Source organism: Exiguobacterium acetylicum (assembly GCF_019890935.1).
Lineage (GTDB): Bacteria > Bacillota > Bacilli > Exiguobacteriales > Exiguobacteriaceae > Exiguobacterium_A > Exiguobacterium_A abrahamii.
Window position 1 is genome coordinate 2,214,933 of the sequence record NZ_CP082333.1, and the last position, 57,671, is coordinate 2,272,603.

Annotated in this window: 51 protein-coding genes, 1 other RNA gene, 1 pseudogene and 3 other annotated features (2 of these 56 cut by a window edge); of the genes and pseudogenes, 6 read left to right on the forward strand and 47 right to left on the reverse strand. The window is 48.2% G+C overall.

What is annotated here, in order from left to right; translation table 11 throughout:
* A protein-coding gene (locus K7G97_RS11625; RefSeq protein WP_223040631.1) for a replication-associated recombination protein A crosses the window boundary here: on the forward strand, nt 1-1,030 show its 3' portion. It extends 308 nt beyond the left edge of the window; the window shows 1,030 of its 1,338 coding nt (coding positions 309-1,338); its start codon lies beyond the left edge, outside the window; it ends in the stop codon at nt 1,028-1,030.
* A gap of 11 nt (nt 1,031-1,041) precedes the next feature.
* On the opposite strand, the gene K7G97_RS11630 is transcribed toward K7G97_RS11625, so the two are convergent.
* The 19 genes and pseudogenes from K7G97_RS11630 to K7G97_RS11725 all read right to left on the reverse strand — a co-directional run bounded on the left by K7G97_RS11630 (nt 1,042) and on the right by K7G97_RS11725 (nt 23,318).
* The gene (locus K7G97_RS11630; RefSeq protein ID WP_023468920.1) at nt 1,042-1,806 is read right to left on the reverse strand and encodes a tRNA threonylcarbamoyladenosine dehydratase; all 765 of its coding nucleotides are present in this window, start codon (nt 1,804-1,806) and stop codon (nt 1,042-1,044) included.
* Nucleotides 1,807-1,899: 93 nt separating this feature from the next.
* Nucleotides 1,900-2,089, reverse strand: a non-coding RNA gene (ssrS, locus tag K7G97_RS11635) — 6S RNA.
* A 74-nt stretch (nt 2,090-2,163) separates the two neighbouring features.
* Nucleotides 2,164-3,348, reverse strand: coding sequence for a DASH family cryptochrome (locus K7G97_RS11640; RefSeq protein WP_223040632.1), 1,185 nt, complete (start codon nt 3,346-3,348; stop codon nt 2,164-2,166).
* A gap of 290 nt (nt 3,349-3,638) precedes the next feature.
* Nucleotides 3,639-4,223, reverse strand: coding sequence for a DNA-3-methyladenine glycosylase (locus K7G97_RS11645; protein WP_223040633.1), 585 nt, complete (start codon nt 4,221-4,223; stop codon nt 3,639-3,641).
* A 62-nt stretch (nt 4,224-4,285) separates the two neighbouring features.
* Nucleotides 4,286-6,052 (reverse strand): aspartate--tRNA ligase, encoded by a 1,767-nt coding sequence (gene aspS / locus K7G97_RS11650; protein WP_223040634.1) that lies wholly within the window; start codon nt 6,050-6,052, stop codon nt 4,286-4,288.
* Nucleotides 6,049-7,329, reverse strand: coding sequence for a histidine--tRNA ligase (hisS, locus tag K7G97_RS11655; protein ID WP_023468925.1), 1,281 nt, complete (start codon nt 7,327-7,329; stop codon nt 6,049-6,051). Before hisS ends, aspS begins: the two co-directional genes overlap by 4 nt.
* Before the next feature lie 42 nt (nt 7,330-7,371).
* Nucleotides 7,372-7,593: a binding site (T-box leader), on the reverse strand.
* Nucleotides 7,594-7,638: 45 nt separating this feature from the next.
* On the reverse strand, nt 7,639-8,088 hold the full coding sequence (gene dtd, locus K7G97_RS11660) for a D-aminoacyl-tRNA deacylase (RefSeq protein ID WP_058713802.1): 450 nt from the start codon (nt 8,086-8,088) through the stop codon (nt 7,639-7,641).
* Between the two features lie 14 nt (nt 8,089-8,102).
* On the reverse strand, nt 8,103-10,301 hold the full coding sequence (locus K7G97_RS11665) for a RelA/SpoT family protein (RefSeq protein ID WP_223040635.1): 2,199 nt from the start codon (nt 10,299-10,301) through the stop codon (nt 8,103-8,105).
* A gap of 141 nt (nt 10,302-10,442) precedes the next feature.
* Nucleotides 10,443-10,961: an adenine phosphoribosyltransferase gene (locus K7G97_RS11670; protein ID WP_023468928.1), complete on the reverse strand. Its 519-nt coding sequence runs from the start codon at nt 10,959-10,961 to the stop codon at nt 10,443-10,445.
* Entirely contained in the window at nt 10,940-13,249 is a 2,310-nt protein-coding gene (gene recJ / locus K7G97_RS11675; protein ID WP_223040636.1) for a single-stranded-DNA-specific exonuclease RecJ, read from the reverse strand. Before recJ ends, K7G97_RS11670 begins: the two co-directional genes overlap by 22 nt.
* Before the next feature lie 72 nt (nt 13,250-13,321).
* Nucleotides 13,322-15,533 (reverse strand): annotated as a pseudogene (gene secD / locus K7G97_RS17495) (protein translocase subunit SecD).
* Between the two features lie 153 nt (nt 15,534-15,686).
* Complete coding sequence (yajC, locus tag K7G97_RS11690) at nt 15,687-15,977, reverse strand: preprotein translocase subunit YajC (RefSeq protein ID WP_029342244.1); 291 nt, start codon at nt 15,975-15,977, stop codon at nt 15,687-15,689.
* A 71-nt stretch (nt 15,978-16,048) separates the two neighbouring features.
* On the reverse strand, nt 16,049-17,194 hold the full coding sequence (gene tgt, locus K7G97_RS11695) for a tRNA guanosine(34) transglycosylase Tgt (RefSeq protein ID WP_029342245.1): 1,146 nt from the start codon (nt 17,192-17,194) through the stop codon (nt 16,049-16,051).
* Complete coding sequence (queA, locus tag K7G97_RS11700; protein ID WP_023468934.1) at nt 17,194-18,234, reverse strand: tRNA preQ1(34) S-adenosylmethionine ribosyltransferase-isomerase QueA; 1,041 nt, start codon at nt 18,232-18,234, stop codon at nt 17,194-17,196. Before queA ends, tgt begins: the two co-directional genes overlap by 1 nt.
* Nucleotides 18,235-18,238: 4 nt before the next feature.
* Entirely contained in the window at nt 18,239-19,234 is a 996-nt protein-coding gene (ruvB, locus tag K7G97_RS11705) for a Holliday junction branch migration DNA helicase RuvB (protein WP_023468935.1), read from the reverse strand.
* Between the two features lie 4 nt (nt 19,235-19,238).
* Nucleotides 19,239-19,832: a Holliday junction branch migration protein RuvA gene (ruvA, locus tag K7G97_RS11710; RefSeq protein ID WP_023468936.1), complete on the reverse strand. Its 594-nt coding sequence runs from the start codon at nt 19,830-19,832 to the stop codon at nt 19,239-19,241.
* 163 nt (nt 19,833-19,995) lie between these two features.
* Entirely contained in the window at nt 19,996-21,093 is a 1,098-nt protein-coding gene (gene nadA, locus K7G97_RS11715) for a quinolinate synthase NadA (protein ID WP_223040638.1), read from the reverse strand.
* Nucleotides 21,083-21,934: a carboxylating nicotinate-nucleotide diphosphorylase gene (nadC, locus tag K7G97_RS11720; RefSeq protein ID WP_316499506.1), complete on the reverse strand. Its 852-nt coding sequence runs from the start codon at nt 21,932-21,934 to the stop codon at nt 21,083-21,085. The genes nadA and nadC overlap by 11 nt, the downstream gene beginning before the upstream one ends.
* The gene (locus tag K7G97_RS11725; protein WP_223040639.1) at nt 21,849-23,318 is read right to left on the reverse strand and encodes an L-aspartate oxidase; all 1,470 of its coding nucleotides are present in this window, start codon (nt 23,316-23,318) and stop codon (nt 21,849-21,851) included. The genes nadC and K7G97_RS11725 overlap by 86 nt, the downstream gene beginning before the upstream one ends.
* A 98-nt stretch (nt 23,319-23,416) precedes the next feature.
* Between K7G97_RS11725 and K7G97_RS11730 the strand changes: the two genes are divergently transcribed.
* Both K7G97_RS11730 and K7G97_RS11735 read left to right on the forward strand, forming a co-directional pair.
* The gene (locus tag K7G97_RS11730) at nt 23,417-24,499 is read left to right on the forward strand and encodes a cysteine desulfurase family protein (protein ID WP_223040640.1); all 1,083 of its coding nucleotides are present in this window, start codon (nt 23,417-23,419) and stop codon (nt 24,497-24,499) included.
* Nucleotides 24,500-24,523: 24 nt separating this feature from the next.
* Entirely contained in the window at nt 24,524-25,066 is a 543-nt protein-coding gene (locus K7G97_RS11735) for a transcription repressor NadR (protein ID WP_058703836.1), read from the forward strand.
* A gap of 42 nt (nt 25,067-25,108) precedes the next feature.
* On the opposite strand, the gene K7G97_RS11740 is transcribed toward K7G97_RS11735, so the two are convergent.
* From K7G97_RS11740 to K7G97_RS11850, 23 genes are all read right to left on the reverse strand, one after another.
* Nucleotides 25,109-26,383 carry a hemolysin family protein gene (locus K7G97_RS11740; RefSeq protein WP_262415745.1) on the reverse strand — a complete coding sequence of 425 codons (1,275 nt, stop codon included), beginning with the start codon at nt 26,381-26,383 and terminating at the stop codon, nt 25,109-25,111.
* A 53-nt stretch (nt 26,384-26,436) separates the two neighbouring features.
* Entirely contained in the window at nt 26,437-27,732 is a 1,296-nt protein-coding gene (gene obgE / locus K7G97_RS11745) for a GTPase ObgE (RefSeq protein ID WP_214853046.1), read from the reverse strand.
* A gap of 15 nt (nt 27,733-27,747) precedes the next feature.
* Complete coding sequence (locus K7G97_RS11750) at nt 27,748-28,230, reverse strand: Spo0B domain-containing protein (RefSeq protein WP_223040642.1); 483 nt, start codon at nt 28,228-28,230, stop codon at nt 27,748-27,750.
* 68 nt (nt 28,231-28,298) lie between these two features.
* A complete protein-coding gene (rpmA, locus tag K7G97_RS11755; RefSeq protein WP_012370976.1) occupies nt 28,299-28,577 on the reverse strand; it encodes a 50S ribosomal protein L27 in 279 nt (92 codons plus the stop codon).
* Between the two features lie 14 nt (nt 28,578-28,591).
* Nucleotides 28,592-28,930, reverse strand: a complete 339-nt coding sequence (locus tag K7G97_RS11760) for a ribosomal-processing cysteine protease Prp (RefSeq protein WP_023468945.1) — start codon at nt 28,928-28,930, stop codon at nt 28,592-28,594.
* 3 nt (nt 28,931-28,933) lie between these two features.
* Nucleotides 28,934-29,242 carry a 50S ribosomal protein L21 gene (rplU, locus tag K7G97_RS11765; RefSeq protein ID WP_012370978.1) on the reverse strand — a complete coding sequence of 103 codons (309 nt, stop codon included), beginning with the start codon at nt 29,240-29,242 and terminating at the stop codon, nt 28,934-28,936.
* A 15-nt stretch (nt 29,243-29,257) separates the two neighbouring features.
* Nucleotides 29,258-29,327: a sequence feature (ribosomal protein L21 leader region), on the reverse strand.
* A gap of 74 nt (nt 29,328-29,401) precedes the next feature.
* A complete protein-coding gene (locus K7G97_RS11770; protein WP_223040643.1) occupies nt 29,402-30,742 on the reverse strand; it encodes a ribonuclease E/G in 1,341 nt (446 codons plus the stop codon).
* 63 nt (nt 30,743-30,805) lie between these two features.
* Complete coding sequence (minD, locus tag K7G97_RS11775) at nt 30,806-31,609, reverse strand: septum site-determining protein MinD (protein ID WP_029342255.1); 804 nt, start codon at nt 31,607-31,609, stop codon at nt 30,806-30,808.
* A 50-nt stretch (nt 31,610-31,659) separates the two neighbouring features.
* On the reverse strand, nt 31,660-32,334 hold the full coding sequence (locus K7G97_RS11780) for a septum site-determining protein MinC (protein ID WP_035406484.1): 675 nt from the start codon (nt 32,332-32,334) through the stop codon (nt 31,660-31,662).
* 3 nt (nt 32,335-32,337) lie between these two features.
* A complete protein-coding gene (gene mreD, locus K7G97_RS11785; RefSeq protein ID WP_023468949.1) occupies nt 32,338-32,841 on the reverse strand; it encodes a rod shape-determining protein MreD in 504 nt (167 codons plus the stop codon).
* Entirely contained in the window at nt 32,834-33,718 is an 885-nt protein-coding gene (mreC, locus tag K7G97_RS11790; RefSeq protein WP_215147335.1) for a rod shape-determining protein MreC, read from the reverse strand. The genes mreD and mreC overlap by 8 nt, the downstream gene beginning before the upstream one ends.
* Before the next feature lie 14 nt (nt 33,719-33,732).
* A complete protein-coding gene (locus tag K7G97_RS11795; protein ID WP_029342258.1) occupies nt 33,733-34,767 on the reverse strand; it encodes a rod shape-determining protein in 1,035 nt (344 codons plus the stop codon).
* Nucleotides 34,768-34,929: 162 nt separating this feature from the next.
* Entirely contained in the window at nt 34,930-35,562 is a 633-nt protein-coding gene (radC, locus tag K7G97_RS11800) for a RadC family protein (protein ID WP_050677672.1), read from the reverse strand.
* A gap of 46 nt (nt 35,563-35,608) precedes the next feature.
* The gene (locus tag K7G97_RS11805; protein ID WP_058703840.1) at nt 35,609-36,184 is read right to left on the reverse strand and encodes a Maf family protein; all 576 of its coding nucleotides are present in this window, start codon (nt 36,182-36,184) and stop codon (nt 35,609-35,611) included.
* Between the two features lie 107 nt (nt 36,185-36,291).
* Nucleotides 36,292-37,014: a YfgM family protein gene (locus K7G97_RS11810; protein WP_223040644.1), complete on the reverse strand. Its 723-nt coding sequence runs from the start codon at nt 37,012-37,014 to the stop codon at nt 36,292-36,294.
* The gene (locus K7G97_RS11815; protein ID WP_223040645.1) at nt 37,011-38,738 is read right to left on the reverse strand and encodes a type IV pilus biogenesis protein PilM; all 1,728 of its coding nucleotides are present in this window, start codon (nt 38,736-38,738) and stop codon (nt 37,011-37,013) included. The genes K7G97_RS11810 and K7G97_RS11815 overlap by 4 nt, the downstream gene beginning before the upstream one ends.
* Before the next feature lie 18 nt (nt 38,739-38,756).
* Complete coding sequence (locus tag K7G97_RS11820) at nt 38,757-39,512, reverse strand: prepilin peptidase (protein WP_223040646.1); 756 nt, start codon at nt 39,510-39,512, stop codon at nt 38,757-38,759.
* A 56-nt stretch (nt 39,513-39,568) separates the two neighbouring features.
* Nucleotides 39,569-40,084, reverse strand: coding sequence for a type II secretion system protein (locus K7G97_RS11825; RefSeq protein ID WP_223040647.1), 516 nt, complete (start codon nt 40,082-40,084; stop codon nt 39,569-39,571).
* Nucleotides 40,085-40,221: 137 nt separating this feature from the next.
* A complete protein-coding gene (locus K7G97_RS11830; protein WP_223040648.1) occupies nt 40,222-41,439 on the reverse strand; it encodes a type II secretion system F family protein in 1,218 nt (405 codons plus the stop codon).
* Between the two features lie 4 nt (nt 41,440-41,443).
* Nucleotides 41,444-42,490, reverse strand: a complete 1,047-nt coding sequence (locus tag K7G97_RS11835) for a type IV pilus twitching motility protein PilT (RefSeq protein ID WP_214771042.1) — start codon at nt 42,488-42,490, stop codon at nt 41,444-41,446.
* Nucleotides 42,487-44,151: a GspE/PulE family protein gene (locus K7G97_RS11840; protein WP_223040649.1), complete on the reverse strand. Its 1,665-nt coding sequence runs from the start codon at nt 44,149-44,151 to the stop codon at nt 42,487-42,489. Before K7G97_RS11840 ends, K7G97_RS11835 begins: the two co-directional genes overlap by 4 nt.
* An 8-nt stretch (nt 44,152-44,159) precedes the next feature.
* The gene (locus K7G97_RS11845; RefSeq protein ID WP_029342268.1) at nt 44,160-44,474 is read right to left on the reverse strand and encodes a hypothetical protein; all 315 of its coding nucleotides are present in this window, start codon (nt 44,472-44,474) and stop codon (nt 44,160-44,162) included.
* A gap of 15 nt (nt 44,475-44,489) precedes the next feature.
* Nucleotides 44,490-45,851 carry a G5 domain-containing protein gene (locus tag K7G97_RS11850; RefSeq protein WP_262415746.1) on the reverse strand — a complete coding sequence of 454 codons (1,362 nt, stop codon included), beginning with the start codon at nt 45,849-45,851 and terminating at the stop codon, nt 44,490-44,492.
* 190 nt (nt 45,852-46,041) lie between these two features.
* Between K7G97_RS11850 and K7G97_RS11855 the strand changes: the two genes are divergently transcribed.
* The 3 genes from K7G97_RS11855 to K7G97_RS11865 are packed head-to-tail and all read left to right on the forward strand — an operon-like array spanning nt 46,042 to nt 48,742.
* Nucleotides 46,042-46,569 (forward strand): prepilin-type N-terminal cleavage/methylation domain-containing protein, encoded by a 528-nt coding sequence (locus K7G97_RS11855; protein WP_223040650.1) that lies wholly within the window; start codon nt 46,042-46,044, stop codon nt 46,567-46,569.
* Complete coding sequence (locus K7G97_RS11860) at nt 46,532-47,152, forward strand: prepilin-type N-terminal cleavage/methylation domain-containing protein (RefSeq protein WP_029342271.1); 621 nt, start codon at nt 46,532-46,534, stop codon at nt 47,150-47,152. The genes K7G97_RS11855 and K7G97_RS11860 overlap by 38 nt, the downstream gene beginning before the upstream one ends.
* A gap of 18 nt (nt 47,153-47,170) precedes the next feature.
* Complete coding sequence (locus tag K7G97_RS11865) at nt 47,171-48,742, forward strand: type II secretion system protein (protein WP_223040651.1); 1,572 nt, start codon at nt 47,171-47,173, stop codon at nt 48,740-48,742.
* Between the two features lie 47 nt (nt 48,743-48,789).
* Here K7G97_RS11865 and K7G97_RS11870 read toward each other — a convergent pair whose 3' ends face one another.
* The 5 genes from K7G97_RS11870 to hemL form a co-directional block, all read right to left on the reverse strand.
* Nucleotides 48,790-49,476 carry an ankyrin repeat domain-containing protein gene (locus K7G97_RS11870; protein ID WP_223040652.1) on the reverse strand — a complete coding sequence of 229 codons (687 nt, stop codon included), beginning with the start codon at nt 49,474-49,476 and terminating at the stop codon, nt 48,790-48,792.
* A gap of 18 nt (nt 49,477-49,494) precedes the next feature.
* Nucleotides 49,495-53,082 (reverse strand): DUF5057 domain-containing protein, encoded by a 3,588-nt coding sequence (locus K7G97_RS11875; protein ID WP_262415747.1) that lies wholly within the window; start codon nt 53,080-53,082, stop codon nt 49,495-49,497.
* A gap of 67 nt (nt 53,083-53,149) precedes the next feature.
* Nucleotides 53,150-54,394 carry a bifunctional folylpolyglutamate synthase/dihydrofolate synthase gene (locus K7G97_RS11880; RefSeq protein ID WP_223040653.1) on the reverse strand — a complete coding sequence of 415 codons (1,245 nt, stop codon included), beginning with the start codon at nt 54,392-54,394 and terminating at the stop codon, nt 53,150-53,152.
* 54 nt (nt 54,395-54,448) lie between these two features.
* Nucleotides 54,449-57,085 (reverse strand): valine--tRNA ligase, encoded by a 2,637-nt coding sequence (locus K7G97_RS11885; protein ID WP_396133835.1) that lies wholly within the window; start codon nt 57,083-57,085, stop codon nt 54,449-54,451.
* A 49-nt stretch (nt 57,086-57,134) separates the two neighbouring features.
* Nucleotides 57,135-57,364: a binding site (T-box leader), on the reverse strand.
* 54 nt (nt 57,365-57,418) lie between these two features.
* Nucleotides 57,419-57,671 carry the final stretch of a glutamate-1-semialdehyde 2,1-aminomutase gene (gene hemL, locus K7G97_RS11890; protein ID WP_223040654.1) on the reverse strand. Its footprint extends 1,058 nt past the window's final position, so the window shows 253 of its 1,311 coding nt (coding positions 1,059-1,311); the start codon falls outside the window, past its right edge; the stop codon is at nt 57,419-57,421.

Genomic DNA, 57,671 nt, shown 5'->3' on the forward strand with positions numbered 1-57,671 from the left:
GGATCAAAAAACAATTCTCTTTCTCGATGAGATCCATCGATTCAATAAGATGCAACAAGACGCCTTACTCCCGGCGCTTGAAGCAGGTACGATCACGTTGATCGGAGCGACGACGGAAAATCCGAGTTTTGAGGTCAATGCCGCTCTCTTATCGCGGGCAACGGTTTTCCGTTTCGAGCCCCCGACAGCAGACGATTTACGAATCGTCCTCGATCGAACCTTAAAGGACGAAGAGCGTGGTCTTGGCAAATATCCGATCACAATCACGGATGACGCGATCGATCATTACGTTAAGTTGTCAGACGGTGATTACCGGGCATTATTGAATGCGCTTGAACTTGCCGTCTTAACGACACCGGAAATCGATGGTCAGATCACGATCGACCTTGCTGTCGCCGAGGAATCGATTCAGCAAAAAGCATTGAAGTACGATAAGGACGGCGATCGGCATTATGATGTCATCTCTGCCTTCATCAAGTCGATTCGGGGTTCCGATCCCGATGCTGCGCTCTACTGGCTCGCCGTCATGATTGAAGCGGGCGAAAGTCCGCGCTTCATCGTTCGTCGTCTCTATGTCCATGCAGCAGAAGACATCGGGCTGTCTGATCCGCAAGCGTTATTGATGGTCGATGCCTGCGCACGCGCGTGCGAGTACGTCGGTTTCCCGGAAGCACGGATCCCGCTCGCTGAAACCGTCTTATATCTCGCGACGGCACCGAAATCGAATGCTGTCATCTCAGCGATCGATCAAGCATTGACACTCGTCCGTCGTTCAGACGGCGGTCCGGTACCGCCGCACTTGCGCGATGCCCATCATCCAGGGGCAGCAGCACTTGGGAACGGCGTCACCTATCAGTATCCGCACGACTTCGAACATGCCTATGTGCCACAAAATTACTGGCCGGAGAACCTTGCCCGGACAAAACCGGTCTTTTATCGTCCAAGCCCGCGCGGTTTTGAGAAACAACTGCAAGCTCGACTTGATTTTTGGCACAAACAAACAGCCACACATCAGAAAAAGCGACCATAAGGTCGCTTTTTTTAACGAACGCGTTCGATCGTCACGCCGGCTTCACGGACGATCTCATTGATGACGTAGCTCGCTGCGATCAATCCACCAACTGATGGAACGAACGCATTCGAACTTGGCGGCATCTTCGCCTTGCGAATCGCAGCCGCATCGTTTCCGACGACTTGACGGACTTCTTCGATGATCTTAACGGGCGGTTCATCGGAGAAGACGACAGGAACACCTTTATGAATTCCGGCTTTCCGAAGTTTCGTCCGAATGACCTTCGCTAGTGGATCATAACTTGTATCTTTGATGTCAACGATCTTGATGCGTGTCGGATCCATCTTGTTCGCCATCCCCATACTTGAGATGATTGGGATGTTACGTTTCTTGCATTCCTGAATCAAATGAATCTTGAACGAGACCGTGTCCGATGCATCGATGACATAATCCGGCTGCTGTTCGAAGAACGACTCGAATGTCTCTTCATTGTAGAACATCTTCAAGCGAACGATTTCAAGATCCGGATTGATTAACGCAAGACGTTCTGCCATCGCATCGACCTTCGGTTGACCAACCGTCGGAAGCAAAGCATGGATTTGTCGGTTGACGTTCGTGATGTCGATATCGTCCTTATCGACAAGAATCAAACGACCTACGCCACTGCGGGCAAGTGCTTCTGCTGAGAACGATCCAACACCACCGATCCCCAGAATAGCGACGGACTTGGATGCCAATGCGTCAAGTCCAGTTTTACCGATTGCTAGTTCATTACGCGAAAATTGATGTAACATCTCATAACCTCACAATACTCATACTGTTTTACTCGGAATTATATCATAAAAAAAAACGTCATGCGACGTGTCAAACAACAAAATAATAAGACGATGGGACCCGAAGTGCCGTGTCGATACCTTATTTTTGAACCTGCTGTGCAGGTGGGTGTCTTATCCGATTCCTATTCGTACGTCCTCCTGCTGTGTTACGAGGCATGTACTACTAGTTGGAACGTCAAACTCCCTATCAAAAAAGAGTGGCTCAAAGATAAAAGGCGGCTCTCGTACAATTCAGGAACCCCATCTGATGCATTTAATATAGCATCCTCCCCTCTGAAATGCAACTACTTCCCACTCCAGAAAAAGATGCTTTTTTCAGGTCCAACGTTTCGTGAACTGTTGATTCGGATCATATCGTTGTTGTTGGAATGCAGGATCGAATCGTGGTGTGCGTGTTGCATTCCCGACACCCGCGATGAACGCCCAGTTGCCATAGTTCGAAGCGACATCATAGTCAATCAACTGCTGTTCGAAATATCGCGCTCCGATGCGCCAGTCCTGCTTTAATTCATGAATCAGATAACTGGCAACGATCTGCCTGCCGCGATTCGACATCCATCCCGTCTCGCGAATCTCGTTCATGAAGGCATCGACGAACGGAACACCGGTCTTTCCTTCTATCCAACGTTCGACAGCTAGCTGGTCCGTCTTCCACGTGCGTTGTCCTTCTTGTAATCCACTCGCACGGAACAGACGGCTTCCTGTCTCACGCATCGTCAAATGGAAGAAGTCACGCCATAACAGTTCGAAATACAACCAGTACGTCGATTCATTCGCTCCCTTTTTTCGCTCGGCTTCCTGCAATTCAGCCATGACGCGACGCGGCGAGAGTGATCCGTTCGCTAGCCAGGCAGACAGCTTCGAAGAATCATTTCGTAAGAACCCATTCCGTGTTTCTTTATAGGTGAATACAGGCTCGTCAAGGTATTCCTGAAGACGCGCTCTCCCTGCTGACTCTCCACCACGGAACGGGAACGCGATTTCGGGATCCGCTTCGACCGATTCCTCTTTTATTAGCTGAATACCGGTTGGTGGATCGAGTGGATCGTAGAAGGTCCCTTTCGCCTCGACACGTTTTCGAAATGCCGTAAAGACGCGCTTTAATTCATCACTTCCGATATCTTCGCGCCGATGTAATGTCTGTGTCTCAAAAGAACGGACGGCATATCTGTCTTCGATATACTGTTCGCTTGCCGCTTCTTCTGTCCCGGTCATCTTATGGAAATAGACGGTATCATCCGCTTGGAGATAAGAATCGAGTGTCTCATTTGTCTCCCCTTCTACTATATCTAACGCAATCCCGATTTGAGACAGATGATCTGCTAGGTTCTCTAGTGTCTCTTGTTCGAATCGTGCTTGTTGTGTACCTCTTTTAAAATCGCGTTTCTTTTGGTCTTTGACGTATACGGCACGAATGACGTCCTGTTCTTCACACGCACTCCGAAGTGCCTCATGATCATCGACACGTAAATCATGACGATACCAAACGACTGCTCCCATATTGATCGACTCCCTTCTCCTTATACTATGACCCGACCAAGGTAGATAGAAAACCACTTGATGTGCCGATGAGGTTTTAAGACGTTGTTTTCGTGGAATATGATTAGTACAACAATTCAGAGGAGTGAATGAATCAATGGCAGCAAAACGCGGTAAACTCAGAACATTAATGACGCTCGTAACGACGGTTGGTCCAATCGTCTATAAATTCTATAAAAAACAGCAGTCGAAAAAATCAATCAACAACCCTAAATAAAAAATGGACGTCTCCTTATCGGAGCGTCCATTTTTTAACGTTTACTTACCCCTTCACTCGCCTCTACATAAAACCGCCATGGATAGGCTGTCGCTTCTCCTGCGTTCGGAATACCGATCCGTGTCGTCCGGACGATCGCGTCGACCGGGTCAGCAACAAGTCGGAACCGTGCTTGATAAAGATCCTGACCTGAATCCGCTGTCGTGAGACCGAATCCTTGGCACAGTTTTGCCGGTCCATTGACGAGATTGCGTCGTTGCGCCGCCGTCAACTCTGCGTAGGAACAACCAAAGCGACGTTCAGCGACGAGATCGTGCCCATTGATGATTTCCGCACCTCGTAGTAACAGTCCGTATCCTTCCCCTTCATGTCCACAAACGATATTCATGCAGTGATGCATACCATATGTGAAATACACATAGAGATGCCCCGGTGGACCGAACATCGGTGCCGTCCGTTTCGTTGGTTTTCCGGAAAACGAATGCGCTGCTTGATCGTGAGGACCGAGATAGGCTTCGACCTCAACGATCCGCATCGTCACCTCATCGACTGTGATTTGTGTTCCTAAGAAGTCTGGACCGACTTCAACCGGAGATCGTTCAAAAAAGTGTCGTTCCATCCGTTCATCCTCCTTCATGAAACAAGCGAATCTCCCCTACCGGAAGATTCGCTTGTCGTATCTTAAGATTGTTTGACCGCTGTTCGAATCGAGAGATCGTTTAATTGTGCATCCGAGACTGGGCTTGGTGCTGCCGTCAACAGATCACTTGCTGATGCTGTTTTCGGGAAAGCAATCGTATCACGCAAGTTCGAACGTCCTGCGAGTAACATGACGAGACGGTCTAGACCAAGTGCGATCCCCGCATGTGGTGGTGTTCCGTATTCGAATGCTTCCATCAAGAAGCCGAACTGCTCGTTTGCTTCTTCTTCTGTGAAGCCAAGCAACTTGAACATCCGCTCTTGGATATCCCGTTCGTAGATCCGTTGTGATCCACCGCCGAGCTCGTATCCGTTCAAGACGAGGTCATACGCGACGGCGAGGACTTTTCCAGGATCCGTCTCGAGCAATTCGAGATCTTCGCGACGTGGCATCGTGAACGGGTGGTGGTTCGCGTAGAAACGACCTTCTTCCTCTTCGTACGTGACGAGTGGGAAGTCCGTCACCCAAAGGAAGTTGAAGACCGACTCATCGATCAAGTCCAGTTCCTTCGCTAACTTCTGACGGAGCGCACCTAAGCTGTCTGCTACGATCGATGCTTTTGCTGCGACGAACAACAATAAGTCACCTGCTTCCGCATCTGTCGCCGCTGTCAGGCGAGCAGCTGCTTCTTCGTCGAAGAACTTCGCGATTGGACCGTTCAGTCCGTTTGCTGTCACTTTGACCCACGCGAGACCTTTTGCACCGTAGATCGCCGTGAATTCTTGTAACTTATCGATGTCTTTCCGCGAGAAGCGCTCAGCTGCACCCTTGACGTTCAAGGCTTTGACTTCGCCACCTGCTTCTAGTGCCATATCGAATACTTTGAATCCTGCCCCTTTGACAGCTTCCGCGACATCAATCAATTCGAGACCGAAGCGTGTATCCGGTTTATCCGAACCATACCGGCTCATCGCTTCTGCGTACGGCATCCGTGGGAATGGTGTCACGATGTCTTTGCCAAGTGTTTCTTTCATGACACGCGTCATCATCGACTCCATCATCGCATACAAGTCTTCGATGTCCATGAAGCTCGTCTCGATATCGACTTGCGTGAATTCAGGTTGACGGTCTGCCCGTAAGTCTTCGTCACGGAAACAACGTGCAATTTGGAAGTACCGCTCAAAACCAGACACCATCAGCAATTGTTTGAACAATTGTGGTGATTGTGGCAAGGCATAGAATTCACCTGGGTGAACACGACTCGGAACGAGATAGTCACGTGCGCCTTCTGGTGTTGATTTCGTTAAGATTGGTGTCTCGACTTCCAGGAAGTCTTGCTCATCGAGGAAGTTCCGCATGATGTTCGATGCTTTCGAACGGAGACGGAATGTCTCTTGAAGCGACGGACGACGCAAGTCAAGGTAACGATATTTAAGACGTAAATCTTCTGACGTCTGTTCTGCTTCTTCACTGATCGGGAATGGTGTCATCTTCGCTGCGTTCAAGATGACGACTTCATCCGCGACGACCTCGACTTGCCCAGTCGGGATGTTCGGGTTCGGATTCTCACGGGCGATGACGTGTCCTTTGATGTCAAGGACATACTCTGAACGAATCGATTCCGCAAGGCGGTGTGCCTGCTCGTTTTCCGGTTGGAAGACGATTTGGACGATACCACTCCGGTCGCGGAGATCAAGGAAGATCAATCCTCCTAAGTCACGTCGTTTTTGAACCCATCCTTTAAGTTGAACGTGTTGTCCGATGACTTCTTCCGTCACCTGACCGTTCATATGCGTGCGTCCGATCATTGTGCTTCCTCCTTTAATTTCGCGACGATCGTATCAGCGACTGCTGATAATGGAACGTCCGTCTGTTCCCCTGTAGCCATGTTCTTCAGCGCCGCTGCACCACGCTCGACTTCTTCATCCCCGAGGATGACCGTGTAGCGTGCTTTCAAGCGATCGGCTGCTTTGAATTGTCCTTTGAACTTCCGACCGAGATAATCCCGATCCGCGACAAGTCCTTCGAGACGCATCAATTGTAAGAGACGTGTTGCTGTCTTTTCGACTTCGTCACTGCCTTGCGCGACGATGAAGACATCGATTTGATCATCGACTGCCGGTAAGACGTTCTCATTCTCAAGCGCCATCAATAAACGCTCGATGCCGATTCCGAATCCAATTCCCGGTGTTGCCGGTCCACCGATCTGTTCGACAAGACCGTTGTATCGTCCACCACCACATAGTGTCGTGATTGCTCCGAAGCCTTCTGCTTCTGACATGATCTCGAACGCCGTGTGATTGTAATAATCGATTCCGCGAACGAGCGTTGGATCAACGACATACTCGATGCCGAGTGCATCTAAGTGAAGCAATACTTCATCGAAGTAAGCTTTTGATGCCGGGTTTAAGTAATCGAGAATCGATGGTGCTGTTGCCATGCTCGGGTGATCGCGGTCGACCTTACAGTCGAGGACCCGAAGTGGATTCGTTTCGAGACGGTTCTGACAGTCCTGACACAACTCGTGAACGACCGGTTTGAAGTGATCGACGAGTGCTGCCCGGTGTGCCGCGCGACTTTCGTTATCCCCGAGTGTATTGATGACGAGCTTGAGGTGCTTCAATCCGAATGAACGGTAGATGCTCATCGCGAGACTGATGACTTCCGCATCAATCGCTGGTTGTTCACTTCCGAGTGCTTCGACTCCATATTGGTGGAGCTGACGAAAACGACCTGCTTGCGGACGTTCATAACGGAACATCGGTCCAATGTAGAACAATTTCGTCGGTTGGTTCGGTGAACCGAACAGCTTGTTCGTCACGAATGAACGAACGACAGCAGCCGTTCCTTCTGGACGTAACGTCAACTGGTCTTTTCCGCGTTTCTCAAGCATGAACATTTCTTTTTGAACGATATCCGTCGTCTCACCGACGCCACGTTTGAAGAGTTCTGTCTCCTCAAAAATCGGCGTCCGGATTTCCTTATAGTTGTAACGCTTACTGATGTCACGTAATTGTTGCTCGATGTACTGCCAGCGTTCGACTGTTCCTGGAAGGACATCAAACGTACCGCGTGGTAATTTCATCTCAAATTCCTCCTTTTTTGAATACAAAAAAGTCCTCGTCCGCAAAGGGACGAGAACTTGAAGATCCCGTGGTACCACCCTGGTTGTCAAATCACATTTGACCACTCGGTGCAGTTAACGCCTGCGTACGACCTTCCCTACTATCAGTTCAGGAAGATACCTCGGAAGGGTCTTTCATCGAGTTCGTCTGTTCGCCCTTCCAGCCAAGGGGCGACTCTCTAAGCAGACAAGGTCTTGATTACTCCTCTTCGTCTTCGGTCGTATGAATCATTTGGTTACGTCTAATATTGCCTCGTCTCTCGGTTCCTGTCAAGCGTTTGCTTCTTTTTCAAGAATCAATGTCACCGGTCCATCATTGACGAGCGCGATATCCATCATCGCACCGAACTGACCTGTCTCGACCGTCAGTCCTTGCGCACGAAGACGTTCATTGAACGCTTCATACAATTCGTTGGCAAGATCCGGTTTCGCTGCTTCCGTGAACGCTGGGCGACGTCCTTTTTTGACATCACCATACAGCGTGAACTGCGAGACGGATAGAATCTGACCGTCGACATCTTGCAACGAGCGGTTCATCCGTTCTTCTTCATCTTCAAACACGCGGAGTCCTGCGATTTTATCAGCTAACCAGTTCACCTGATCAATCGTGTCTTCGTGCGTGACACCGACAAGCAAGAGAAAACCTTGCTTGATTTGACCGATGACCTCCTGATCGACTGTGACACTTGCTTCTTTGACTCGTTGTAATACGACTCGCATGACTCATCCGCTCCTTACGTCATCATGACGCGATGTACAGCATACACGTCAGAGATTTGTTTGATCCGATCAACGACTTTCTGTAGATGGTTGACGTTGTTGATCGCGATCGTCATCGTGATTTTAGCTTGTTTACTGTCGTCGCCTTTCCCGCTGACGGCGACGATGTTCGTATTCGTCGCAGATACCGACTGCAGGACATCGTTCAATAATCCTGCCCGGTCGAATCCAGAAATTTCGATTTCGACGTTATAACTCTTAACGGCTTTGCCTTCGTGTTCCCACTCGACTTCGAGCAAGCGTTCTGGATTTTGTTCATGAATGACATTCAAACAATCCGTCCGGTGAATCGAAACACCCCGTCCACGTGTGATGTACCCGACGATATCGTCCCCTGGTACTGGATTACAACAACGACTCATGCGAACGAGCATGTTATCGATGCCTTTGACACGAACACCTTCTGGATTTTCCTTCTTCGGACGATCGAACGACTTCATCTCACTGATTGCTTCGTTCAGTTCAAGATTTTTAGATTCTTTGTCTTTGCGTAACTTTTCCGTCAATTTATGCGCGACTTGGGCAGCGGTCAGACCATGATACCCAACGGCAGCATACATGTCTTCTTCTTGCGCGAAGTTGAACTTTCGCGTCACGTCTTCGAGCGTCTTCTCATTGATGACTTCCTTCGGCTCGAAACCGAGCTTCTTCACTTCCGCTTCGATCAGTTCCCGTCCTTTTGAGACGTTCTCTTCCCGTTGCTGACGTTTGAACCATTGACGGATCTTGTTCTTCGCCTGACTCGACACACAAATCTTGAGCCAGTCCTTACTTGGACCATAGCTGTGTTTTGATGTGACGATTTCAATGATGTCACCTGTCTTCAGCTTATAATCAATCGGTACCATCCGTCCGTTGACTTTCGCTCCGATCGTCCGGTGACCGATCTCTGTATGAATCCGGTAGGCATAATCAATCGGAACAGAGCCTTTCGGCAATTCGATGACGTCGCCTTTTGGTGTAAAGACGTACAACATGTCACTAAAGAAGTCGACTTTGACCGATTCCATGAATTCTTCAGCATCCGCCGTATCCTTCTGCAACTCAAGAATTTCACGGAAATGGGCAATCTTATCCTCAAAGCCTGATTTCGCTTCCTGTTCCTTGCCTTCTTTATACGCCCAGTGAGCGGCAATCCCGTACTCGGCAATAAAGTGCATGTCCCGTGTCCGAATTTGGACCTCGAGCGGCTCGCCTTTCGGTCCGATGACCGTCGTATGCAGCGATTGATACATGTTCGGCTTCGGCATCGCGATATAATCCTTGAAACGTCCCGGCATCGGTTTATATTGCGTATGAATGATTCCGAGAACAGCGTAACAGTCCTTGATTGAATCGACGATGATGCGCACAGCCATCAAGTCATAAATTTCGCTGAACTCTTTTTTCGAGTTTTGCATCTTGTTATAAATGGAATAGATATGCTTCGGACGTCCATCGACTTCCGCTGCGATTTGTACATCATCGAGTACTTCGTTGACCTCTTCAATGACCGAACTGACGAGCGCTTCGCGTTCCGTCCGTTTTTGTTTCATCATTGAGACAATCCGGTAGTACTGTTGTGGATTGATATAACGCAAACTGATGTCTTCGAGTTCCCACTTGATCGTCGAAATCCCGAGACGATGTGCAAGCGGTGCAAAGATTTCGAGCGTCTCTTCTGCCTTTTGCACCTGCTTTTCCTTGACCATATGTTGCAACGTTCGCATGTTATGCAAACGGTCAGCCAGTTTGATCAAGATGACGCGAATGTCTTCTGCCATCGCAATGAACATCTTCCGATGATTCTCAGCCAATTCTTCGCGTTTCGATTTATATTTGATTTTCCCGAGTTTCGTGACGCCGTCAACGAGCATCGCGACGTCGGGTCCGAATCGTTCCGTTAATTCTTCGAGAGTAATGTCCGTATCTTCGACGACATCATGAAGAAGCGCAGCGACAATCGTCGTTGCATCCAAACCAATATCGACTAAGATACCGGCAACTTGCACCGGATGAATGATGTAAGGTTCCCCAGAACGGCGGAATTGCCCATCATGTTCGTCTTTCGCGAATTGGTAAGCCCGTTCGATGTCTTTGACTTCAGCTTGCGTCATGTATTCCGCACATCGAGCGAGAAGGTCTTCTACATTTACGATTTGTTTGTTTGTCATCCCTTTTCCTCACCCAGTCCCCGGGATCGTCTGCAACGGAATCCCTAATATATAGTTCTTATTATCGTGAAATCTTGAGAAGATGTCAAAATAAAAAGAAATACCCCCTTGGTCACCATGTACCAAGAGAGTATATATGCTTTAGTCTTCGTAACGAATCAATGAGAGAACGTCGTATCCTTCGAGTTTCTCACGTCCACCAAGACCATCGAGTTCAATCAAGAATCCGATTCCGGCAACCGTTCCGCCTAATTTTTCAATCATTTGGATCGTCGCTTCGATCGTACCACCTGTTGCAAGCAAGTCGTCAAGGATGACGACGCGTTGTCCTGGTTGAATCGCATCTTCATGCATCGTCAAGACGTCTTTTCCGTACTCAAGACCATACTCGACACGGACTGTCTCACGTGGTAATTTCCCCTCTTTACGGACAGGTACGAATCCGATCTCCATCGCGTAAGCGGCTGGGCAACCAACGACGAATCCACGTGCTTCCGGACCCGCGATGACATCAGCACCTTTACTGCGTGCATATTCGACGAGTGCATCAACCGATTGTTTGTACACTGGTCCGTTCTGCATGAGTGATGTGATGTCTTTGAAACTGATTCCTTCTTTCGGCCAGTTTTCGACCTCTTTTATATGCTGTTTGAACTCCATGTCTTTTCCTCCTGCTTCGCCGCTTCTACCAAAGTATCAAAACGCTCTTTCAACTGAGCGAGTGACGAATAAATGTATTGTTGCTCGAGCTCTTGACGCGCTTCATGACGCTGGTACGTCGGAGCTTCCGTCAGATCTCGTTTTGCAGCATTTGGGTTCACACCCGGCAGCCCGTCCTCCATTGTAACAAGAAAATCAAGTTCCGAGAATACCGAATGCATAAAGTTAATCGATCGTTTCGTCCATTTTCGCGATTTCGACAAACGTACGAGACCAATCCGGAGCTCGTCACGTGGACATTTCGCGAAATACTGGAAGTAATGCTTGAAGTCCTCGCGCGATGGAATCGTCTCAAAATAATAGCCCTCGTCCTTAAAGGCACAATAAATCCGCTCTGCCTGTTGGACGTATGGATAAAATGCCGCTTCTTCTTCCGGTAGATCAAGGAAAACGATATTTTGACGAATCGGTCCGTTCAACGGACGTTCCGCGTACTTCTCCTTCACCTCATCAGTAAAGGCAACGAATGTCGTCGTCTCATGCGGTAACGCGAATAGTTCGCTCAGCGGTCGCTTACCCCCACGGTAATCGAACACTTGAACATCTTCGACAGCGACATCTTGAATCATCAATTGTGGTTTACGGAACCCATTCCATTCATTGATGTTCAGACTGCCCATCAAGTGAATCTCGGATAAAGTCGAGACTTCATCGACAAGGTCGCCGAAGCCGAAGCCGATTGCATCGAGTTCCTTTCCGTCGCCTGATAATAGTGCTTTGACATGCGTCAAATCACGACCGATCCGTTTCATGTCACGAATCTTCGCCTGCTCGATGACGATTCGTGGCGCAGGATTTCCCATCCCGAAAGGCGCGAGTCGCTGAATATCTTCAATCAACTGAATCGAGACATCACTGACCTGTAGACGTAAATCGACATCAATTGTCGCGATGAAGGCATCGTCTGGCAACGTGCTAGCCTGTTCATTCAAGCGTTGACGTAACGCCTCGACGTCATCGGAAGAGAGCGTCATACCGGCAGCAGCCGGATGTCCTCCGAAATGCGGCAAGATATCTTCACATTTCGTCAGTTCAGCGAAGAGATCAAAGGCTGGGATTGAACGTCCAGAACCCTTCGCTGTTCCTTTTTCAGCATCATGACACAGCATGATGACGGGACGATGATATTTTTCAACGAGTCGCGAGGCGACGATCCCAACGACACCTGGATTCCAACCTGCCGCATCGACGACAAGCACACGGTCCTCTTTAAAACGTTCTTCGACAAGCGCCGTTGCTTCCTCTGCAATCTGCTTGACGATGTCTTGACGTTGTTTATTTTGTTGGTCGAGTTGTTTCGCGAGATGAAGTGCCTCGTCCTTGCTTTCCGCTAGTAACATCTCAAGCGCTGGCATCGCTGAATCAAGACGACCTGCCGCATTGATCCGCGGACCGAATGCAAATCCGACCGATTCTTCCGTCAGTTCGTCTTCCGTCAAACTACAGACGTCACGTAACGCAAGGATACCCGGACGTTCACTCGCATTCAACGCCTCGATGCCGCGAATCGCAAGCAACCTGTTCTCTCCGACGAGCGGTACGAGATCGGCGATCGTTCCGAGCACGGCAAGATCGAGTAACTCGACCGGTTCCCGGTCAAGCAGTGCATGCGCGACTTTAAAGGCGACGCCTGCCCCAGCAAGTTTTGAGAACGGATAGTCTGGATCGACACCTGGATGGATTAAGGCAAAGGCATCAGGTAACGTTTCTTTGGCTTCGTGGTGATCGGTAATGATTAAATCGACCCCGAGTTCCTTGAGGACATCTGCTTCGTGGATGCCGGAAATCCCACAGTCGACGGTGATGACGAGGCTGAATCCTTCTTCCGCAGCCCAGCGAAAAGCGGCTTCGTTTGGCCCATAGCCTTCCGTGAATCGGTTCGGGATATAGCACTCTGCCATTCCTCCGATTTCAATCAAGGCGTGCCAGAGAATCGCAGCGGAACTCACTCCATCGACGTCATAATCACCGTAAATCAAAATCATCTCGCCCTCGTCAACGGCACGTTGAATTCGTTCGACGACTTTTGGCATATCTTTAAAATTAAATGGATCATGGAATGTCATTTGATCCGTCTCTAAAAAATCACGAGCAGCTTCACGTGTCGTAAATCCCCGTTGGACAAGTAGTTGTGCGACGTGCGGTGAAATCGTGCCATCCGCCGTCAATTGTTCGATTTGTTCTGAATCGATGACTTTATCAAGCCATGTTTTTTTAGCATGGTACATCTCAAACCCTCCAATCAACTTCCCCATTATAATTGAAAATCCGCACCAGCGATAGCTGATGCGGATACTCTTTTAAGAAGCGCGTTTTGTGCGACCAAGTGTCCGACCTTTCATGACGAGCCAGAGCTGCGCGGCGATGAAGATCGAAGAATACATCCCCATGATCAAACCGACAAGCAGGGCGAGACTGAATCCACGGATTGCCTCACTACCGAAGATGTAGAGTGCCGCTGCCGTCATGATGACCGTGACGACCGTATTGATCGAGCGAATGATCGTTTGTTGAATCGATTCATTGACGATGTGTGCCAATTCATCAAATGAGACTTTCCGTCCACCTTTTTCAGCAAGTCCGAGATTTTCTCGTACCCTGTCGAACGTAACGATCGTATCGTTGACCGAGTAACCGATGATCGTCAAGACGGCTGCGATGAAGTACAGATTGACTTCGATCTGGAATAGCGAGAAGAAAGCAATGATCATCAATGCATCATGTAGCAATGCGAGCACTGTCGCAATCCCGTAGAGCGGTTGGAACCGGAATGAGACGTAGATGACGATCCCGAGTGACGCAAGTAAAACGGCATAGATCGCGTTACGCGCGATTTCTTGACCGACTTGCGCCGAAACTGTCGAGATACTTGGTTCTTTTTTGTATTTGGCTTCAATCGTTTGTTTCATTTCAGAAATCTGCTGTTGGCTGAATTCCCCAACGAATGTGACGTTCGCTAGTTTTCCACCTTGCGCGAATTGAATGCCATCGATTTCTTCCGCATCAATCCCGGCATCTTCAATGACAGAGCGGACGTCCGCTTCCTTGATTTGATTCTCAGAAGAAATCTCGACACGCGTTCCTTGCGTGAAGTCGATCCCGAGGTTCAGACCACGGAACGACAACAAGAGGACCGACACGATGACAAGCGCGATCGTGATTGCGAAATAGATTTTACGATGTTTGACGTAATCGAATTTCGTAGGATTAAAGCTCACGGATTTCACTCTCCTTTACACCGAACCATGATTTCTTCTTATCGAACCATCGGCTACTGACAAGGAGTTGCATCAGGTAACGTGAGACAAAGACGTTCGTGACGAACGTGACGGCGATCGAAACCATCAACATGATGGCGAATCCTTTGACCGTACTTGTACCAAAGTAGTACAACACGCCAGCAGAGATCAACGTCGTCAAGTTGGCATCAAGAATCGTACCGAACGAACGACGGTTACCGGCTTTGAATGCGGACAAGACAGATTTACCACTTCGTAATTCATCCTTGATCCGCTCAGCAGTGATGATATTCGCATCGACCGCCATCCCGACTCCAAGAACGAGTGCCGCAATCCCCGGTAACGTGAGGACGGCATTGATTCCGTTAAAGAAGATCATGACGAGATAGATGTAGAACAGCAACGTAATGATCGAAACGAATCCAGAGATCCGGTAGAACAAGAGCATGAACAAGAAGACCGCAGCTACACCAATCGCTGACGCGAAGAGCGTCTGATCAAGTGCGTCTTGTCCAAAAGCAGCAGAGACCGACGTCGAGTAGATTTCCTCGAGTTTGACCGGTAATGCTCCGGCGTTCAGGATCGACGATAATTGTTTCCCATATGCGGCATCAATATCGCCACCAGAAATGATCGCTTTATCCGAATTGATCGGTTGTGTGACCGATGCATCCGAGACGATCTTCGAGTTTGCTTTTTGAATTTCTTTTTCATACGAATCGCCTTTCTCATAATCGAGCCAGATGACGAGACGATTCGCAGGTGGTTGCATTTGTGAGACTTTTTGTGTCACTTCGTAGAATTTCTCTTTTGATTTCATCGTCAATTCAACGAGTGGTTCATTCGTGTTCGGATCATATCCGACTTTTGCCCCTTTGGCTTTTAAGTCTGATCCATCGAGCAACAACTTATCGTTGATGTCACGGAATGACAATTGTGCTGTCGAAGATAGGATTTGACGCGCTTCCGTCTGATCCTTGACGCCAGCAAGCTGAACACGAATCCGGTTATCGCCTTCGATCCGGATGTCTGGTTCAGAGACACCGAGGACGTTGACACGGTTCTCGATTGCCGTCAGTGTCGCACTCATCGCATTTTGATCGATGACGTCTCCTTCTTTCAGCGGTTGTACTTCATACAAGACTTCGAAGCCACCCTTAAGGTCAAGGCCGAGCTTCGTATCCTTCAACAACCATGACGATGTCGTACCGATCAGTACGAGCAACGCGATGACGACGATGAAGAATGTGGCAAGTTTCCCTTTCTTGATCATGCTACATTGTCCTTTCTCTAGTTCCCAGTATATTTTCAGACAACTTTGTTCTCCTATCCTAGCTTACAAAAGAAATGGTAATCTTAGCAAACGTTTTTCTCATATATAAACAGAAAAGACGCTCCGGAATCCGGAAAGCGCCTTTTCAATGCCTTATTCGACAGTTTCGTCGTCCATGACAGTCGTTGATTTTTTCGTCACTTCTGCGACAGCACTTCGGTTGAACGTCAATTGTGCATTACCTGACTTCAATGTCACCGTCATGTCGTCAACTTTTTGGACAACCCCGTGAAGACCACCGATCGTAACGATCGAGTCGCCGCGTGAGAGTTCGTTTTGCATCTGACGCACTTGCTTCTGGCGTTTGTTCTGTGGACGGATCAACAAGAAATAGAACACCACGAAGATCAAGATCATCGGGAGGAATGTGATTAAGCCTTCCATCTGATTCAGCTCCTTTATCATTCAAATCACGTTCATTATACCGTGAAAGAATTGATTTGTCAGACGATTTGTTAGAAATTCTTTGCGTTCGGTAAATTGTAACCGTATTCTTCGAAGAATTCTTCCTTGAAATCGAGCAGACGATCTTCACGAATCGCTTGGCGAACGCCTTCCATCAACTTGACGAGGAAGTGAAGATTGTGTGTCGAACAGAGATGCAGACCGAACGTTTCTTGCGCACGAATCAAGTGATGGATGTACGAACGCGAGTAGTTCTTACACGCGTAGCAATCACATTTCTCATCGAGCGGACGGAAATCACGTGCATATTTCGCATTCCGGACGACGAGACGTCCTTGTGATGTCATCAACGTACCGTTTCGTGCGATCCGTGTCGGTAAGACACAGTCGAACATATCGATTCCGCGGATCGCACCTTCGATCAATGCGTCCGGTGAACCAACGCCCATCAAATAACGAGGTTTGTCTTCCGGCATGAGTGGTGTCGTGAATTCGAGCGCACGGTACATGACGTCTTTTGGCTCTCCGACCGATAGACCGCCGACCGCATAACCCGGGAAATCAAGGGCAACGAGGTCTTTTGCACTTTGACGACGCAAGTCTTCGTATTCTCCACCTTGGATGATACCGAACAGCGCTTGATCGTGTGGACGTTCATGCGCAGCAAGACAACGTTCTGCCCAGCGGCTCGTTCGTTCGACGGATGCTTTCATGTACTCGTGTGAAGCTGGGTACGGTGGGCACTCATCAAACGCCATCATGATATCTGAACCGAGTGCATTTTGAATTTCCATCGCTTTTTCCGGTGACAAGAACAATTTGTCCCCGTTCAAGTGGTTACGGAAATGAACACCCTCCTCAGAAATGTTCCGGAGGTCAGCAAGTGAGAAGACTTGGAAACCACCTGAGTCCGTCAGAATCGCGCCATCCCAGTTCATGAATTTATGCAGACCGCCCGCTTCCTTGATGACATCATGTCCTGGACGCACCCAGAGGTGGTACGTGTTCGCGAGGATGATGTTCGCGTTCATGTCCTTGATTTGTTCCGGTGCCATCGTCTTGACCGTCGCTTGCGTTCCGACCGGCATGAAGACCGGTGTTTCGAAACTACCGTGCGGCGTGTGGACGATTCCTAACCGCGCTCCGGATTGTTTACATGTCTTGATATGTTCGTATGTTACCGCGTGTTTTGTCATTAGTTTCGTTCCTCTCTCGTTAAGAACATCGCATCACCGAAGCTAAAGAAACGATAGCCGTTCGCGACTGCTTCTTCATAGGCATGCAAAATGTGTTCCCGTGTCGATAATGCGGACACGAGCATGATCAATGTTGATTTCGGTAAGTGGAAGTTCGTGATCAGACCATCAATCCCCTTGACTTCCTGACCCGGGAAGATGAAGATGTCCGTCCAGCCCGTTGCTTCGACGAAATCGCCATGGTCACGGATGACCGTTTCAAGCGTCCGTGTTGACGTCGTCCCGACCGCGATGATTCGTCCACCTTGTTTCCGTGTTTCGCGTAGCAAGGCTGCTGAACTTTCCGGCAGTTCGTAGTACTCACTGTGCATCTTGTGACTATCGACGTCGTCGACCGAGACAGGACGGAATGTGCCAAGTCCTACGTGTAGCGTCAACGGTGCGATCCGGACGCCTTTCGCTTTAAGCGCTTCGAGCAATTCCGGTGTGAAGTGAAGACCAGCCGTCGGTGCTGCCGCACTTCCGCGTTCCCGAGCATACACCGTCTGGTAACGATCTTGATCCTCGAGTTGTTCATGAATGTATGGCGGCAGCGGCATCGTTCCGAGTTGGTCGAGCACTTCATAAAAAATGCCGTCATAGAAAAACTTCAGGATTCGTCCCCCATCTTCAAGTGCTTCGACACACTCAGCACGGAGTAACCCGTCACCAAACGACAAAATCGTTCCTGGTTTAACGCGTTTTGCCGGTTTCGCCAGTGTTTCCCAGACATCGTCACTCGTCTGCTTCAAAAGTAACAATTCGATCTTCCCACCCGTCTCTTCCTTCACACCAAAGAGACGTGCTGGTAAGACTTTCGTATCATTGATGACGAGTGTATCGCCTTCGCGGAAGTGATCGACGATATCATGGAAGTGCTGATGCTGAATCGCACCTGTCTCCCGATCGAGAACCATCAATTTCGAACTCGTCCGGTCGAGCAATGGCACTTGAGCAATTTGTTCTTCTGGTAAATGAAAATCAAATAAGTTTACATCCATTGGTTCAATTTCCTTCTTTCAGTCCTAAATGTTGGCGGGCGAACGGTGTTAAGACACGTCCGCGCGGAGTACGTTGTAAAAATCCTTGTTGCAGTAGATATGGTTCATACACATCCTCGATCGTCTGCGCGTCTTCACCGATCGTCGCTGCGATCGTCTCAAGACCGACCGGACCACCGGCAAACCGTTCTGCAAGCGATCGTAGTAAACGATGGTCGACATCGTCGAGCCCTAGTGCATCGACATGCAAGCGATCAAGCGCACTTGTCGCGAGCACAGCATCGATCTCGGTTTGATGGGCGACTTGAGCGAAATCACGGACACGCCGTAACAACCGGTTCGCGACACGCGGTGTTCCACGTGAACGAAGCGCGATCGCTTCTGCTGCGAGACGATCTGCTTCGAATCCGAACAATCGTGACGTCCGGGTCACGATGGCAGACAACTCTGACATCGTATAATATTCAAGCTTCAGCGTCACGCCAAAACGATCACGGAGCGGTGCCGATAGCATCCCGGCACGCGTCGTCGCACCTACGAGCGTAAACGGTGGTAAATCAATTCGGACGCTGCGGGCGAGTTCCCCTTGACCGATGACAATATCGAGACAATAATCCTCCATCGCCGGATACAGAATCTCTTCGATTGATCGACTCAATCGATGAATCTCGTCGATGAACAGGACATCGCCCGGTTCCAGTGATGAAAGGATTGCCGCTAAATCACCCGGTCGTTCGATTGCAGGACCGGCTGTCGTCTTGATGCCGACCCCCATCTCGTTCGCGATGATCGTCGCAAGCGTCGTCTTCCCAAGACCCGGAGGACCGTAGAGAAGCACGTGATCGAGTGTTTCCTGACGAATTTTTGCCGCCTCGATAAAGACGCTCAAGTTTCCCTTAGCTTTCTCCTGCCCGATGTATTGCTCGAGCGTCTGAGGACGCAGGCTCCACTCTTCTTGATCTTCCGCATGGGCGGATTCTGACAAAATGCGCTCTTCCATGTCCTCACCTCACATTCAATAACAACTGGAGTGCCCGTTTGACATATTGATCCGTCGACAGGACTTCTGCCTGCAACGCTTTTTTGACTTTCTCGACTTCTCGGTCACTGTAACCTAGCGCCGTCAAGGCTTCACAAGCTTCATTCAATTCAGCATTGCCTTGCGCGAACAAGCCTTCGCTCGGTACGTAATCCGGTGCGAGCTCGGCTAACTTTCCTTTTAGGTCGAGTGTCATTTGTTTTGCTGTTTTCTTGCCGACACCTGGGAACTTGACGAGATAACTTTCTTTCTCTTGTTCAATCGCTTCAACGAGCGCATCGACATTCCCTGATGCGACGATTGCAAGCGCTCCTTTCGGTCCGATTCCTGTGACACCGAGCAACTTCGTGAACAAGGCACGCTCACGACGGGAACGGAATCCAAATAAGACTTCTTGGTCCTCACGGACATAATGATACGTATATACGATGATCTGTTCGTCTCCGGTCCGATAAAAAAACGGGTTCGGTGCTACGATTTTGTAGCCAATCCCGCCAACTTCTACCGTCACGAATTCCGCACAGACATAAGCGACTTCGCCGCGTACGAATTCTATCAATGTGGAACGCTCCCATCCTTAAACAAACTCTCGTGTTATTGTAGCATACATCTTCGTTTGGCTTCAAAGCGTTCTTCAGCAAAAATCAATACATATGTTCGCTCTCTCAGTCAGAAGACAAAAAAGCGTGATCGTTCGCACGACCACGCTCCCATCCTCTATTTTACGAACGCTCAAGCATCCGTTCGAGCGCCAACACGGCATGCCGCGTCGTCTCTTCGTCTACTTTAATGATGTTGACCGGCTCACCGGCTTCGACTTGTTCGAGCGCCCACGCCAAGTGCGGTAAGTCGATCCGGTTCATCGTCAGACACGGACACATGAACGGATTGAGCGACACGATATCGAGTTCCGGATGCGTCGTCGCGAGTCGATTGACGAGATTCATCTCTGTTCCGATTGCCCACTTCGTTCCGGGAGCAGCCTGTTCGATTTGTTGAATGATGTACGCGGTTGATCCATTGAGATCAGACGCTGTCACGACTTCGTGCGAACATTCCGGGTGAACGAGAATCTTTCGCTCCGGATCCGTCTTGCGGAACTGTTCAATCTGACCGACCGTGAATTTTTCATGGACCGAGCAGTGTCCTTTCCACAAGATGACGCGGACGTCCTGGTCTTCCCCGTCAAAAACGAGTTCGTCCTTGATCGGATCCCAAATCGCCATCTGTTCTAACGGAATTCCGAGTGCGTGCGCCGTATTGCGACCGAGGTGTTGATCCGGCAGGAAAAATAAGATGTCGCGTTCAGCAAGCGCCCATTCGACCATCTGGACAGCGTTTGATGACGTCACCGTCGCCCCACCATGACGACCAACGAACGCTTTGATGGCTGCCGTCGAATTGACATACGTCAACGGTAAGATCGACTCCCCGAACCGTTCCGTCAAGATCGTAAAAGCACGCTCCGTTTGCGTATCGTTCGCCATATCCGCCATCGAACAACCCGCACGCATGTCAGGTAAAACGACCGTATGTGACGCATCTGTCAACATGTCTGCCGTCTCTGCCATGAAGTGGACACCACAAAAGACTGTATATTCCGCTTCTGTCATCTGCTTCGCGACTTGCGCGAGCTGGAGCGAATCTCCCGTCGCATCCGCGAACTGGACGACTTCATCCTTTTGGTAGTGGTGGGCAGGTAAGAACAAGCGACTGCCCATCCGTGCTTTGACCCCTTCGATGATCGCGATCAAGTCTGCTTCTGTTTGCTGTAAGTATGACGCCGGAATCCCTTCGTGACGTAATAGATCAAATGACATCTTTTTTTCCTCCTTCGATTTTCATGCTGATATCAAGCGCTGTTGCTGAATGGGTGAGTGCCCCGAGTGAGATGACATCTGCTCCGCTCTCCGCAAAGTCTGATAACGTGTCTATCGTGATCCCGCCGGATAACTCGACCGTGATATGCGGTGGAATCAATTGCCGAAGCTGCTTGATTTCTGCTGGTGTCCGGTTATCGAGCATGATGATATCGACTTTTGCAGCCACTGCCTCGAGCACTTCCGCTTCCGTCTCGACTTCGACTTCGATTGGTGTCGTATGACCTGCGACACGTTTTGCTCGCGCCACCGCCTCTGTGATCGATCCCGCGACCGTGATGTGGTTATCCTTGATCATGACAGCGTCATCGAGTCGTCCGCGATGACTATAGCCACCCCCGACGCGAACGGCGTGTTTTTCGAGCATTCGTAATCCAGGGGTCGTCTTTCGTGTATCCGTGATTCGGATTCGTCCTGCTGCTACCTCGACCGCTTGACGTGTCTTAGTCGCGATCCCGGATAAGCGTTGCACCAGGTTCAAGGCGACCCGTTCACCGCTTAAGATGTCCTGTAACGAACCAGACCACTCGGCAAGGAGTGTGCCTCGCGTGACGACCGTACCTTCCGCCACGTGAATCGTCACGTCGACTTGTAACAGATGCGCCATCTCCCGAATGATGTCGACTCCACAAAAAACACCGTCTTCCTTAGCTAGAAAACGACCGGTCCCGCGTTCTTGTCCCGTCAGACATCCTTCACTCGTGATATCCCACTGTCCGATATCCTCGATTAAAAATGCCTCCAGTTGTTGCCGTAACTGCCACTTGTTCAACGTTCTCATCCTCTCCTGTCAATCGACTTCGCGCCCCTTCAAGCAACAGACATGCCGTTACGTGACGTAATCGATTTTCTTCTGCTTCCTGTCCGGATTCGTCTAATGTCCAGCCTTTTAATGTGTCCAGACATTCTTGTATCTGCCTAACATCCATTTCAACACCAATGACCTGTGATAGACGGTTTGTTACGGAACGAAGTGTTCCCGGGCGTCGTTTGACTTGTTTGACTAAAAGTTCCGGTAACAACTCGAGCTGTTCTGCTACTGCTTTCCCCATGACGACACATTCAAGGAGCGAGTTCGACGCCAGACGATTTCGACCGTGAAGTCCAATCGATGCTGTCTCACCGACCGCGTAAAGTCCTTCGACATGCGTCTGCCCTGTCAGATCCGTTTCGATCCCACCCATTAAGAAATGGATGCCTGGTGCAATTTCAACAAGATCCGGACTTATGTTCAGTTTTTCACATTTTTCAACAAACGTTGGAAACCGTTTCGTCCGGTCGACGACGTTTGACGTATCGAGATAGACCGGTTCACGCTTTCGCACCTCATGGATTCGTTTTGCGACTTCATCTCGCGCCGCTAAATCTTGCATCGGATGATCCGCCATGATCCGGTCACCATTTTTCGTTACAAGCGTCGCTCCTGCACCTCGTAGTGCTTCCGTGATCAAACCTTCAGAGCGACCAGCATGAACGAGTACCGTCGGATGATGCTGGATATAACCGAGATCACGAATCGTCGCCCCCGCTTCAAAGGCGAGCGCAATACCGTCTCCTTGAATCAAAGGGTCATTCGTCGACGCCGCGAATAATCCGCCAACTCCACCGGTCGCGAGAATCGTTGCGCGCGCCACAATCTCGATCGGCTCCCCATGGCTATATCCGACTGCACCTACTACTTGCCCGTTGACTTGAATCAACTCTGTGATACGCGTCTGCTCGAGAATCGGAAATGGTACTTGCGGCATCAACGTCTCCATGATCCGTTTACCAGTTTCGTCCCCGCCAGAGTGATAAATCCGCGGCAAGCGATGTGCTCCTTCACGACCGAGCAAAAACTCTCCCTCGGATTGATCGAATGGAACGCCTTGTCGTAACAAGAATTCCATCGCCTCGGTTCCCGATCGTGTGACGTAATCGACGACGGACGGATTGATACGCCCTTTTGCTGCTTGGCACGTATCTTCAAAGTGACCACGATGATTGACTTCTGCATAAGCGGAAGCAATCCCACCTTGTGCTCGAACAGAATTTGTCTCAAACCGCGTACCTTTTGTGACAAGTAACGCTTCCGTTCCGGGTGGAAGATGCAGAGCAACCGAAATTGCAGCAAGTCCTGTTCCAATGATCAACACATCCGTCTCAAGTCTTTTATGTAAAGACATATGTTTTACACCTCTATATCTAATTGTTCACTATTGACTTGACAATAATTTTGGCATACTTTTAGCTGAGTGACAAGACGAAAGGACAGGATTTTTTCATGATCTATCTCGATTACGCAGCGACGACTCCGCTGCATCCACAAGCACTCGATCATTATCAACAAGCCGCTCAGTCGTTCTACGGCAACAGTTCTTCTCTTCATGACATCGGTGGCAACGCTGAAGGTTTACTCGAACGAGCCCGTCAGTATCTGATGCAACAATTGGCTCAACAAGAAGGAACCGTCATCTTTACAGGGAGCGGATCTGAAGCAAACTACATCGCGTTGACCCATCTGATGCGACAGAGTAATAAATCAGTTGTCTTGACACTTCGATGTGAACACGACTCGGTCTTGCTTCCGCTTGCGCGCTGGGCACAAGAAACACGACACCTTTCTTTATTACCGGACGGAACGTTCGATTGGGAACAATTCATCGCAGCTTGTACGGATGAAATCGGTGTTGTCTCGATTCAACACGTCAATTCGGATACCGGTTTTCGTTTTCCGGTCGAACGGATTGCAGCATATTGTCAATCGCGCGGGATTCTGTTTCATTGCGATGGTGTCCAAGGATTTTTAAAAGATGCAATCAACATCGACGCCTTTGATGCCTACACGATGAGTAGTCATAAAGTATATGGACCAAAAGGATTGGGTGCCCTGTATTTGCGGCGTCCTCTCTTCAGCCCTTATTACGAGGGACACCACGAATTCGGAATCCGTCCAGGCACAGTCGACGTTCCAGGAATTGCCGCGTTCATCGCTGCCTGTGAAGCGTCTCGATTAGAAAATCCAGGAATCCAAGCTTCAAGCCGTCGATTTCGTGGTATGCTAAAAAAAACATTGTCTTCGTCTCGTTACACGATGATTGAGTCGCCAACGCAACTCGCTTCCATCTGCGCCATCCATACGAAGCAACGGGACGGTCAATACGCGTTGCTCGCCTTGAATCGTGCTGGAATCGCGGTTTCCGCTGGTAGTGCCTGCCGGGCTGGAGAAAACGGTCCGAATGCGACATTACGTGCCATAGGCTTTGACGAATCAGCGGCTCATGGGTTGATTCGACTCAGTTTTGGAAGACACACGACGAACGAAGAAATCGAACAGTGCATCGATGTGTTGAACACAATTTCATGACACTGGAGAAAGGTAGGAGACATGATGGGGAAACGCATCTCCGGAGAAGAACGCCGGAAATCATTACTTCGTATGATTGAGGAAAGTGAGCAACCTGTCACAGGAACGGCATTGGCGAAACAAGCAGGTGTCAGTCGCCAAGTGATCGTGCAGGATTTATCATTGTTAAAGGCAAAAGGATATCCTGTCATCGCGACAGCTCGTGGCTATTTGATCAATGATCCGGAAGTCGACGGTTCAAAATTACGTCGCAAGATCGTTTGCCGTCACGGCATCGATCAGTTAAAGGACGAGTGTGACGCTATCGTTGATGAAGGGGTCGTCGTCCGCGATGTCATCATTGAACATCCCGTCTACGGCTTCATCACTGGAGAGTTGATGCTGAAAAGCCGTCGAGATGTCCGCGTATTAATCGAGCAACTAAAGGAGACGCAAGCTACTCCGCTCTCAAGCCTGACGGACGGAGTCCATATTCATACGCTGGAAGCGGATCATGAAGACGCATTGGAAGCCGCCATTGCGAAACTCGATCGTCTCGGAATTCTCGTTTCAGAGCTCGATGTCTGAACATAAAAAAAACCGCCTATTCCTAAGGAATAAGCGGTTTTTTTATCGTTCAATCGGTTCAAGTCGTGTCTCCGGCATCGTAGATGGCGGATCGAACGTTGCTAAGACTTTGCGGACGCGTCGGTTTTCGATATGCAAGACGGTCAACGTGACACGTTCATAACGCATCGCCGTTCCGACGTCCGGTAATTGTCCGCTCTCCTCCATGATCCATCCCCCAAGTGACTGGGCGTCCGTGTCCGGCATCGTCAATTGAAATTGCTGACAGAAGTCTTCAATGTCATACTCCGCTAGACATTCGTATTTCTCTGGACCAATCCGTTTTGTATATTCTAACGATTCATCGTGTTCATCCCAAATCTCCCCAACGATTTCTTCTAAAATATCCTCAAGGGTGATCAGACCTGCCGTCCCTCCGAATTCATCAAGAACGACTGCCATATGGGACTGCTTGACTTTGAGTTCCGGCAATAAATCCATCAATCGTGTCTGTGGTACGACGAACGATACCGGTCGAATCCATTCTCGGATATCAACGGAGCCGTTCTTCACGTATGCACGCAGAAAGTCCCGCTCCGATAATACACCAATGACGTGATCAATCGAATCCTTATAGACCGGTAGACGAGAATAGCCGCCCTTCTGGACTTCTGCAAGGATGTCTTCGAGCCGCGCATCGATATCAATCGCTTGAATATCCATCCGTGGCGTCAACGCATCCTCGACCGTCGCATGTTGAAAATCAACTGCTTGATGAACGAGTTCTGCCTCTGCAAGCCCCATGATTCCCTCTTCCTGACTGATATCGACGAGTGCCTTGAGTTCCTGTTCGGTCACGAGCGGTCCTTTCGGATCCGCTCCAATCAACCGTAGCGCCAACTGGCGTAAGCGGAGTAACAGGAAGACAAGTGGTCGAAAGCACAGTAAGAAAAAACGCAGTGGACGTCCGATCAATAACACGTAACGTTCCGTATGTTCACGAGCATACGACTTCGGTATCAATTCTCCGAACAACAGCAACAGGAAAAACAGCGCAAGAAAGGCAACGGTTTGTATTGCGATCGTCTCGACGAACTGGATGATCCACCAGCCACCAAATAAGATAAACGCGATGTTGACGATCGTATTCCCAATCAATATCGAAGTCAGTGTCTCTTCGTAGCGTTGAAGTAAGCGGAATACACGGGACGCACGCGCGTCCCCTGCTTCCGATTGGTGCAACAACCGCAACCGATTGACACTTGCGAGTGCCGTCTCGGCTGAGGAAAAGAATGCGGATAAGACGAGAATCGGAATTAACCAAACGACTGAAATCATGGGCAATGGGTCCACGATGCTTTCACACTCCGTTTCCTAATGGAATGAACCGCTTAGAATGATGACTCGACGAATTCGAACTCGAAATCACGGATACGAACGACGTCGCCGTCGATTGCACCAAGACGACGTAACTCTTCGTCGACACCCATTTGACGCAGTGTCCGTGCGAAACGTTTAATCGATTCTTCACGCATGAAGTTCGTCATCGTGAAGAGTTTTTCGATGCGTGGTCCTTTGATGACGAAGCAATCGTCTTCATCTTTCGTAATCGTAAAGCCAGCTTCTGGTGCTTCGTAACCATAGACGACACGTGGTGTCGCTGTTTTCTCTTCGAGTTCCTCAAGACCGAATTCTGGTGTTGCGTCGACGAGGTCAGCGATTCGGAATAACAGATCGCGTAAACCTTGACGTGTTGCTGCTGAAATCTCGAATACTTCAAGCTCTGGGAAAGCTTCTTTGAAGGCTTCAAGATGTTCTGCCGCATCTGGCATGTCCATCTTGTTCGCGACGACGACTTGCGGACGTTCTGTTAAGCGGAGATTATAGTCCGCTAGTTCTTTATTGATGATGTTGTAGTCTTCGATTGGATCGCGACCTTCCATCCCACTCATGTCGATGACATGGACGATGACTTTCGTCCGCTCGACGTGACGGAGGAACTGGTGACCGAGTCCGACACCTTCACTTGCACCTTCGATCAATCCTGGCAAGTCAGCCATGACGAAACTACGGCTATCTTCCGTTTCGACGACACCGATGTTCGGTGTGATCGTCGTGAAGTGATACGCACCGATTTTCGGACGTGCTGCTGAAACGACAGATAATATCGTTGATTTTCCGACACTCGGGAAACCGACGAGACCAACGTCTGCTAGCATCTTCAGCTCAAGTTTCAAGTACTTCTCTTCTCCTGGCTCACCGTTTTCCGCGTGCTCAGGTGCTGGGTTGGCTGGTGTCGCAAAACGTGTATTTCCACGTCCGCCACGTCCGCCTTTTGCGACGATCGCTTGTTGTCCGTGATGGACGAGGTCAGCGATGACCGCATCCGTATCGTCATCGTAAACGACTGTGCCGGGTGGAACCTTGACGATTAGGTGCTCGGCTTTACGACCGTGCATCCCTTTTGACATACCGTTTTCACCTTGAACCGCTTTAAAGTGACGTTTGTAACGGAAGTCCATCAATGTCCGAAGCCCTTCGTCGACTTCGAGGACGACGTGTGCCCCGTGACCACCGTCACCGCCGGCAGGACCGCCGTCCGGAACGTATTTCTCACGACGGAACGCTACTTGCCCACGTCCTCCGTCACCTGCTTTTACATAAATATTTACCTGATCGACAAACATGTCGGATCCCTCCTCTTACTTCTCTTCCTCAAACGGAAGACTTTCAATCTCAATCACACACTCATTTTCCGTCTGCGACTCGATTTCCATCGGCGTCACTAGATCCTCAAGGCGCGACATATCTAGTAGATCCCGATAGATCTCGATGGTCACGCCCTCGTGGAAGGTCACGGATACTTCTCCTACTCCTACATCAATCATGGTGATGGCTGCTTCGACGAGTTGCTTCAGCCGCTCATCTTCCATGTGGGGTGCTCCGATGACATCATACGTCACAGTTTTGCCTGACCATTCAGCTTGCAGTAACGCCAGTGCGGTTTTCGGCAATCCGATTCGCGCTAGACGCCCTTCCCGAGATGCTTGCTCCCGGTACGCCGAACAGATCGACTCGACTGCTTGTTCGTCTCCGATCGCGCCATACGAACGGACGAGTTGTATCCGGTTCAACCACTCGTGACGAAGAGTCTTCAAAAGATCAAGTACCTGCTGTTCCTCCATCGGTCGTTCCCTCCTAAAAAAAACAGACCCTAACCCTCGAAAGTGGCTAGAGTCTGCTTCGTCGATCCTTATGCTGGGTAAACGCTGACTTGTTTCTTGTCGCGTCCGAGACGTTCGAAACGAACGACACCAGTTGCAGTTGCGAAAAGTGTATCATCGCCACCACGTCCGACGTTCATACCTGGGTGAATCTTCGTACCGCGTTGACGGTAGAGGATTGAACCAGCAGAAACAGTTTGACCGTCTGCACGTTTCGCCCCAAGGCGTTTCGATTGCGAGTCACGACCGTTCTTTGTCGAACCTACCCCTTTTTTCGATGCGAAGAACTGAAGATTAAGTTTCAACATGTGGAATCCACCTCCTATACTTGTTCAAGTTGGATAAACTCACCGTAACTTTCAGCGATGGTACCAAGTTGGACCAAAGTCGCTTCCAGTAACAATTGGGTGCGTTCACTGACATCCGGTGCTAAGTCAGCGTACGGTTCTACATAAAAGTAGCCACCCTCTTGTTGTTCTGCCATTTCAAGGAGCAGGACCTGCCCGAGTAATGCTTCTATGGCATTGTATGCCCCGAAGATCACCGACGAGACGCCGGCACAGACAAGGTCGAGACCTGGTTCTGCGAACTCGGCATGTCCTGTCACTTCGATGGAGCGGACGAGTTCCGCTTCATCTCGTCGAATCTTGACACGTATCATGGCTTACGCTTCGATTTTCTCGATGCGGACCTTCGTGTAAGGTTGACGGTGACCTTGCTTACGACGGTAGTTCTTTTTCGCTTTCATTTTGAAGACAGTGATCTTTTTCGCGCGAGCGTGTTTGATGACCGTTGCTACGACCTTCGCACCTTCTACGAGTGGAGCGCCGACTTTAACATCGTCACCACCAAGGATCAATACTTCACCAAATTCAACTGTGCTGTCGACGTCTGCGTTTAATTTCTCAACGTAGATTTCTTGGCCAGCTTCGACTTTGACTTGTTTACCACCAGTTTTGATAATTGCGTACATTACGTGCACCTCCTCTTAGGAACTCAGACTCGCCATCACGGGCAGCGGATGCTTTAAAACCCGGTCTGTGCGGTTGTAGTCATTTGGGTGCTTCCAAACGAACTAACGTTATTCAGAATACCAAACGTTCTTCCACCTTGTCAATGCTGTTCTGAAGGATTATTCCGATCGCTTGATGAAATCGAGACAGTCCTGTGACGACCCCGTGAACAGGACCGCTGGATCGCCTTCGAGCACATGGACTTCGAGCGGTTGACGAGAGATGAATTCGTCCTGCAACAGATGCCGTGGTGCACGAATCACGACTGCTTCCGCATAGGTCGCGATCTCAAGCAACTTCGGTTCAATCAAGCGATAGACACTCAATCGCGTCCACTGACCGGATTCCTGTGAGCGTTCCTGTAGCGATTTCCCGTGACGTTGTCGTGTCAGTTCGCATAAGCCCATCTTCGTAAACCCATAGACTTCGATTTGTTTCGTCTCGAGCGCTGCCCGTTCTTTGAGGAGTTGGGTCACCCGCGTCTGCCCTTTACTTGAGCCACGGAGGAAATCAATCGCAATCATGCCACTGATGTTGCGCAACCGTAATTGGCGCATGACTTCAACAGCAGCCGCTTCATTGATTTGATCAAACGTCCGCTTTTGTTCTTTGACCGAAATCGTCTTCCCACTGTTGACGTCGATGACAGTCATCGTCTCGACTTCTTCAATCAAGAGATATGCTCCCCCGTCAAGCCAGACGACCCGTTGCATCGCCTTCTCGATTGCTCCGTCGATTGCTTCCATCTCGGGTAAGCGTCCTTTTCGTAGCGATCGTTCAACGGACAGACCGAGCAGTTCGAGGCGTTCCTTTTCCTGACGCGTCATGACGAGCGCATCGGTAACGTGCGGAAGTCGTTTCGCTTCCTGGACGATCAGTGCCTCGTCTTGTTCAAGACGCGGCGCCTTCAAAAGTTCTTTATGTCGTGTCCGTAATGACTGCAATTCTTGCTTCAATTCGTCGATTGATGCTTTTGCCGCCTCTGTCCGGTAGAGAATCCCCTCTTCGTCCGTCGTCGTCAGTTGCTCCGCCAGTTGACGCTGAACGACGAGATCCAGCTTTCGACTGAAACGGATACGTCGACCGTACGGGAAATAGACGAGATAACGTCCACCATAGGTGATGTTCTGCGTAACCTTATGTTGCTTCGGTGCGACTCCTTCCTTGACGACCTGAACGAGCAACGTCTGTCCGACCTGGACGGCTTGCCCAATCGTCGGGACGTCCGGATAGCGACGAAGTGCTTCCACCGTTTCATTCAGCGGTAAGTAAAGCGGTGTACCGTCAGTCGCGATTAAAAAGGCTGCTCCGAGCGTCGGGTGCAACCGGTCGACCTTGGCATAGACGAAAGTGCCAACCCGGATCTCGTCACGCATCCGTTCATGATATTCAATCAATCGACCGCCTTCGACCAATGCTAATCGTTCAAGTGAAGCGGTCTGTTCACTAATCCATCGCATACTGATCCCTCCAAAAAAATTAGACTAGGCGCGACGATGTCGTCCTAGTCTAATTTCCCATTCTTATTTCATCCCAAGCATCTTCTTCAATTTAACGAAGAATCCTTTTTGTGGTTGTTCATTTAAATCAAGCAGTGGCACGGATTCTCCGAGAATCCGGCGGGCAATGTTCCGGTAGCCGAGTCCAGCCCGGTTATCCGGATTCATCGTCACCGGCACACCACGGTGGGAAGCGGCGATAACTTCTTCATCATCGATGATCAGACCAAGCAAATCAATCGAAAGGATACGCATGATTTCATCGATGTCGAGCATATCACCTGATGCCATCATGTGTGAACGCACCCGGTTAATGACGAGTTTCGGAACGATGTTACGTTCTGAGCGCTCGAGCATCCCGATGATCCGGTCCGCATCCTGAACGGCTGCTTTTTCCGGTGTCGTCACGACGACGGCTTCATCGGCTCCGGCGATTGCATTCATGAAGCCTTGTTCGATTCCGGCAGGGCAATCGATCAAGACGAAGTCGTATTCGAGTTTTAGTGTATCAATGATTGCCTTCACCTGTTCGGGTGTGACGGAGGACTTATCCTTTGATTGAGCAGCAGGCAACAGATACATCTCTTCAAAACGTTTATCGCGGACGAGTGCTTGGTGCAATTTACATTGCCCTGTCACGACGTCAACGATGTTATAGATACTCCGGTTATCAAGACCAAGCACGATATCCAGATTACGTAACCCGATATCCGTATCAACGAGACAAACGGAATGTCCCATCAATGCAAGTGCTGTTCCGATGTTTGCAGTCGTCGTTGTCTTTCCGACGCCACCTTTACCGGATGTGACGACGATGGCGCGTCCCATGTTCGTCTTCGCCTCCATATGTACCTGTTCTTTCACTTGTTCCATATCCGTCACCCTCTTTCACTATCAATCGCAAACTGATCCATCCGCGCTAGCGGAACGGTTTGAAGGCGGGAGAATTCCACCCCGTCTTCGCCTAAAAATGCACAACCCATATCGAGAGCAGGAATCGGTGCGTCGTCCGGCTCTTCGTGGACGGTACCAGCGACTGCGACCCACTTCGGTTGCAATACACTCGCAGCGATGACGGCTTCCGTATTGCCACCTTTACCTGCATGAACGGTACCACGTAAAGCACCGAGACAATAGATACTTCCTGTCGCATGGACGACCGCCCCCGGATTGATATCTCCGATGATGACGATCGAGCCTTCGACGTCTAATACGTGCCCACTGCGTGCCGTGCCACCGAAATAATGGAACGTTCGCTCTCCGTATAAGGCTTTTGCCTCATCTTTCGTGATGCACTCACTGTCATAGCCTTTGAAAGAGAAGGAATCATGTCGCGCGACGATAGATTCGACGGCCGTCAACACCCCTTCATCGACATAACGTCGACCGAAGAAGAAGGTGATCGGTACGGCGCGTCCGTTCTCGACGGATTTGTCCGCAAGCGTCAACTCTAAATCGTCAAGAAATTCATCCACACTGCACCTTTCATTCACATAGACGGCGAGGCCACCACGATGACCTTTCATCGTTACATAACGTTTACGCTCAATCATGACTCATCCTCTTTTCTCGTCAAGGGTCGACTGCACGAGTCGGGTCATCGGATAATACAGGATGATGATCCCGATCAGCTGCGCAACCAGACTCCTTGGAATGATCTGTGTCGCAAGTTCCTGGAAGGAGACTCCGACACCCACGACCGAAGCCGTGAAGAAATATATATCGAGCTCATACAAAATAGCACTGAACGTGAACGTGACAAGAATCGTCAATACGTTCTCCTTTACATATTTTAGCACGAAGCTACTAAAAAGCGGAATGGCGGATAACGCAAATAAGTAAATGCCGATGATATCCGAGTACACGAAATCATACAGCAATCCGAAAACGAGTCCGAATCCGAGTGCCTGTTCAAGTTTTCCGTACCGACCGAGGAACATCAAGCCGATCAATGTCGCATGGATGACGTACGGTGAACCGTCTCCGAGTGGTCCGGCGAACAACGTCCCTTCTAAGATAAAAAGAAGGAACACGGCGAAAAACAACTTAACGTTATTCACGAGTGTCCCCTCCCTTATCGGTCTCAGCGAAAGGTTCCTTCGCTTCGCGCTCAATCACGAAGACATGACCGAACTGTTCGAAGTCTGCTGCCGGTTTGACGTATGCGATTTTCGAAGCCCCATACTGATCGGATTTCACTTCCTCGATTTTTCCGATGACGATTCCGCTCGGATACTTTCCACCGAGACCGGACGTCGTGACGGTCTGCCCTTTTTTCAGCTTCGCATCATTCGGAATTTTCGTGAACTTGAGTAATTTCGTCTCTTCATCAAAGCCTTCGATCGTACCGAAGACCCCTTTTCCTTTCGTGTCGTCTGCCGTTGCCGAGACGTTATTCGTCCGACTTGTATCCGACATCAACTGCACGAGGGAAGTATAAGCACTCGCCTGGATGACGCGACCGATCAGTCCATCTGCTGTTACGACGGCCATGTTCGCCTTGACTCCTTTTTGTTCGCCGATATTAATCGTGACGAACCGTTGCCATTCGGACGATGTCCGACCGATCATCTCTGCCGGTAACAACTTATAATCGCGAATCGATCCGTTCAGGTCGAGCATGTCCTTCAATTCTTTATTCTCACGTTCAAGATCACGGACTTTGACGGCATTACCGGCATAGTCACTTAAGCGTGATTTCAAGTGTTCGTTCTCTTTGTACACGTCACGCACTTCTTTAATCGAAGTGACCGTATCATCAATCCAGCCAATCGGTGTCGCGAAAAGGCGTTGACCGACGCCCACGGTATCACGCACAAAGCTTTGATACCAGTGGGATTGGTTACGCCCTTGTAGCGAAATCCCGATCAAGATCACCAAAAGGAGAAAACTAAGGAGTGTGATGAGCAGTTTTCGATTATTTAAAAATCGCTTCATCGCTCATCCCGTCCTTATCTTTTTTGCGAGATGCCTGATTTCGAACGAAGAACATTCATCATCTCGAGTGATTTTCCTGTACCGATTGCGACACAATCGAGTGCATTTTCTGCAACGAGTGTCAAAATACGTGTTTCGTCTTCGATGACAGCGTCGAGGTTCTTCAAGAGTGCCCCACCGCCTGTCAAGACGATTCCGCGGTCCATGACGTCTGCTGATAATTCAGGAGGCGTCTGCTCAAGCGTGTGCTTGACACCTGCAAGAATCGCTTCAACTGTATCCGAGAGTGCGTCACAAATTTCCGCACTTGTGACTTCGATCTGTTTCGGAAGACCTGTGACAAGGTCACGTCCACGGATTTCCATCGTTTCGTTCTCTGACTCTTCATCGATGCGAGCGTAACCGATCGTCATTTTCAACGTCTCAGCTGTCCGCTCCCCGATCATCAAGTTGTACTTCGATTTGATGTAACGAATGATCGACTCATCCATCTCATCACCACCGACACGGATCGATTGGCTCGTGACGATACCACCGAGTGAGATGACAGCAACTTCTGTCGTACCACCACCGATATCAACGACCATCGAGCCTGTTGGTTCCGAAACCGGAAGACCAGCTCCGATTGCTGCTGCGAATGGTTCTTCGATCGTGTACGCTTCACGCGCACCTGCAAGTTTCGCTGCATCTTCGACCGCACGTTTTTCGACCGATGTGATACCACTTGGTACACAGATCATGACGTTCGTCTTAGAAGAGAACAAGCCTTTTTTCTTAGAAGCTTGATCCATGAAATATTTGATCATCGTAGCGGTTGTTTCATAATCCGCGATAACCCCGTCTTTCATCGGGCGTCGTGCAGTCACGTTACCCGGCGTACGACCGATCATGTTTTTTGCCGCGTTACCGACAGCTTCAATTTTCCCTGTATCCGTACGGAAGGCGACGACGGACGGTTCGCGGACGACGATTCCTTGCCCCTTTACATACACAAGCGTGTTAGCCGTACCTAAGTCAATGCCGATTTCACGGCTGAATGATCCAAACATTATTCAAAAAACCCCTCTCTGAGAATACACTTCACTAATTATAACGGAAAAGCCTTCATTGGAAAGCGTTAAAACGTTACAGCTTGTTTACAGTTCGCCTTAGAAAACACACAAAAAAACGTCTGACGGAAAGAATCGAAACTTTCCCTTCAGACGTTATTCTTACATAAATCCGCGCTGTTTCATACTAATAAATTGTCCATGCCCGATGATGATGTGGTCAAGACAACTGATTCCAATGAGCCGTCCTGCCTCAACAAGTCGCTCAGATACCTCGATATCTTCCCGACTCGGCGTCGGGTCACCGGACGGATGATTGTGGACGGCAATGAAGTTCGCAGCCGAGCAGCGAATCGCTTCTCGGAAGACGTCTCGGGGGTGGACGATCGACGTGTTCAATCCTCCAATGAATAACGTCTTTTTCGAGACGACCTCATTTTTCGTATTCAAATACAGGCAGATGAAATGTTCCTGCTGATAGAGACGCATCTCTTCTAACAACAGTTCGGCGGCGTCTTCCGGTGAACGGATCGTCGGTCGAACCCATTTCGGTTCCGTGACGAGACGCCGACCGAGTTCTAGTCCAGCCATGATTTGTAATGCCTTTGCCTTCCCGACCCCCGGCGCTTTTTCAAGCCCACCGACTCCCGCTGCCTCGAGTTCGATCAACGAAGGATAGATGTGCAGTAATTCTTCCGCGATTTCAAGTGGTGTCCGGTCGCGCGTGCCACTTCGGACGAGACACGCCAGCAACTCGACTGTCGTCGCTTGTGCCAAGCCTTTCAACTGAACCATATCCTTCGGCCATTCAATCACAGCATCCGACCTCTCTGTTTCAGGATTACGCAAACATCGGCTTGATGTCAAAGGACGCGAGACGTTTTGTGATCTCGTGGATCGGCAGTCCGACGACATTATAATAATCGCCTTCGATTGCCTCGACGAACAGACCACCCATCGCTTGGATGCCATAACCGCCCGCTTTATCATAGGGCTCGTTCGTCGCGATATAGCCTTCCATCCACTCGTCTGGTAATGCACCAAAACGGACGTGCGTCGTCACGTCGAACGTCTCTTCCTTCTCTCCGAAGCGAATCGTCACACCTGTCACGACTTCATGAGCACGTCCTGACAGACGCGCAAGCATCGCCCGCGCTTCAGAAATATCCGCTGGCTTCTCAAGAATCATGTCATCAATTGCGACGACCGTATCGGCAGCCAGAATGACACCATCTGCTGTAATCGCTCGCGCTTTCTTTTGTGATAGATGGCGGACGTATTCATGCGGTGACATCGGGTACGGCGCTTCTTCGACGACATTCGCTGGTACGACTTCATGAGGAATCCCGATTTGTTGTAGGAGTTCCGTCCGGCGTGGTGAAGCCGACGCGAGAATCAAGTGTGGTTGCGTTATCATCAGTATCACGTTCTTTCCCGTTAATTTCGAATCGGATAATTCGAGTCATCGTTTAGTCTAACAAAAAACAAGCGGTCCCTAACAGTCTAGGAACCACTTGTTTTATCTTAATTTCCTGTCACATCGACAAACGGATCCGACTTCGGTGTCTTCTCCTCGAGTGGGGGTTGTTTATCCGGCGTCAACTTCGTCAAATCCGGACGATAATACGATTCGATCTCGACTGTGAACGAGAGCATCTCATCCTCGAGTAGGACCGTTCCACTGCCCGGACCTGGTTCTTCCGGTCCTGACAACTGGATTTGGCGTAAGACCGTGATTCGGTCCGTCCGTTCGATTTGCTTCAGGAATGCCATTAATTCAACATACGACGGGGCTTCGACTGTTAGTGATGCCGGAAGCGGTGTTGCATTCGCAGTGACCGGTGCTACGGCAGTTGTTTCAGCCTGATCTGATTCCGTCGCCATCGCTCCGTCAACTGCAGGCGTTGATGTCACCGGTGACTGCGGTGCTGTCTCTGTCGCCTGACCAAACGTGATCGACTGGACTTTGACACCGGCAATCTGACTCGACGCATTGATCGCATCGATGACGTCATCGTTTGACGCCGTCACCGGAACTTTTTGCTGCAGGAAGCTCGATTCAGCGACGTCGACTTTCTGTTCGTTCGCTTTCGCTTGCTCGAGTACCATCTGTTCTCGCTTCAACGTCGCTTCTTTTTCTTGAAGCGTTTGATGCGTCGTATAGGTCGTATAACCGAAGTAACCAACCGCACCGAGGACGATCAAAATCGTTAGACCGAGGAGGATGAAGCTACTATAACGTTTCAATTGTCCGGCACCTCCTCGATTTCAGTCGTTACATTCGGATCAGTCGTATCGGTCTCAGGAGTCGCTTCCGTCGAGCTGTCCGTTTCCGATTCAGACGGCTGATCTTCTTTTGGTACTTCCGGATCAGCCTCGTTCGTCTCGCCTTTGACGACTTCCGTCGGGTTGACGTTTAACGAGAATTGTCCGATATAACGGGGTTCTTCTGATTTGGCATCGTCAGACGGTGTAATTTCCGTCGTCGGGACTTCTTGTCCGGTCGTCGGATCAACCGTCGTTGTCGTGACGACGTCTGCCTTTTCATTCATCGTTCGTGTCGTCACACTTGCAAGATTCGTTCCTGAGAAGACTTTATCCGTCAACAGCTCACGATAAAAATCGTTCAGTTCATCAAGCGTCTCGAATTGTGTCGTCATCGTCACGGCATGATCTGCCCCATAGGCGAATTGAAGAATGTAACCGCGTTCCGGGAGATAACGGGTAATCCGCTCAAGTGTTGGTACAGCAGGACGAGGCGTCGTTTCGAGTCCTTCGACCGTCTGTTTAAGTTGCGCGACTTCTTGTTTCGCTGATTGATCCGATTCCGACTGCAACTGACGGACGATCTGGATTTGATCGTTCGTCGATTCGACGCGGTCCGCGAATTGATCGGTTTGCCAGTAGAGATAACCACCGGCAAGTCCGCCGAACAATAAGAGGATCAATGAAGCGACGAGCGGATACTTCGGTGCTTCATCGTTTTCCGGTAACAAGTTGATGCGGTCTTTTCGCGGTGAAGCAAGACCAGCGAGTGGTAAGTATGCCCGTGGAATCGACTGTCCGTCGATTGTCATCATCTCTGGAATCTCATCAAGGTTTAAATCGAAGTTCGACCGGAAACGCGTCGCCAGTTCATCTCGAAACGGGAAGTCGCCGGCAAGGACGACGTTCGTGATTTCTCGTCCTTCCCGCGCGAGTGAAAAACGATAGAAATCGAGCACTCGTGAGAACTCGAGTAACATCTCGTCTAAGACAAGTTCGACTGTTGGATCATCTGAACGGTAACGGTAATGCAGTTGGTCGTCGATGACATCAACATCCCACGCGTCAGCCGCAAACGTATCAACGGAGCGAATCAGACGTGGGACGTGATCTTCGATGATGATCAGCTGATGGTTCGTCGCATTCGCATTCCAGATCAATAACGTATCAGCTTCCGTTGCGACTGGATGATGGGCTTCGATCCCGAAGTAGGTCGCAAGCGGCTGTGGTTCAGCTGCAACTAGTCGTAGGTGTTTTTGTTTGAACAGTTGCGTGTATTGCTTGAGTGCCTCGTTTGGCGCGGCATAGAGCATGATTTCCCGCTTGCCGTCTTCTTCCAGAACCGTGTAATCAAAATACGGTTCTTCAAACGGCAAGACGATACTATGTCCAATCTCCATGAATAAGTAACCGCGAATTTGATTCGTCTCGATCGTTTCCGGAATGTCGAGTTTCCGGGCGAGAACGAGTGAACCATCGAGCGCCAGCACCGCTTGCGAGCCACGCGGTACTTTCAGCTTCGTCAGTAACCCGTCAAAGATGAAATCAAGCGAGGCTTCCGGTTGCAACCAGCCCCCTTGCAGTGTTCCCGGCGGCAGCGCGACGACTGCCCGGCGCTTAATGACGCCTTTTTTGACGACTGCACCGAAAATTGCGACATCGGTGAAATTAAAGTAAATATATGTACCTTTACGCCGTTGCGCCATATGTACGTTCTTCCTTTCTTAAAGCAGCAAATCGAGGTACCACGATACCCAATCATCCGCAAAATAATATGTCAGTAATGTCCCGACGGCAATCGACGGAACGAAGGGAATTGGTTGTTTCCGTTTCACGCGTCCGAGTCCCATTAACGTTAACCCAAGAACGGAACCGACGAATGCCGAGACGAACAAGGCAATGACGACGTGAAGCGGTCCAAGGAAGATTCCGAGCAGTCCGAACAACTTGACATCCCCTGCCCCCATACCATGCCGGGAAGCAAGAAAGATGACGAATAATAGAACAAACCCGACGATTCCACCAATAATTGGATTATACCAGTTTTCGAGTGGAGAAAGGTAGCGCACAATCAAGGCAATCGGCAAAAAGATGAGCAAAATTTTATTCGGGATCAGCATGTAAGCCAAGTCCGACATCGTCAGGATAAACAGCAAGCTCGTCAGGACGAGTGTCAAGGCCAGTTCCATCGACCAGCCAAACTGCCAAAAGGCGTAGGCGTAAAGAATTCCTCCAAGTAATTCAAGCGCTGGATACTTGATTGAAATCGGTTGTCCGCAAGAGCGGCACTTCCCACCGAGCACAGCGTAACCGAGTACCGGTGTTAGTTCGAGCGGTCCAAGAACATGTCCACACGTTGGACAATGGGAGCGCGGATGAACGATCGACTCCCCGACCGGAACGCGCAGACCGACGACGTTCGTAAACGACGTGATGAGTAAGCCTAACAAGAAAAAATAAACCGTGAAGACGATCGTCATGACACGACCTCCCTTTCAAAAAAGTTCAGAAAAAAACCCCCAAAGAGGGGGGAGAATTAATCTACTTTAACTCCAGCTCGCTTTAAATCTTTTGGCTCAGCACCACTAAAGTAAGTATTGCCTTCTTTAGCACTTAAAAGAGTAACTTTATAAGTAAACTTACCTTGCTCTTCAGTTACAACTACATATGAAGAAGCATAATCTGCATCTGAGTTCAACGAATCTTTCATTTCATCGATGTACTTATCTAGTGTATCTTCATTAGCCTTTGCCTCTTCAGAATCTTTAGATGGGATTGCTTCTCCACCTTCTTTGATACCAAGTTTAATAGTTTGACCCGGTTGCATCGGATTTGCAGACGTATAAAGTTTTGCTGCTGCAACCAATTGCTTCGCATCCGAAACAACTGCATCTTTACGCGAGTTCTCGATCAATCCACCGATTGCGACGACAGCGATTGCTGCAATGATTCCTAAGATAACGACGACGACGAGTAACTCGATCAACGTCAGTCCGCGCTCATCGCGCATTTGTTTTGCATCTAACCAGATTTCTTTTAACCGTTCTACCATTTCATTATGCCTCCCTAGTACTTTTTGACTGTTCTTGGCTAGTAGGTAATACTATCCAGACGAATACTATTATAGTAGCACCATATTTTTTGTAGATTATGTCTTTTTTTCACAACAGGTAAATGTTTTTACAATTGTCAACTTGCTTGAATATCCGAGTAAATTTTAAACATCGGTACGACGACAGCAATGACAATGACACCAACGATTGCTGCTAAGACAACGATCAAGAGTGGCTCAATAATCGACTTTAATCGGTCCGTTGTTGTCTCAACTTCCGTCTCATAAAAGTTCGCGACTTCTGTCAACATCGTATCAAGACGTCCTGACTCTTCCCCAATCGCAATCATCTGCGTGACAAGAGGTGGAAAATATTTGTTTTTCTCAAGTGGCTCATGCATCGGAATTCCGCGTGACATCGCTTCATTGGCACCGGCGATCCCCTTTCGGATGATCCGATTCGTGACGATCCGTTCCGTAATGTCGAGCGATGCCAAGATCGGGACCGAAGCGTTCAACAATACCGATAGTCCACGCGTCATCAAGGCGATTTGCGATTTTTGAATCAATGGACCAAAGACTGGAATCATCAACAAGAAGCGATCAAAGAATACACGTTGCCGTTCGTTTTTTAAATTGAAATACAGTAAGCCAATCAATCCGAATGCAATCAGTAATAGTACCCACCAATAAGCGACGAAGAAGTCGGATACGGCGACGACGAGCTTGGTGATCAATGGTAGTTCACTCCCGAGCTGATCGAAAATCGACGCAAACGTCGGCACGACGTTCATCATCAAGAAGACGACGACGCCAACGGCAACAAGTGAGACGACCGCTGGGTAGATCAATGCCGAGATGACCTTCCGTTTGATTTCATATTGTTTTTCAAGTTGAGTGACGATGTTATCAAGCGCTTCCTCAAGATTACCACTCGCTTCTCCCGCCATTGCCATACTGACGAAGAACGTATCAAAGACACGTGGGTGTTTTTCGATTGCTTGCGAAAACTGAATCCCACTCCGTAAGTCATCCTCGACCTCAACAAGTGCCCGTTCAAGTGGTTTCGACTCTGTCTGTTTGCGGAGAATTTCTGTCGCCTTGACGATCGAAACACCGGAACGCACGAGTGTCGCGAACTGGCGCGCATACATGACGAGATGTTCGATTTTTGGTTTTGCACTGAGAAACGTAATCTCAGTGTTCAACCCTTTCGATTCTTGTTTTTCAAGCGAAGTCACAGCAATCTGATCCGTCCGCAATCGTTCTGCGGCTTCTCGTTTCGTTAGTGCTGTAATCTTGCCTTTCTTTCGTTTGCCGGCAATCGTCCGACCTTCATAAATGAATACTGCCATGTGTTCACCCCGATATGTACGGTGATGCAGCAGAAGCCGGAATCAATCCCCGACTGACGAGATCCTGCAATGCCATCTGCATCGTCTGCATGCCGTATTGTTTACCCGTCTGCAGGACGGATTGAATCTGATATTCCTTACCGGTCCGAATCAAGTTCGAGACAGCTGGTGTATCGACCATGATCTCAAGGGCTGCGACGCGTCCTGTTCCATCCGAACGCGGCATCAGGCGTTGCGAGACGACACCCGCGAGAACGTTCGCCAGTTGCGCCCGAATCTGGTCTTGTTGCTCTGAAGGAAAGACATCGATGATCCGGCTGACAGTCGAGGCAGCCGTTGACGTATGGACGGTCGCGAAGACAAGGTGACCTGTCTCTGCTGCTGTCACAGCTGTCGCGATCGTTTCAAGGTCTCGCATCTCTCCAAGCAAAATGACATCCGGATCTTGACGGAGTGCTGACCGTAACCCGGTCGCGAAACGTGGCGCATCAATCCCGATTTCCCGCTGATCAATCAGGCTTTTATGATGACTATGTAAATACTCAATCGGATCCTCCAGCGTAATGATCCGTTTATACATCGTCTGATTAATTTCATTGATCATCGCTGCAAGCGTCGTCGATTTCCCGGAACCCGTCGGACCCGTCACGAGAATCAAGCCGTGTGGTTTCGTTAAGAATCGTTTTAAGACAGGCGGTAACGCTAATTGCTCAAGCGTCGGCACCTCGGTCGGAATCGTCCGAAACGCCATCGACAAAGCGCCCCGTTGGTAAAAACAGTTGACCCGGTACCGAGCGACACCGGTCACACCGAACGAAAAGTCGATATCCCGGTCCTGCTTCAGCTGTAGGTACATCTCTTCCGTGATCAGTGACTGCACAAAACCATCAATGATGATTGGTTTCATCTTTTCAGTCCCAAACGGTGTCAACGTTCCGTTGATTCGAAAGACGGGTGGTGATCCCGCCGTCAAGTGAACATCGGACGCTCCTCGTTCTTTTGATGAGCGTAAAATATCTTCGATTTGTGCCCGTTCCATCGTACTGTTCATTCTGAAATCACCGTCCGTAAAATCTCTTCTGTCGTCGTAATTCCGTCCGCGACCTTTGATAGACCATCTGCAAGCAGGAATCGTTGACCTTGTTCCTTGACGTACGCTGTGATATCACTTTCCGTCGATTGGTTCATGATCATCCGGCGCAACACTTCGTCGACCATGATGACCTCTTGAATCGCAACCCGTCCACGGTAACCCGTCATATTACAAGACGAGCAACCACGTCCACGCATCACCGTCGTCGCTTCGATTCCCTCTTGATCAAATAACTCTTGTTCTCGTTTCGAAATCGGATGGACTTCGCCACAATCACGGCAGACACGGCGAACAAGTCGTTGCGCAATCAATCCACTGACAGAAGCAGCAACAAGGAACGGTTCGACCCCCATGTCAATCAATCGCGTGATCGAACTAACGGCAGAATTCGTATGCAAAGTCGAAAGAACCAAGTGTCCTGTCAGCGAAGCACGAATCGAAATCTCAGCCGTCTCGATGTCGCGAATCTCCCCGACCATGACGACGTTCGGATCCTGACGAAGGATCGAGCGAAGACCACTCGCAAACGTCAATCCAATCTTCGCATTGACTTGGACCTGATTAATCCCATCGACCTGGTACTCGACCGGATCTTCAACAGTGATGATGTTGCGTGACTCGTCGTTCAGCTCATTTAACGCAGCATACAACGTCGATGATTTCCCGGAACCGGTCGGACCGGTGATTAAGATGATGCCGTTCGGGCGCTTCAGCATCTCTCGGAACTGTGATTCATTCCGCGAACTAAAACCGATTTTTGAAATCGAGATGTTCGAGTTCGAGCTGTCAAGAATCCGGATAACGACCTTCTCACCGTAAACAGTCGGCAAGGTCGAGACACGGAAATCATATGGTAATCCGTTAAAGACATATTTAATTCGTCCATCCTGTGGCAAGCGTGACTCGGTGATATCCAGTTCACTCATAACTTTGATCCGGGTCGTCAGAATGCTTTGGATCTGCTTCGGATAATTGTTCTCCGTTCGTAGTTCTCCATCAATCCGAATCCGGATCGTCATCGACGTTTCCTGCGGATCCATATGAATATCGGATGCACGCTGGGCAATCGCGTTCTCTAGAATTTGATTGACGAGCCGGATGATGGGTGCATCTTCACGCGTCACGACATCACGGGATTGATCCGACTCCATCATGTCGTCGGATTCGAGTAGCTCCCGTAACGACGAATCAATATCATAGTATTTCAGGATTGTTCGTCTGATTTCGTCACGCGTCGCGATTCCGACATCAATGGATAGACCGGTTTGCATCCGCAAATCGTCAATCGCGATCAAGTCCATCGGATCCGCCATGGCGATGAATAGACGATTTCCTTCCCGGTAGACCGGGACGAGCGTATGTCGCTGTGCGAGGTCTTTTGAAATCAGTTTCGTGACAGCGACGTCAACTGGATAGTTGTACAGCTGGATGATTGGAATCTTCAATTGATGGTGTAGCGCCTCTAGTAATTGTTGTTCCGTCAAGTGACCAAGTCGAAGGAGTGCATCCCCGAGTTTTTCGGTCGACCGTTTGATCGTCAACGCCTCTTCGACTTGTTGCTCCGTCACGAGGCTTTCTTCGATCAACATTTCCCCTAAACGTTTTCGTTTCATTGCCATTTAACGTGTCATCCTTCCGCGTGCCATGTTTCTTCTTCCTCTAACACATCCGGTTTTTGATGTTTTTCATCCATTACACTCGTCACTGCTGCCGTCAACAGACACAAGACGACAATTCCGACGAGAACGAGTGGGTTCGTAATCCAGTCGAGCTGGATGCTAAAGTAGATCAACGTCACGATCAAGATCGCCGCAACGGATAAAATCGCTTTTGTCGTCACAGTCGTCACGTAAGGGATCGTCACCGCAAACATCAGACCGCAGATGATTGTCGCTAGACCGATGATGATGCCGAGTTCAATTGCTATCGTCGTCCAGTTCATCTTGTTTCCTCCTTCTTATCCGACAGGTTCTCCTGTTGTTTCACCTTCTACTGGTGAAGCAGGATCACCCGTTTCGTTACTATCAGGTGTATCAGGTGACGTCGGACTTGTCGGAGATGTTGGTGTATCTGGCGTCTCGACGCCATCTGTCTGCGGTTCATCCGTCGTTTGGTCATTATTTGTATCCGTTGAATCATTGGAATCATTCGTATCCGTCGAATCATCGGAGTTCGTGTCATCTTCCGGTTCAGGTACGACGACTGGTGCTTGCTCTTCTTGACTACTCTTTGTCACGATTGCTGGGATGGCTGCGTAAAAATCAAGAGACAATAACTGCTTTTTCTCCCCTTGAGCCGTCTTCGTCACGCGATAGACTTCAATCGATTTCCCTTCTTCTCCCGCTTGTGTATCGCTTGTCGTTCCTGCTGTAAGCGTTGCAGAATAACGTGTGATCGTCCGGAATGGAATCGTTTTTTCGCCTTCAAGAACGGTCGTGACCGTTTCCTTGAACGGTGTGCCTCGCAATTCAAGCGTGACATCGCTTCCGTTTTGGGTCGCAATGACACGATAGATGGATGCTTGTGTATTACGAACAGCAAAATCTGTTTTTTCGTCAATTTTGACATCGTATCCCAATGTGATGCCGTCTGGTAATGCCGCATGCGGCATCCGTTCGACGATTTCAAATGGTGTCTTTGCGAACAGTTCGTATAACTTGCTACCGACATACGATCCTGCGACTGCATCCATACCGTACGTCTTGACATTCATCAATTGTCCCGGCTTGATTTCCACATTCATCATTGCCGTGATCATCTGTTCTTCAGCAGCAGAACGCGTCGAGAACGAAACCGTTGAAACGACCTCCCCTGTTGGATCGACTGCAGCTTCCGATTGAGCAGGATCAAAGTTCCCTTCCTGTAATGTTTTGCTCGTATCGATTAACCATGTCTTAAAGGCAACGAGTTGCTCATCCGAGTAACTGATTGGCTGTGTCGCTAAAAAATTCTCAAGCGCTGCCTCGTCTACTGCAACCATCAAGTCTCCACCTTTTTTCAGAGAAGCTTTTTGAACAGAATCAGCGGCGTTGATCGTCACGACTTCTGTTGGAATCGGTGTCGTCTCTTCTCCCGTTCCAGTCGTCAGCGGCGTTTTTTTTGTCCACTCCGTAATCGCTTTCTCAACTTTCGATTGTGCTTCCTTTCGATCCATGCCACTGACTGGAACCGATCCAATCCGTGCTGTCTCAGAAAACGTCGTGGGTGCCGTTGCTTTACCGGTAAAGGAAATCAAGGCAAACGATGGTACGTAAATCAGGGCTACCAGTACAAGTAGCAAAAGTGTATGTATAGCAAAACGCTTCGGATTAATCATCATCTGTTTCCTTTCTGTATGAATTTAATCATTTCAGGTGCCTAGTATTTCCATTATAATGAATATTATGATGAAACATAAGTCCTATCCTGACAAATCCTTTCATGATCTGTGAATAGGTGCTGTTTTTGATTTTCTAGAAAAATCAATTAGGATCTTTCATCCTCATCTATCATGAAGTAGAGGTGAATCCATGCAACGCGAGCAAGGCGGTTTTTCGCTAATCGAAGTATTAGTCAGTATTACGATCTTATCTATCATATCGGTCTCTCTGATCAGCATTTTTTCTCAGTCACTAGCTGCCTCACGCGACAGTACGGAGTTGACGTTTGCGAATTATTTGGCCAAAAACGCAACCTCTTATATCAAGCGGGAAGCTTTAGAAGCGACAAGTGACGAACCCTTCTCCTTCAGTTCTTTATCAAAACAGGCAGACAAAGCGACTTATCTGAATGGAAAATATGTCATTCCAGAGCCTACGTCTCCTTCTTGTGAACTATCGGCTATTTGCTCATCAATCTTTACTAATCCTGAAATCAATAATATTGCCTTTGAAGTCAAATACAGTGTGACTCCTCGGAAACTCGAAGGAGTCGTTAATCCGAATCTTCTTGACCTCCATGTATTCGTCTACATAGAAGGAACTACTGAACCGATTACATCATTGAAAGGATCGATTACGAATGCGACGCTCAATCAAAGTTTTCCGACAACAAAATGACGGCTTCTCGCTCGTCGAACTACTCGTCGCCATCGTTATCGCCTCGATTTTCAGTGCTGTGATCCTGACTGTGTTCATCTCTGGTACGAAAAGCTTTCGGGCAACAGGAATCATCAGTGAACTGCGTAGTGAAGCTGATAGCCGCGTCGGTATCATATTAAATGAAATCGGTGGATTTGATGCAATCCGGATCGATGAAGCAAAACAGCTATCGTTTTATAAAAGAACACTCCCTGTTTTGAATGCCGACACTGGGTTACTTGAGCGTGCCAGTGGATTTGAACCTTTTAACGCAACAGAAGAAGCATCTTCTTCAGAGAAGGAAGTGACACCCGTTCGTTATACGTTCGCAGAACAAACTTTAGACAGCACCGAACTAACATACGAATCGACACCACAGTCGATCGACGACCAAACGGAATTACTTCAAACGTTCAAGTTATCGAGTCCCGAGTATCAAACCATTACATCAGGAACATATCCGGGGCGCTATGTCATTCACGGTATTTTAACGATTACAACTACAATTCAATCGACAGATCAAGAAGAAGTCCAGACCTTCACGAGTACGATTGGATTTTAACTCAGAAAGGAACACGGTATGCGTAAATCCGAACAAGGCTATACATTACTTTTCGTTCTTGTGACTTTAACCGTCCTGTCTGTCCTCGCTGTTGCGACGATTGGCATCAGTTTACAGTCAACTCGCCTAACCGAAATCCGCGAGACGGATATCGATGTCGAGACGACGACACAAAATGATCTTGATTTAGCAGTCGCTGCTTTGCAAAAAATAGTCTCCAAGACAACAGGAGACTCGCCAACAACTTCATCTCAGGAAATTTTCGAGAATCTCAACAGTACCGTCATCTTACCGCTAAAAACGATTGTGCCGAATGTTACGGTCACACCCAACGAAACGGCCTCCAATGCCCGTGTGACAGTACTTGACTTGACAGCAGTCGTCACGAAACAAAAAGGTGATCAACCATCCATCAAAAAAAGTTATCGCCAGCGTGTTTATCTGTCCGCAATTCCTAGTTTTTTATACTATACGTTGGGTTCAGATGATGGAGTTATTTTAAATGGCGCTCCTATGATTAAAGGCAATATCTTCTCTCGTGATGCGCTACAAGCGACCGCGACACCTAGCTTTACATATAATGGTGATAAAGGAACCTACACGAATACAAGAGCGCTTCCTTACATCGCGGGTCAAGTACGTATCTTTCAAGAAAAAAATCAACCGTTATTGAGTTGCGATGATTATCCGATATGTGATAAGACTATTTTTGATCCGCAAGGTGATACAGAACTCGTAGCAACAAAAGAAGCACTTGTTCCATTTGACTTCGACTATGCATTCAATAGTTTCTTAGGGATAGATACTAATACATCGGTAACTAATACTAGTCGAATTTTAGAAGAATTATCTAAAAAAGGACTTTCTACTAAGCAAATTCTTACTCCATTTTTAGATGAATTATCAAATGATACACAAATCCTTTCTGCACCAGCAGGAGAAATCGCCTTAACAGAAGACATCATTCAAGAGACACCTAACCCCTTAATTATTAATGGGGACTTGAAAATCTTCTCACTAGACCCTTCGACTCCAATCAAGATCAAGCGTCCAATAGTTGTTTTAGGAAAATTGACCATTACAGGAAACGTTCAATTTGCTACAACTATTTTCACGACCAAAAATAGCCTTTTGGATAACGCTAATATTCAAAATGACGGTAATAATTCATCAAAGCAAAATACATTAATTCTGCTCAGTAAAGGAGATATCTTAATTAATCGAGTCAACAAATTCTCAAGTCCACAAACAAATGAACCTGATTTAAATGCGTTTCTATATAGTGATTCCGGAGAAAAAAATACCATTTATTCTGTAGGATCAACAATGAATGTTCGAGGTGGTATCTTCACGAGGGGGGAACTAGAAGTCAATGCTTATCGTGGGAAATTAGATTTAGAAGAAAAGGATTTCCCTGCAAACGTGACTGAGCTCGAAAAACTGATGCTCATTAATAAATCATCTGATTTTGAAGATTCTCGTTTGCGTATGGAATATGATGCGACGTTATTGAAAAATCCAACAGCATTACTTCCACTTAATCGAGCAGTCCAATTGTACGTTGAAACACCCAAGCGCGTTCAACCTTAAGAAACATCAAAAAGAGTCATTCGCTGACGACGAATGACTCTTTTTGATTAGAATTTTGTTGCTCGGTATTGCTTGGCGAGCTTTTTCACCTTTTTACTTTCTACCGTTGCACCGCTCTGTTGCAACACCCTATATAAATCTTTTCGGTTTTGTTTGACCGTTTCATAGACCGGTTGCTCTTTTCCGCGATTCGGATTCGCTCCTGCTTGTAACAACAGTTCGATTGCCGCTTCATTTTGATCTAGCGTCGCATAAAAGAGTGGCGTATGACCGAAGTCATCAATTTGGTTGAGTTCCTTTTTAGATGCTTTTTTTACCAGAAGAGCATAAACATCAATCGATCGATTCACACTCGTCGCGACATGAAGGACCGACCGACCTTCTGAATTCAATTGACTGATTTTCGCGCCTTTCGTTAACCATTCAGAGACCGTGCTCAGTGGTGCGAATTGCGCTGCATAAAACCAGTTTGGCTTATTTTCAACAGTTTGTTCATCAAGAAGAAGTTTTGCTTTGTCAAAAGCGAGTGTTTCTTGGAAGCGACGGATGTAACGATTTTTCTCCTTTGTCGATAAAGAGGTATTTTTTAGCGCATCAGCGAGTCGTTCTGGCTTTTCTGAACGTAATCCTTTCTCGAGTGCTGCTTGTTGATTTAATTTTGTGACATACACCGCCCCCCCGATTCCAATGATGATTAAAATCAAGAGGACAGCAACGATTTTTTTTCGTTTCATAGTTCGCGTCTCCACATCTTAATAAACATCTCCATCATATTTAGCTGGATTCGATTCTGAACTGATATTCACCTTAAATGTAGTTGTTAGTGGTGTACTTTGATTGTCTTTCATAACTTCAAGAATAGTTTTATTTTCCTTTAATGCGGTTACTTTGATACGTGCAGCTCCTGGACGAAGTGGTTGTAGCGCCTGTCCTGTTGGATCAACCCTGACATATTCCTTACCTTGGAGCACTTCCAAGCGATAGAATTTTTCCGTCGCCGTCACTGGTAACCAACGAAGCGATGGTAATTTATCATCATCCTTCATTGTCATCATCAAGTCAGCAGCTGTCAGGTTAGTTGGATTTTCACGTACTCGAATAAGAGTTTTTGCAATCGTACTAGGGAAATCGGTTAACTTGAGAATAGCTTCGACCGGTCCACTCGGCGTACCGCTTTTACCAGTAATCGTATATCCAGTCGATGTCTGATTCAATTGAATCGCATTACTCACAGTAGAAACTGTAAATGGCAACGGATAGTTTGGATTGAATATTGCTGTCACATCTTTATTCGATCCGACCCACAGTTCAAGATTGTTTGGCGAGACGGATAGTTCCGGCAACTTGACTTGGATCGTGTACTCTGGCGACTGAGCAAGATAAGTAGAGCTTCCGGCTGTCGCAGGTACGACCGCTTTGACTTTGACTGTTCCTGGTGTCTTTCCTGTCAACTCTAATTTACCATTAGATATTTCGTTTACTACCGTATTTGCAGCAGGGTCAATAATCCAACGAATGGGTAACTCTTGACCTGAATACATTAAAGCTTTAGCTTCAAATGACTGAGTTTCTCCGACAAACAACTCAGTAAACATTTTAGTCACAGATAACTCTTTAAACTCGTCTTCGATAATCAATTCAGATGTAGCAGTTAATGTTTTACCGTTTGCAACTGGAAGTACTAATTTAATTCTTGTCTTTCCAACTTTCTTTGGTCGAACTACTCCTTCGTTGTCTATTGTAGCAATATTCTCATCTTCAATGGACCAATTCATAACTCCATATTTACTTCCAACCGGGTTTATTTCCGGTAGTACTCTATAAGAAGGTGTAGTAATTTTCATTTGGACCGGAGGGATCGAAACACGTGTTGCGAATCCAGGTGTTAACGCATACCCAAGCGAATTAAATGACTGTGAATTATTTGCGATCGTAGTAACTTTTTCTCTTTTTCCATTAGCAATTTCTTTATAGATATTCTTAGCTGAGGTTAGTGAATTATCTTTTTGTTCTAATATATAAGCACCATTAGATTCCTTTGCTTTCACTATGATCGAAAAAGTAATCTTATCTTTTACAGGCTTCCACATGCCTTTATGCAAATCTGGTATTTCTTCTACGTACTCAATCGGATCTAGACTACCACTCACATTTTGACCAGAGATATTTTTATCATTCAATCCACTAATCGATACGATTTCTAAATTATCCGGGAATTTTTCACGGAAAAGAATATCTTCCATGAATACCGTATATTTGTCTGTTTTTTTACCATTATTACCAATTGCTTCATGTTGTTGTAACATGATTGGATTAATCGTGTATGTGATTTCTGCTGTTTCTCCTCTTGGAATCATTGATGGATTGATGGAACGTGTCAGCGCAAATGGCTCCGATGCTGAAGGACTGACGACTTTAACTGTTCTTGTTTCTACTGTCTTCGCTCCACGTTGATCCTCTGCTTCAATCCGAATAGTGACATTAGATTTTCCAAGTAATTTTTGATTAAACGTTTGACTGACCAATGAGTTATTTTGAATTTTATTATTTTCGTACACTTGTACTCCGTCAATAAATATACGTGTTTTTAGTTCACGATCACGCAAATCATAATCGTTGATTTGGTAAGAAATTGTTAAAGGTTCACTTTCTAAATATGAAGTTTGATCAAGAGGTAAGATATTTTTTAATAACGGTTTATGATTCGCTCCGATGAAGGCACGATACATAGTATTCGTAAATAGATTACGCTCCCCTACATCAGGAAAAGAAGAAGTGTGTCCAGCACCTGAATACGTGATATTTCCTTTAGTGTACATGTAGTAGTGGTTTCGAGCGTCACCAACCGTCCTACCACTATCCGTACTTGTTTGAGTTTCTTTAATGTTATACCACGGTATTAAATCTGGTTGTTCTAAATCGAGAGCAAAGTACTGATTATGCGTTTGAGCAATTGAAATCTCCTTGTCTAGAGAAAAAGGATATGCAGTCATTTGTCCTTCATTTTGACGAATCGCCTTTTTAGATGGTTTAGTTGCACCATATCCCATGTTTGTATAGTAGGTTTGACCTGATGCTGCAGCATAATCTGATTCCCAACGTGTTGGCGCAGCTTTTACATTTGATCTAAAGATGGTATCGTGAGTCAACATCAATCCCTGTCCAGTACTCGTGAACGACTTAATCTTATCGAAAGCTAGCACATCAAGGTTAGCAGTACCATACGTATCTTGGAATCCAAAGATCAACATATCATATGAAGAATTTAAATCTTTGGAATTCGCTTCGCTTAAAAATTTAGACGACTCTATAACATCTAATTTGAAGTTATAAAAATCAGCTTTACTCAAATTCTCTCCTGTTAAGTCTTTCAAAAGAGAACCAGTTCCCTTCGTTCCAAGAACTTGAAGTACTTTTGCTTCAGCTAACTGGTCTTTCATTAAAAAACTCCCCGTTTTATAATCCGTCTTACCGTCCTTGGTAATTCGAAGCATCCATTGACGTGGTCCAGTATAACTTGGAACATCAAATGTATAGGTAAGTTTCCCGTTAGAAACAGCCGGTAGTTCGTCTTCTTTTTCTGATTCATCAAACTGATCGTTGCTGTCAAAATCGATATAAAGTGCTACAGTCGCACCTGTTACAGGTTGATCAAGGACATAACTAAATTCAATCGGTCGATTCGGTACAGCAATCGAACTAACTGTCGACAATGTATTACCATCTTGTTTTACCGTCACACTCGAAATCCGAGGACGCATATTGTTTTTTTGCTTCAATGAGTTAATGACATCATTGATATTTTCGTAAGAAGTGGTTGATTGCGTTGAGACGTAGTTTTTCAAAATCTTCGAGAAATTACTTTTATCATGCGTGAAGACGTCTTTATGAAGATACACTGGTAGTCCTTTTCGAACAAATGCATTAAGAATCTCATTACTTTTTAGTTGCGTAATATCATTTTCGATTTTACTTGTGTTGTGAGATTTTTTATCGAAAATAGACAATTCTGTTGAGTATTTATCTTTATCTACACTATTAATAGACGGATCAAAAACGATCGCATCAAATGCTCCATCAAGAGGGAAGCGAGAAGCATTCAGTTCCTTGACCGTCATCATCTTGATTTCGTATTGACTAGTACTCAACTCTTTTAACAGTGACAATGACGTAATGGTCGCTCCAGGATCAATCCGGTTCGTCGTCGACCATTCATCTCGAATCTCTAAAATCTTAAACTTTTCACCCGTTGCCGCTTTGGAATGCGGTTCATGTATATACGTAAAACTTGAAAAAATCAGTAAGATGGCTAAGGCTAGACGGACCCACTGTTTCATCATTTATCGTCTCCTCATCGTGTCATTGGAATATGGGACTATACTCCCCCATTTCATTATAACGAGAGAATCAGAATTTCCCCTTTTTTGTAAAAGAAGAAGCGAAGTAGTGACGCACTTCACTAATGAAATAGAGTGACCCCGTCACGACATATGTTCGCTCTGCCCTTAATTGCTCGAAGAATGCTTCGACCGTCGTTACATTAGCCCCGTCTTGTTTTAACTCATCGAGTGTCCGTGCTCGTGGAAAATCAAATGTCGTCTCATAAATATCAGGTGTAATGCTACGTAACTGCTTTAGCATCGCCGTCCGGTCTTTGTCACGCAAAATCGAACAAAGCAACGTCACGGGCTTTGATTCCTCTTTTAAGCGTTCAACCAGTGACGTGATGCCTTCCGGGTTATGGGCACCATCGAGAATGATTCGTGGTTTGCGCGAGATGATCTCAAACCGTCCCGGATGTTTTGCCTCCCGTAATCCTTTTCGGATTGCCGCTTTCGACCAGCCGAGTCGCCGCGCACAGATGACGGCATTCGCTGCATTATGGACTTGATGATGACCTTCGAGCCCTAAGCGTGTCTCTGGTATTCCATCATATGTCGCCCAGGTCCCCGTCTCTTTTAAGCGGTAACGGATGATGGCTTCCTGACTCCATTTCAACGTCGCATTCCGGTCCCCGCAATACGCCATTAACGGCACCGTCAGCTCTTCCTGCAGTTTTCCGGCGATGACCGGTGTTCCTTGTTTGATGATGCCGAACTTTTGTAAAGCAATCTCTTGGAGCGTATCTCCGAGAATCGCTTGGTGATCGTGCCCGATTGACGTGATGATCGCGGCGACCGGCTTCTTGAAGACGTTCGTCGAATCATACAGTCCACCGAGACCGACTTCATAGATGACGAAATCGGGACGAATCTGATCAAAATAATAGAAGGCAAGTCCTGTTAATGCCTCGAACTCAGTGACCGTACCGAGTATCGGATTGATGCGCCCGATGGCCGCTTGAACAGCGATCGCAGCTGTAACGAGATCGTCTTCTGCAATCGGCACCCCGTTCAACATGATCCGTTCCTCGAACTGAATGATATACGGCGACGTAAACGTTCCGATTCGTAATCCTTCCGCAATTCCCATCTCACGTAAGAACGCAACCGTCGATCCTTTTCCGTTCGTGCCAGCGACATGAATCGTTGGAATCGCGTCCGGGTCAATCTGTAATTCCAGTAACATCGCCTGCATCCGTTCAAGACCCGGTTTGACGCCGAATGCTAGTAAGCTCGATAACCATTCCAATACATCTTCTCGCGTCCTCATGCTGTTCGCTCCTTTAAAAAAAGTGGCTCAAGGAGACTTGAGCCACTGCTGTAATTAGTGTGAGAGTTCGTTGATGCGTGCTTCGACAGCTTGACGTTTTTCCGTATAATCAAGTGCCTTCGCTTTTTCTTCATCAATGACATGTGCTGGTGCTTTGCCGACGAAGCCAGGGTTGTTGAGTTTTTTCTCGACCCGTTCGACTTCTTTCGTATACTTGACGAGTTCCTTGTTCAAGCGCGCGATTTCTTCCTCGATGTTGATCAAGTCCGCGAGTGGGATGAACAATTCTGCTCCCGTTACGATCGCACTCATTGCTTTTTCTGGCGCTGGCATCTGTTCTTCGATCCGGAGTTCAGACGCGTTCGTGAACTTTTGCAAGTACGAGCTATTTGACGACAAGTCGTCTTGAACACGTGCGTCATTCGTCGAGATGAACAGTTGGATCTGTTTCGACATCGGTGCGTTCACTTCCGCGCGGATGTTACGAACCGAACGGATGACGTTCTGAACTGCTTCGAATGCTGGAACAGCTTCCGGGAAGTCGAGTGATGCCTCGCGTGTTGGCCATGCAGCACGTGTGATCGTCTCGCCTTCATGCGGTAAGTGTTGCCAGATCTCTTCCGTGATGAACGGCATGAATGGGTGCATCAGACGCATGATCCGGTCGAGCGTATAGGCAAGAACCGAACGTGTCGTCTGCTTCGCTGCTTCATCTTCCCCGTTGAGTGGTAATTTCGCCATCTCGATGTACCAGTTACAGAAGTCTTCCCAGATGAAGTGATAGAGAATACGTCCCGCTTCACCAAACTCATATTTGTCCGACAGACGCGTCACATCGTCGATCGTCGTCTGTAAGCGTGTCAGAATCCATTTATCTGCGAGTGACTTCTCGCCTGTCAAATCGATCTGATCAAACGTTAGACCATCCATGTTCATCAAGGCAAAACGGCTTGCGTTCCACAATTTGTTCGAGAAGTTCCATGTTGCTTCGATCTTTTCCCAGTAGAAGCGGAGGTCGTTCCCTGGCGTTGATCCTGTCGTTAGGAACCAACGAAGAGAATCGGCACCATACTTCTCGATGACATCCATCGGGTCGATTCCGTTCCCGAGGGATTTCGACATCTTGCGTCCTTCCGAATCACGAATCAATCCGTGGATCAAGACATCTTGGAATGGACGTTGTTCTGTGAATTCGTACGATTGGAAGATCATCCGTGAGACCCAGAAAGCGATGATGTCATAACCCGTAACGAGTGTCGATGTCGGGAAGTATTTTTGATAATCAGCAGCGTCCGTATTCGGCCACCCCATCGTCGAGAACGGCCAAAGCGCTGAAGAGAACCATGTATCGAGGACATCGTTGTCTTGCTCCCAGTTCTCGATATCGGCTGGTGCTTCCTTGCCAACGTAGACTTCGCCTGTTTCTTTATGGTACCAAGCCGGAATCCGGTGTCCCCACCAGAGTTGACGGCTGACACACCAGTCACGGATGTTTTCCATCCAGCGAACGTACGTGTTTTCAAAGCGTTGTGGAACGAAGTTGACCTTGTCTGGCCCTTGTTGCTCCTCGAGTGCTTTTTGCGCGAGTGGCTCCATTTTAACGAACCATTGGAGTGAGAGATACGGCTCAACGATCGCGTCTGAACGCTCCGAGTGACCGACAGAGTGCAAGTGTGGTTCGATTTTGATTAGAACACCTTCTGCTTTTAAATCTTCAACGATTTGTTTCCGGCATTCGAAACGATCCATGCCTTCGTATTTCCCTGCGTTCTCGTTCATCGTTCCATCTTCATTCATGACGAGGACACGTGGTAACTCGTGACGGTTACCGACTTCGAAGTCGTTCGGGTCGTGTGCTGGTGTGATCTTAACGACACCTGTACCGAACTCCATGTCGACATAGTCATCGGCAACGATCGGAATCTCGCGACCGACGATTGGTAACGTGATCGTTTTTCCGACGAGGTGAGCATAACGCTCATCCTTCGGGTTCACGGCGATCGCTGTATCACCGAGCATCGTCTCAGGACGTGTCGTCGCGAGTTCAACGTGACCTGAACCGTCCGTTAGTGGATAGCTGAAGTGATAGAACGCACCTTCGATATCCTTGTAGATGACTTCGATATCCGAGATCGCTGTTTTCGTCGCTGGGTCCCAGTTAACGATGTATTCGCCGCGGTAGATCAAGCCTTTTTCGTAAAGTTTCACGAAGACTTCTTGAACCGCTTCCGACAAGCCTTCGTCGAGCGTGAAGCGTTCACGCGAATAATCGAGTCCAAGACCAAGTTTTGCCCATTGTGCACGGATCGTTGACGCGTACTCTTCTTTCCATGCCCATGATTGCTCGAGGAATTTCTCACGACCCATTTCAAGACGTGATTGTCCTTCTGCCCGCAGTTTTTGTTCGACTTTTGCTTGCGTCGCGATACCGGCATGGTCCATTCCTGGTAGATAAAGAACGTCGAATCCTTGCATCCGTTTCATCCGTGTCAGCATGTCTTGTAACGTCGTGTCCCACGCGTGACCCAGGTGTAATTTACCTGTGACGTTCGGTGGTGGAATGACGATCGTGTACGGCTCTTTCTCTGGATCCTGGTCGGCTTTGAAATAGTCACCTTTCACCCAAAAGTCGTACCATTTTTCTTCCGTTGCCTGCGGATCATACTTCGTTGGCATTGATAATTCCTGCATCCTGATCGCTCCTTTTTGTCCATAATAAAAACGGCTTCTCTCGTCCTATGCTAAGGACGAAAGAAAGCCGTTGCTTTTTTCCGCGGTACCACCTTAGTTCACCCAAAATCGGATGCCCTCTAGCCACGTAACGTGTGGAGGACGGATATCGCTCGTAAGACTCACGATACCAGCTCGTGGGGTGACCTTCCTCCTGTTCGCCCGTCACATCTTTCAGCCAAGGATGTGTTCTCTACACCGGTACGAATACAGGACTACTCTTCCCGTCATCGCTGTTGCCATTTTCTTCTTTACTCATTTTAGCCGAGAGTTCAAGTAATCGTCAAGAACTGCTTAACGACCAAATTCAACTTGGAGTTCCTTGAACGTCAATTCGACGGCTTCGATCGTCCGCTCGATGTCTTCATCCGTATGGGCGATCGACAGGAAGAGACCTTCGAATTGTGACGGTGGTAAGAAGACACCACGCGCCGCCATCTTTTGATAATACGAACGGAACATCTCAAGGTTCGACGTTTTCGCTTTTTCGAAGTTCGTGACACGTTCATCCGTGAAGAAGACACCGAACATCGCGCCTGCACGGTTC

Bases quoted from the DNA above. Each gene is read 5' to 3' on its own strand.
- K7G97_RS11730 (WP_223040640.1), top strand. From the start codon at position 23,417: ATGATCTATCTCGATTACGCAGCGACGACTCCGCTGCATCCACAAGCA.
- mreC (WP_215147335.1), bottom strand. From the start codon at position 33,718: ATGAAGCGATTTTTAAATAATCGAAAACTGCTCATCACACTCCTTAGT.
- rpmA (WP_012370976.1), bottom strand. From the start codon at position 28,577: ATGTTGAAACTTAATCTTCAGTTCTTCGCATCGAAAAAAGGGGTAGGT.
- K7G97_RS11825 (WP_223040647.1), bottom strand. From the start codon at position 40,084: ATGGTAGAACGGTTAAAAGAAATCTGGTTAGATGCAAAACAAATGCGC.
- K7G97_RS11875 (WP_262415747.1), bottom strand. From the start codon at position 53,082: ATGATGAAACAGTGGGTCCGTCTAGCCTTAGCCATCTTACTGATTTTT.
- K7G97_RS11735 (WP_058703836.1), top strand. From the start codon at position 24,524: ATGGGGAAACGCATCTCCGGAGAAGAACGCCGGAAATCATTACTTCGT.
- ruvB (WP_023468935.1), bottom strand. From the start codon at position 19,234: ATGGAAGAGCGCATTTTGTCAGAATCCGCCCATGCGGAAGATCAAGAA.
- rplU (WP_012370978.1), bottom strand. From the start codon at position 29,242: ATGTACGCAATTATCAAAACTGGTGGTAAACAAGTCAAAGTCGAAGCT.
- nadA (WP_223040638.1), bottom strand. From the start codon at position 21,093: ATGTCATTTGATCTATTACGTCACGAAGGGATTCCGGCGTCATACTTA.
- hisS (WP_023468925.1), bottom strand. From the start codon at position 7,329: ATGAAATTACCACGCGGTACGTTTGATGTCCTTCCAGGAACAGTCGAA.
- yajC (WP_029342244.1), bottom strand. From the start codon at position 15,977: ATGGAAGGCTTAATCACATTCCTCCCGATGATCTTGATCTTCGTGGTG.
- nadC (WP_316499506.1), bottom strand. From the start codon at position 21,934: ATGAGAACGTTGAACAAGTGGCAGTTACGGCAACAACTGGAGGCATTT.
- K7G97_RS11630 (WP_023468920.1), bottom strand. From the start codon at position 1,806: ATGTTACATCAATTTTCGCGTAATGAACTAGCAATCGGTAAAACTGGA.
- K7G97_RS11665 (WP_223040635.1), bottom strand. From the start codon at position 10,301: ATGACAAACAAACAAATCGTAAATGTAGAAGACCTTCTCGCTCGATGT.
- K7G97_RS11740 (WP_262415745.1), bottom strand. From the start codon at position 26,383: ATGATTTCAGTCGTTTGGTTAATTCCGATTCTCGTCTTATCCGCATTC.
- K7G97_RS11760 (WP_023468945.1), bottom strand. From the start codon at position 28,930: ATGATACGTGTCAAGATTCGACGAGATGAAGCGGAACTCGTCCGCTCC.
- K7G97_RS11850 (WP_262415746.1), bottom strand. From the start codon at position 45,851: ATGATGATTAATCCGAAGCGTTTTGCTATACATACACTTTTGCTACTT.
- K7G97_RS11870 (WP_223040652.1), bottom strand. From the start codon at position 49,476: ATGAAACGAAAAAAAATCGTTGCTGTCCTCTTGATTTTAATCATCATT.
- K7G97_RS11815 (WP_223040645.1), bottom strand. From the start codon at position 38,738: ATGGCGCAACGGCGTAAAGGTACATATATTTACTTTAATTTCACCGAT.
- radC (WP_050677672.1), bottom strand. From the start codon at position 35,562: ATGGTTCAGTTGAAAGGCTTGGCACAAGCGACGACAGTCGAGTTGCTG.
- K7G97_RS11820 (WP_223040646.1), bottom strand. From the start codon at position 39,512: ATGACGATCGTCTTCACGGTTTATTTTTTCTTGTTAGGCTTACTCATC.
- K7G97_RS11770 (WP_223040643.1), bottom strand. From the start codon at position 30,742: ATGCGATGGATTAGTGAACAGACCGCTTCACTTGAACGATTAGCATTG.
- aspS (WP_223040634.1), bottom strand. From the start codon at position 6,052: ATGATCGGACGCACGCATATGAACGGTCAGGTGACGGAAGAAGTCATC.
- K7G97_RS11750 (WP_223040642.1), bottom strand. From the start codon at position 28,230: ATGGAGGAACAGCAGGTACTTGATCTTTTGAAGACTCTTCGTCACGAG.
- K7G97_RS11830 (WP_223040648.1), bottom strand. From the start codon at position 41,439: ATGGCAGTATTCATTTATGAAGGTCGGACGATTGCCGGCAAACGAAAG.
- K7G97_RS11885 (WP_396133835.1), bottom strand. From the start codon at position 57,085: ATGCAGGAATTATCAATGCCAACGAAGTATGATCCGCAGGCAACGGAA.
- K7G97_RS11645 (WP_223040633.1), bottom strand. From the start codon at position 4,223: ATGGAACGACACTTTTTTGAACGATCTCCGGTTGAAGTCGGTCCAGAC.
- K7G97_RS11855 (WP_223040650.1), top strand. From the start codon at position 46,042: ATGCAACGCGAGCAAGGCGGTTTTTCGCTAATCGAAGTATTAGTCAGT.
- K7G97_RS11840 (WP_223040649.1), bottom strand. From the start codon at position 44,151: ATGGCAATGAAACGAAAACGTTTAGGGGAAATGTTGATCGAAGAAAGC.
- queA (WP_023468934.1), bottom strand. From the start codon at position 18,234: ATGGATGTAAACTTATTTGATTTTCATTTACCAGAAGAACAAATTGCT.
- K7G97_RS11845 (WP_029342268.1), bottom strand. From the start codon at position 44,474: ATGAACTGGACGACGATAGCAATTGAACTCGGCATCATCATCGGTCTA.
- minD (WP_029342255.1), bottom strand. From the start codon at position 31,609: ATGGGACGCGCCATCGTCGTCACATCCGGTAAAGGTGGCGTCGGAAAG.
- dtd (WP_058713802.1), bottom strand. From the start codon at position 8,088: ATGCGAGTCGTATTACAACGAGTCAAAGAAGCAAGTGTCACAGTCGAT.
- K7G97_RS11725 (WP_223040639.1), bottom strand. From the start codon at position 23,318: ATGTCTTTACATAAAAGACTTGAGACGGATGTGTTGATCATTGGAACA.
- K7G97_RS11670 (WP_023468928.1), bottom strand. From the start codon at position 10,961: ATGGAGTTCAAACAGCATATAAAAGAGGTCGAAAACTGGCCGAAAGAA.
- obgE (WP_214853046.1), bottom strand. From the start codon at position 27,732: ATGTTTGTCGATCAGGTAAATATTTATGTAAAAGCAGGTGACGGAGGA.
- K7G97_RS11835 (WP_214771042.1), bottom strand. From the start codon at position 42,490: ATGAACAGTACGATGGAACGGGCACAAATCGAAGATATTTTACGCTCA.
- K7G97_RS11805 (WP_058703840.1), bottom strand. From the start codon at position 36,184: ATGATAACGCAACCACACTTGATTCTCGCGTCGGCTTCACCACGCCGG.
- recJ (WP_223040636.1), bottom strand. From the start codon at position 13,249: ATGTACCATGCTAAAAAAACATGGCTTGATAAAGTCATCGATTCAGAA.
- K7G97_RS11860 (WP_029342271.1), top strand. From the start codon at position 46,532: ATGCGACGCTCAATCAAAGTTTTCCGACAACAAAATGACGGCTTCTCG.
- K7G97_RS11780 (WP_035406484.1), bottom strand. From the start codon at position 32,334: ATGATTGAGCGTAAACGTTATGTAACGATGAAAGGTCATCGTGGTGGC.
- K7G97_RS11880 (WP_223040653.1), bottom strand. From the start codon at position 54,394: ATGAGGACGCGAGAAGATGTATTGGAATGGTTATCGAGCTTACTAGCA.
- K7G97_RS11640 (WP_223040632.1), bottom strand. From the start codon at position 3,348: ATGGGAGCAGTCGTTTGGTATCGTCATGATTTACGTGTCGATGATCAT.
- tgt (WP_029342245.1), bottom strand. From the start codon at position 17,194: ATGACAAAACACGCGGTAACATACGAACATATCAAGACATGTAAACAA.
- K7G97_RS11865 (WP_223040651.1), top strand. From the start codon at position 47,171: ATGCGTAAATCCGAACAAGGCTATACATTACTTTTCGTTCTTGTGACT.
- K7G97_RS11795 (WP_029342258.1), bottom strand. From the start codon at position 34,767: ATGTTTGGATCATTCAGCCGTGAAATCGGCATTGACTTAGGTACGGCT.